The following is a 57671-nucleotide window of genomic DNA, read 5'->3' as shown; positions in this document are numbered from 1 at the left end:
AATTTCGTACGCTTAATGCCTCCAAGGGACCTGCGGTTCGGGCTACCCGTGCACAGGCGGATCGGGTGCTTTATCGACAAGCCATTAGAGAGCAACTCCAAACCCAAGAAAATTTGACGCTGTTTCAGCAAGCTGTGGACGATTTAATCATCGAAGGTGAGCGCGTAACCACGGTGGTGACCCAAATGGGTCTAAAGTTACGGGCTCGAGCGGTAGTATTGACCGTTGGAACCTTTTTGGGGGGAAAAATTCATGTGGGCATGAATCAATATGCTGGAGGCCGAGCAGGTGATCCCCCTTCGATTTCTTTAGCAAAAAGCTTGCGTGATTTGGACTTACCGGTTGGCCGCTTAAAAACAGGAACGCCGCCGCGAATTGATCGCCGTTCATTAGATTTCAGCCAAATGACGGTTCAACCCGGTGATACGCCCACACCTGTTTTTTCTTATTTAGGCCAGGTCGGTGATCATCCTCAACAAGTACCATGCCATATTACCCATACAACAGAAGCAACCCACGAAATTATTCGTAATAATTTGCATCAATCTCCAATGTACGCAGGGGTAATTGAAGGGGTAGGACCACGTTACTGTCCCTCTATTGAAGATAAAATTGTGCGTTTTGCGGATAAACTATCCCATCAAATCTTTGTAGAGCCTGAAGGATTAACCACCGAAGAAATCTATCCTAATGGTATTTCTACCAGTCTTCCTTTTGAGGTCCAGGTCCAGTTTGTACGTACAATCAAAGGTTTTGAAAATGCCCATATTACGCGTCCAGGTTATGCAATCGAATATGATTACTTCGATCCCCGGGGCTTAACTTCCTTCTTGCAAACCAAACCCATTCCCAACTTATTTTTCGCAGGCCAAATTAATGGCACAACCGGTTATGAAGAAGCTGCTGCACAAGGAATCATTGCCGGGATGAATGCTGCATTGCAAGTTCAGGAAAAAGAACTATGGTGCCCCAGACGTGATGAAGCGTATATTGGTGTATTGATAGATGATCTTATTACCTGCGGTACCCAAGAACCTTACAGAATGTTTACTTCCCGCGCGGAATATCGCCTGCTTTTGAGGGAGGATAATGCAGATTTACGCCTTACTGCTAAAGGCCGGGAATTAGGCCTGGTTGGCGAGCAGCGCTGGCAATATTTTTCTGCGAAACAAGAAGCAATAGAATCCACTCAGAAATTGCTCCAAAACACATGGGTACGGGTAGGACATAATGAAATGTTTAAAGACATTCTGTTTAATCCCATGCAACACGATAATAGAGCATCAGAGTTTCTTAAGCGCCCCGAGATTAATTATCAGCATTTATTAATGCTCGATGATTTAAATTTGCCGGAATTGTCCGCCGAAGTCAGTGAGCAAATAGAAATTCAAAATAAATATGCAGGATATATCGAACGGCAACAGCTTGATATAGAAAAAATGCGTAAACATGAAAATACACGATTACCTGAGTCTCTGGATTATAGCGAAGTTACGGGGTTGTCTCATGAAGTGATTCAAAAATTAACTAAGATAAGACCTGCTACCCTGGCTCAGGCTGGCCGTATTTCAGGAGTGACTCCTGCGGCCTTGTCTCTTCTTTTAGTTCATTTAAAAAAACAGCGAATTGAGGTATGAAAGATTCTATAGCAAGAATACAACCGCAACTCAGGGAAGGCTTGCAGCAATTTGCATTGAACGCACTTACAGACCCTTTGTCTGAGTATTTATTCTTACTTAATAAGTGGAATTTAGCTTATAATCTCACTGCGATTCGTGATCTTGAGTCTATGATTGGCAAGCATATATTGGATAGCCTGGCTATTTTACCCTGGCTTAAGGGCAATCATATTATAGATGTAGGAACTGGTGCAGGGTTACCCGGAATTCCACTTGCATTGGCCAGACCTGAATTTAATTTCGTTTTGCTGGACTCTAATGGTAAAAAAACGCGTTTCCTACAGGAAGTAAAAAGACAACTCAATTTAAAAAATGTTGAGATTGTACAATTTAGAGTCGAAAACTACCACCCAACCCAAGGTTTTGATACAGTATTAAGTCGAGCTTTTAGTAGCCTGCAACAAATGGTTCAGTGGACGCAACATCTTATTGCCGATGATGGAATTTGGCTGGCAATGAAAGGGCGTAATCCTGATATCGAATTAAATGAAATGCAGAAAAACTGCATAGTGAAGCATTATACTGTCGCAGGGGTTGAAGGCGAGCGCTGTTGCGTCATTATTGAAAATCAACCTGGAACTTAGCACTTTACATCCAAGTAGATGTTTGCTGTTTTCAGGTTTAACCAAGGAATAAACCATGGCAAAAGTTATAGCCATTGCCAACCAAAAAGGTGGAGTAGGCAAAACTACTACCGCTATTAATTTAGCTGCCTCTTTGGCCGCCAACAGACAACAGGTTTTACTGATTGATCTGGATCCCCAAGGTAATGCAACCATGGGTAGCGGTGTTGATAAAAGTCAGTTGGTGCATACTACTAATGATGTTTTATTGCATGATTGCCTTGCAGAACAGGCATGTCTTGCCACAACATGTGGCTATGATTTAATTCCTGGCAATGACGATTTAACCGTTGCAGAAGTAAGCCTGATGGAACGCAATCATCGTGAAACATTCTTATATAAGGCATTGCAACCAATTCAAAACAATTATGATTTTGTGTTAATTGATTGTCCTCCAGCGTTAAATACACTGACAATCAATGCATTTGTAGCTGCTGACTCGGTCCTTATTCCGATGCAATGTGAATATTACGCCCTGGAAGGATTAGCTGCATTGCTTTCAACTATCGAGCAGGTTAAAGCTTCAGTAAACCCACGCTTGCACCTTGAAGGACTGTTACGAACTATGTACGATGCTCGAAATCGCTTGTGTTCCGAGGTATCCAAGCAACTTATAGAACACTTTCCAACCAAGGTCTATAGAACCGTAGTACCACGTAATGTCAGACTTGCTGAAGCGCCAAGTCATGGACTGCCCGCATTACATTACGATAAAACATCACCCGGGGCAGCAGCCTACATGGTCCTTGCTTCCGAATTAATTAATAAACAGACTGTTGTAGGATGAATGGGGTAATTTATGACAGTAAAACGTAGTAGTTTAGGACGTAATTTATCCGCTTTATTAAGTCAATCGAATAACATACTTTTAAATGAGCGGCCAGCAGCTGAAAATTTAAAGCTTCCTGTAGATTGTTTGCAACCAGGAAAATATCAGCCGCGCGGAGAGATAGAAGAAGCTCCCTTAATTGAATTGGCACAATCAATAAAAAAACAAGGATTACTTCAGCCCTTGCTCGTTCGGGAACTGAGTAGCGGTCTTTATGAAATTATAGCGGGAGAACGCCGTTGGCGTGCCAGCCAATTAGCCGGGCTTACAGAAGTTCCAGTTATCCTGAAACAGGTTGATGATGAAACAGCGATGGCTATGGCTTTAGTTGAGAACTTGCAGCGCGAAGACCTCAATGCCATGGATCAAGCACGTGCCATGCACAGACTCACTAATGAATTTGCGTTAACCCATCAGCAAGTTGCGGATCTTTTGTGTAAATCCCGGACTGCAGTGAGCAATTATCTGCGTTTATTGACTCTCTCAACCGGTGTAAAAAAGCTTTTGGAACATGGCGATCTTGATATGGGTCATGCACGCGCCTTGTTAATGTTGGATGAAGACCAACAAATTCAGGTAGCGCAGCTGGTTGTTGCCAAAAATTTATCCGTGCGCGAAACGGAAAAATTAGTGGAGCGGGTTAAAACTGGAACAGTAAAAGACAATCATCCTGTTTCCGACCCCGCACATCTCTATCAGGAGCAGTTAAAAACCCTTTCTCAACATTTGCAAACCTCGATTAAACTTAAACCGGGAAAAGCAGGTAAAGGATCATTGGTTATTCACTATGACAGTGAGCATAGTTTACAGGCTATTCTTGAACAGTTGAGCCATCCACATCAATGATTTGCTCTTTCTATTTATTAGTGCCGTAGCCCAGCGCGCTTTAGGGTTATCGCACTAGCGCTTGCGCCCTCCAATCCAGAACTCCTGAATTACCTAATGCAATAAGAAAACGATCTTGGGCTACACTTAAATATATATGCTGGTTATATTGCCTGGAGACTGCGATGTTAATTCAGCCAGTCCAACCTGTTTATGTGCTAATGAAAATTGGTGAAGATGAATTTTTAGCTCAACTAATTAGTTTATCTGAAGAAAAACTGGAATTGAAATGTGAAGAATATTTTGAAAAAGATATCGAGATTTCATTTTATGCTAAACATTTTCGTGGGCAAGCAATAATTCAGGAAATCAAATTTGCTCACTCATTTTTTACTTATCAGTTGTTAATACAGGAAATCCAATTCCAACCGGGTCTATTGATTAATACGCGTTTATAAACGGTTTGCTGGGTATGGAGGAATGAAGAGGGACAAATGGGTAATCCATAACAAGTCAAAAAGACCTGTTATGGATGGGGTTGTTTATAACCAGTAAACAAAGACAAACAAGAATAACCAGACCACGTCTACAAAGTGCCAATACCATGCAACGCCTTCAAAGGCGAAATGCCGCTCGGGAGTGAAATGACCCAGTTTGCAGCGGACAGTAATAACGATAAGCATGATCGTTCCTAAAGTTACGTGCAGTCCGTGAAATCCAGTCAGCATAAAAAATGTCGTTCCATAAATACCTGCAGATAAAGTTAAATTCATCTGGGTATATGCTTCATGATATTCATAACTTTGCAGGATTAGGAACAAGATACCTAAGGCTACAGTTAAAACCATGCCAGTAAGTAATTGCTTTTGCTTTCCTAATTTTAAAGCCCAATGCGCCCAAGTAATGGTAACCCCTGAGGTTAATAAAATAAGCGTGTTTACTGCAGCTAATCCCCAGGCTCCCATTGCTTCGTGAGCCCCGGAAAAAACCTGATTGTTAGGGTTATTCAACACCGGCCAAACAGCGCTAAAATCAGGCCATAAGGTAAAGTGAGTTATTGGATGGACTTCCCCGCCCAAAAGCGGGACGGACCATAAACGAGTATAAAACAGGGCACCAAAAAATGCACCAAAGAAACACACTTCAGAGAAGATAAACCAACACATGCCCCAACGGAATGAACGGTCAACTTGTAAGTCGTAGACTCCTTTCGAGTTTTCATAGATGACCTGGCCAAACCAGCCAAACAGCATAAAAATCATAATTCCCATACCAATGGTGAAGATATAGGGCCCATACCAATCATGATGAAGCCAAGATGCCGCACCAACGAGGGTAGTGGTCAGCCCACATGATGCAATCAAAGGCCAATGGCTTGGCTTAGGGACATAATAAGTACCATGTGCTCCCATTCTATTTTTATCTCCTGTGTCAATAATCAGTTTTAAAGGCGCCTTTATTTAACGAGGCGCTAATCTACTAAAATTGGCTAATCTGTCACATTGCGTTTGCGTTTGATATTCGTGTGCAGTCTTGCATTAACCTTTATCAGTTACATCAAATAAAGTATAAGACAAGGTCACTGTATTTACTTTCTCAGGTAAATCAGTATCCAAGTGAAATAATAAAGGCATATTCATTGCCTCATGTCCGTTTAATGTTTGCCGGGTAAAGCAAAAACATTCGGTTTTTTTCAAATACTTGGCAGCAATACCAGGAGTGACGCTGGGTATCGCTTGCACAGTCATCTGATGATCCGTCTTATTTTCCGCATAAAACGCAAGCTTTGCTATTTCTCCAGGATGCACCTTGATTTTCCGGGTTTTAGGATAAAACGCCCAAGGTACACCACTGTTGTTTGTAGCAACAAACTCGACAGTTATTTCTCTGTCTTTGTCAACTTTAGCTTTGGTTACATCATAAGCAACAGCCTCAGGATTGGTTTTACCATTAATTCCCAGAGTCTTACACAAACTGTTATAAATTGGTACTAAGGCAAAACCGAAGGCAAACATTCCCAGTACGAGACCGGCTAAAACAGCAATTAACTTATGATGCCCTTTTTGATTTTTCATACAACTAACCTATAAATCCAACTTGGGCGGGGTTGTAAATGTGTGATATGGAGGCGGAGAAGGTAATGTCCATTCCAAACCATATGCACCCTCCCAAGCCCTGCCAGCAGCAATGTCCTTTTTTGTCCCTTTCTTTCTGATTGTCGCGATGACATTGTATAAGAACAGAATTTGGGTAAAACCAAAAATAAATGCTCCAACTGAAGAAACCATATTAAAATTAGCAAACTGCAATGCATAGTCAGGAATTCTTCTTGGCATACCGGCCAGTCCTAGGAAGTGCATAGGGAAAAAGGCCACATTCACAGAAATTACTGACAACCAGAAATGCCATTTACCAAGGCATTCGTTATACATATGACCAGTCCATTTAGGCAACCAGTAGTAAGTGGCAGAAAACAGGGCGAAAATTACTCCTGGAACCAGAACATAATGGAAATGTGCAACCACGAAATAACTGTCCTGGTATTGGAAATCTGCGGGGACCAAAGCCAACATCAGTCCTGTAAAGCCACCAATGGTAAACAAAAATACAAATGCCAATGCAAAAAGCATGGGGGTTTCAAAGGTCATCGAACCTCTGAACATGGTACTTACCCAGTTAAACACTTTAATTCCGGTAGGAACTGCAATGAGCATGGTGGTATACATAAAGAACAATTCTGCTCCCAAGGGTATACCTGTTGTAAACATATGGTGGGCCCACACAATAAAGGACAATATGGCAATACTGACCGTTGCATACACCATGAAATAATAGCCAAATAAAGGTTTACGGCTAAACGTTGGAATTACTTCTGAAATCACTCCAAAAGCGGGTAAGACAAGGACGTATACTTCCGGATGTCCAAAAAACCAGAACACATGTTGAAAAAGTATGGGATCCCCACCACCTGCGGCGCTGAAAAAGCTGGTACCAAAATGGCGATCAGCCAACATCATTGTTACCGCCCCGGCCAGTACAGGCATGATTGCAATCAATAAAAAGGCCGTAATTAACCAAGTCCATACGAACATAGGCATTTTCATCAAAGTCATACCGGGTGCACGTAAATTCAATATAGTCGCGATAATATTGATTGAACCCATAATGGATGAAATACCCATCATATGAATCGAGAAAATCATAAAATCAGTACTGGGGGGAGCATATGTTGTAGATAAAGGTGCATACATCGTCCAACCAAAGTTAGGTCCGCCGCCAGCATGAAATGTGGTTGAAAGTAGTAAAGTGAACGCAAAAGGTAGAATCCAGAAGCTCCAGTTATTTAAACGCGGCAAAGCCATATCTGGCGCACCAATCATCATGGGAATTTGCCAGTTAGCCATTCCGGTAAATGCTGGCATTACCACGCCAAATAACATAATCAGGCCATGGAGCGTGGTCATTTGGTTGAAGAAATTAGGGTCAACAAAGCGATGTCCAGGCTGAAATAATTCGGCTCGAATAAGCAACGCCATGCCACCTGCTAAAAAGAAACTGATCATGGCCAGCCATAAATACAAGGTACCAATATCTTTGTGGTTTGTAGTAAACAACCAGCGTTTTATAAAACCCAAAACGCCCTTACCTTGCTCAGGACCATGATCGTCATGTTTTTCATCATGTGCTAATGTATAACTACTCATTGCAAACCTCCAGCTTGAACTTTATTAACCATGGTTGGTTGTTGATTAGCTTTCTGACGTTGTGCAGCAACTTCCGCAGCTTGAACTACATCATTAGTATTATTTTCCCAGGCATTACGCTCATAAGTGGCAATAGCAGCAATTTCCTCGTCAGTAAGCTGATCTTTATAAGGTTGCATCGCTGAGCCTGGAATACCATTTAGGATGACATCCAGATGGCGGGAAATAGGATTACCCGTTGCCACAGAACTGCCTCTGAGTGCAGGATACATTGGCGGAATACCTCTTCCATCCGGTCGGTGACATGGAGAGCAAAATTGTTCATATTTTTGTTTTCCGAATGCCAGTAATTCATCTCGGGTCATGGTTTTTTTTGTTGGGGCAACCGCCTCTTCCTGTGTGTATTGATCCTGCGATTTGGTTTGCGCTGCCACCCATTTGTCAAATTCTTCCTGGTTTACTGCTTCAACAACTATAGGCATAAATCCATGATTAACACCGCAAAGTTCCGCGCATTGACCTCTATAGGTTCCTGGCTTTTCAATCGTAGCCCAGGCTTCATACATAAATCCGGGTATCGCATCGCGCTTGATACCGAGTTCAGGCACCCACCAAGAATGGACAACATCATTGGAAGTAACCAGGAAACGAATTTTTCTATTTACTGGCAAAACCATTGGCTTATCGACTTCCAATAAATACCATTCACTCTTTTTTTGTTTGTTTTCAATTTGGGCAAAAGGAGTAGATAAAGTACTAAAAAAGCTTATACCCTGATCCAGGTATTCATATTGCCAACGCCATTGGTATCCAACTATCTTTACCGTAAGTTCAGATTGTCTTGTATCATCCATGCGGATCAGGACACGGGTAGCTGGTATTGCCAGCCCTACCAGAATCAGGAAAGGAATAATAGACCAGACTATCTCCAGCCGGGGATTATCATGAAAAGAGGCAGCCTTGTATCCTTTGGATTTTCTATGGTGGATAATTGAATAGATCATCACCCCGAATACAACGATCCCGATAATTGCGCAAACCGCCATACACACCATATGCAGGTAGTACACGTCCTTACTGATTGGAGTGACGCCTTCATACATGTTTAACTGCCAGGAATCCGCAGCAGCGAATAATGGTTGGCTTGCAACCCAAGCACCAAGTATTGTTAATAATCTACAGATCTTTAACCTGTTTAACATCCCCATTCCTCATCTTGTCAAGAAGCTGGACTTCCTCCAGCTTCAATTTATTTTTATATTTTTCATACCCCACCATAGCTTGTGAGGGCGTATCTAATCAATACTCTACTACCACAATGAGTAGTTTCCTTCAGTTTTGGATTTACTGACTATGTATTTAATTGCCTCAATTACTTCATTTGTAGAGCACTGCTTGCAGCCTCCATTTTTCGGATGATCTTTTCCATTGACTGTGTTCTCAATCAATACATCCATATTTTTTGCGATCAAAGATTTCCAGACATTTTTATCGCCAATTTTAGGTGCACCCTCTTTGCCTTCATTATGGCAAACGGCACAATTTTGGTTATAAACAGTTTCGCCACTAGCCGGGAATTTTGCCGTTCCGCCTGATTTTAGACTCTTTAATTGAGTACGGGTTAGCGACTCGTTTAATATGTAATCAACGGCAGAAATAATGTCGTTATCGGAACAGGTAACACATGCCCCTTTTACAGGCATTGAGTTATATCCATTGATGGCATTATGGTACAGTCCGTTTAAGCCGCTTGTTTTTAAACGCTCATACCAACCAGGAGAATTCCCGATAAGGGGGGCACTCATCGCACCATCCTGATGGCAGATAACACAAGCCGTATAATAGACCTGCTTGCCACGATCCAGGGAAGGAGGTTCATTTGACGGCGGTAAACCTAAAGGCTCTTCGCTGACGACCGTTTTAAGATAGACCGCAATAGCCATTCTGTCAGCATCAGTCAAATACATCAAACTGTTGTGATTGACTTCAGCCATAGGACCGGCGACTGGACCTGCATTATTAATCAGCTTATTGGATTTAAATACATCGACAACCTCTTCATGAGTTGCACTTTCCAAACCATACATCGTAATGTTGGGAGCCCAATAGCCGTCAATAAATCCCCCCGTCAGATAATATTTGTTTTTGGGTGCACCAAAGGGATTTAAAGGCGTATGGCACATGCTGCAATGGCCCAAACCATCAACAATGTATTTCCCACGATTCCACTCAGGTGATTTACCTTGTTGGTATTTGAATCCCTGGCCTTCCGGGAAGAAAAATAACAAGTTCCATCCCCACAGGGTAAAACGGGCACCAGGAACATTAAAAGGGAAAGGCAATGGTTTATTAGGTGCATGGACCGGGGGCAGACTCATAAAGTATGCATAAAGAGCACGCGCGTCCTCATCGGTTATCTTAGAAAAATAGGCATAAGGGAAAACAGGGAAATAGTTCCTGCCTTGAGGATCCCGCCCTTCTTTAAGCGCACGGATAAAGTCTTTTTCAGTCCAATTACCGATACCAGTCTCTTTATCAGGAGTAATATTGGGGCTATAAAATGTCCCAAAGGGAGTTGCTATAGGTAAACCGCCTGAATAAGCAGGTGTACCTGCTTTAACATTGGTATGACAGGAAATACAATCCCCAATTTTTGATAAATATTCCCCTCGTTGAATTAATTCTTGTTGCTCTCCCGTAGCTGGAGCTGTAGGAGGATAAACAGGGTAGTATCCATCATGAACTTGTAATTTTGGTTGAGCAGGTGCAGCATTTTCTGCATGTGATAATTGGCCTGCCATGCCAAGCACCGTCAAAGTAACAGTGACAATTAGCTTTCTTAGTAACAAAGAGCCCACGCCCCCTCCTATTTGTTCTTATTTTGTACGCTTCTCTTGCGGAGACAGAATAATCGACGCATTTTATACTCCACAACGTATAAGTTGCAATGTTATAATCGCTATCTTTGATTATTTTTGCTTTGTGATTATGTTTATTTATCTTAATGGCTTGCTTTTAGGCTTATCTCTAATTATTGCCCTAGGGCCGCAAAATGTTTTTTTGATTAAACAAGGTGCACAAAATAATCATGCTATTCTTTCTGCGACCATTTGTTTTATCTGTGATCTTATTTTAATTTGTTCCAGTATTGCAGGCTTGCATAAATTACTGCTCATTCGCCCAGTATTACAGATTTGGATGATGGTGTTAGGTACTGTTTTTTTACTTTTTTATGCTGCGAAAGCCTTAACAAACGCCTTTTCAAAACCAGAAAATAATGCCGAAAGCGTCCTTCAACCGCGAACCCGGTCCCAAATCGTGCTTTTGGCTTTAGGATTTAGCATTCTTAATCCCCATGCCATTATTGATTCTTTAGTCATTATTGGCGGTGGAAGCAGCGGATATCCTAATCAAGAGCATATTTTCCTGCTGGGGGTACTCACATCAAGCTTTATTTGGTTCAGCTCGTTAACCTTTACCGCCCGCTATTTTTCAGATGTTTTGACCAAAGCAAATGTGTGGAAAGGAATTGAGCTGGTAAGTGGGGTGTTAATGGCATTTATCGGAATTAAACTCGGTACCGACTGTTTACGTTTGATTTCAGAGATAATCGGAAAATCGATTGTATAGAAAGGGCCAATCAGTGTGTCGCCAATTGACCCAGTGGAATGACACATAGCAAGTCCAACCTCGCAATGAAACTATCTCATAACCTGCTCAATCATGTCAACCAATAACTGCCCAGTAAAACCCCTTTCCCATTGTTGTTCCAATGCACTTCAGTTAAACTCAAGCTTTCCTAGATACTGAGCAACACATGTTTTACGGCGATACCATTCAAGACACCCGGCAAATGTTTTTTTCCAGTTGGGAAAAATACCAACAAAAAAGCGTATTATCCCCTTTAGAAAATGAGATTGTTCAAGTCATTTTAGCGCATCCGGAATATCATAAAATTTTGGAAAACAAGGACAAATTTCAGCAGCAATCCTATTTTCCCGAAGCAGGAGAGCAAAATCCATTCCTGCATATGGGTCTGCATCTTGCAATTAGAGAACAGATAACCACCGACCGCCCTGCAGGTATTCACGTAATTTATAAAAATTTGATCAAAAAATACCATGACCCTTTAACGGTAGAACATTTGATGATGGAGCAGTTGGCCGAATGCTTGTGGCTGTCGCAAAAAAATAATATCCCTCCTGACGAAACGCGTTACCTGCGCATATTAAGTGAGCTTTAAACCTCATTTTAAAAACAGGGCTGTGTATCTTGATGAAGATCAGTTAATATGAAGCATTAAATATCAATTTGTGTTCTCTGTATGGCTGATAAAGAAAAAACAACCCATTTTGGTTACTCCACAGTTGCCTGGAATGAAAAAGAGAAGAAGGTTGCTGAAGTTTTTCATTCGGTAGCAAAAAACTATGATGTGATGAATGATCTAATGTCCTTGGGAATTCATCATCTTTGGAAACGCTATACTGTCGCCTTAAGCCAGGTGCATCCGGGACAAATTGTCCTGGACTTGGCAGGCGGTAGCGGCGATTTAACACGCCTGTTATGTAAGAAGGTTGGGGAAACAGGACGGGTTGTGCTTGCAGACATTAATTCAGCCATGATTCATGTAGGGCGCGATCGTTTACTGGACGAAGGTTTATACAAAAATATTGATTTCGTTCAAGCCAATGCCCAATGCCTTCCTTTCGCTGATAACAGTTTTCACTGTATTACCATGGGATTTGGCCTAAGGAATGTCACTGATAAAGAAGAAGCCCTGCGTTCCATGTATCGGGTTTGCAAACCCGGAGGAAAAGTGATGATACTGGAGTTTTCTACTCCTGTACTTCCCGGATTGAAACCTATTTATGACTGGTATTCGTTTAATATTTTACCTAAAATAGGGGAATTTATTGCACAGGACAAATCCAGTTATCAATATCTTGCTGAATCCATCCGCATGCACCCAAATCAAAACAAACTGAAAGAAATGATTGAACATGCTGGATTTGAAGACTGCCACTATGACAATCTCAGTGGAGGTATCGTTGCCTTGCACATTGCCTATAAATATTGAGTGAATTATGCTAAAAAAATACTCCTTAAAGGCTCTCCAAATAGCCATTAATAAAGCCGCAAAGCTGGATGAAAACATGCCAGTCAAATTAAAGGCGCTGGATAATAAAATTCTTGAGATGATCATAAGTCCTTTAAACGTCAATTTTTTCATTCTGTTTAAAGACAGTGAAATAATCTTGCTTGATCACGCGGACAGAGAAGCAGATACCATCATTCACAGCAATCCTCTGGGCTTGATAAGGTTGAGTTTATTACCGGCTTCCAAGGCTCGCTCTTTATTTAATGATAAAATTCGGATGACCGGAGACACGGAATTAGGCCAACAAGTAAAAAAGCTCTTTGATGATCTGGATATTGATTGGGAGGGGCATCTTGCGCATTTCACTGGTGATGTAGTAGCACACCAAATAAGTTCTTTTGTACGCAAAGGGATGTTATTCAAAAAGAGGCTTGATGAATCTATGCGTCAAAATGTCTCCGAGTATCTCCAGGAAGAGTTACGGGTTACTCCCACCAAATATGAGCTTGAAGATTTTTTTGCCGAAGTCGATGAATTATCTTTAACTGTTGAACGCCTGCAAGCCCATGTAAATCAACTAGTAAGCCGTTATGAAAGCAATTAAAAAACTCTTTCGCCTTCTCCATATCAATTATATTCTTGCCAAAAATGGGCTTGATAACGTAGTGGTGTCATTAAGGTTATTCGCCCCCTTGCGCTTTATTGTTTATTTAAACCCCTGGAATTGGTTCCGCAAGGAACACTTGACCCATGGAGAGGCCCTGCGGAAATCATTGGAAGAACTAGGTCCCATTTTCATTAAATTTGGACAAGCTCTCTCTACCCGCCCGGATATTTTACCGCTCGATATTGCACTTGAGCTCAGCAAATTGCAAGACAAGGTTCCTCCATTTCCCAGTGAACAAGCGATGGCTATTATTGAAAAAGCCTACGGTTTGTCCCCTTATGAAGTGTTTGCCGAATTTGACTCAGTTCCTTTAGCATCAGCCTCGATGGCACAAGTGCATGCAGCCACTTTGAAAACAGGGGAGGATGTAATTGTTAAAGTGCTGCGTCCTAATATGCGGCGCATTATCGAGCAGGATTTGAGCATCATGCACACCATTGCCAGATGGGCGGACCGATACTGGCCAGAAATCAGGCGTTTAAAACCCAAAGAAATTGTAACCGAATTTGAACATACTTTAATTGATGAGCTCGATTTATTAAGAGAGGCCGCGAATGGAGCTCAATTGCGAAGAAATTTTGATCACTCCCCCATTTTGTATATTCCCGAGATCTATTGGGATTATTCCCGCGCCAATGTCATGGTACTTGAACGAATTCATGGCATACCTGTTTCCGATGTCGCCAGTTTGCATGCGCATGGTGTTGATATCAAAAAACTCGCTGAACGGGGCGTTGAAATTTTCTTCACCCAGGTCTTTAGAGACTGTTTTTTCCATGCCGACATGCATCCGGGAAATATTTTTGTTTCCTACGATAATCCCAAAGATCCACAATACATCTGTATTGATTTTGGTATTATGGGCACTTTAAATGACAGTGATAAACGGTATTTGGCAGAAAATCTCCTGGCTTTCTTTAATCGGGATTATCGACGTGTTGCCCAATTGCACGTTGAATCAGGTTGGGTTGCACGCGACACCCGTATTGAAGAATTTGAAAGCGCAATCCGTACGGTTTGTGAACCTATTTTTGAAAGGCCCCTAAAAGACATCTCCTTTGCACAAGTTGTACTGCGTCTATTCCAGGTTGCAAGACGCTTCCATATGGAAGTCCAACCGCAGCTGGTTTTGTTGCAAAAAACCTTGCTGGCTGTAGAAGGCTTGGGACGCCAACTCTACCCTGATTTGGACTTATGGAGTACGGCGAAACCTTTTCTCGAAAAATGGGTAAAAGATCAGATTGGTCCCAAAGCATTTTTCACCCAATTGAAACATAATCTTCCCTTTTTTGCGGAGCAATTACCGCATATGCCAAAACTGCTCTTTGATTTTCTGGAGCTAAAAAAAGAAGAATTAATAATAAATAAAGAGCGTGCAAACGCGCAGCCTGAAAATGAAAAAGAAGCAGTTCATTGGAATAGCTTTGCAATTGGCGCAGGGCTTACTTTCTTTTTAATTGGTCTACTTGACTATTTGCATCTTCTCCATACCAGGCAGCTCGCACCTATTGCCCTTACAGGGGCCATTTTAACGGGCCTGTTTGTACTTATTAACCGTCGCACGAGGAACTAACATGGGATTAAGCGGCATAAGCCCCCTTTCATTATTATTAATACTGGTCATTATTATTGCTCTTTTTGGAACTTCCAAATTAAAAACCATCGGTACGGATCTTGGCGAAGCTATTCGCAATTTCCGCAAAGCTTTAAATGAAGATCAAACAAATGAGCCTCCTGAAGAGAATAATAAATCATCATGAGTAGTGGCGAAATTCTGCTCATTTTGCTTGTTGCCCTCATTGTATTTGGACCCAATAAACTTCCGATGCTGGCCAGACACTTGGGGCTATTGATAAGAAGGCTGAATCAATTTAAAGCGCAAGCTACCGTACTTTGGCAACAGCAACTCAATGAATTGCAATTGCAGGAAAATCAACGCAAAGCGAAAGAAGCAGACGAACAATATAAAAAAGAACAACAATCATCCTGATTTTGGGCAGCCTCCACAATCTGCGAGACACTCCGCTTAAATTTTACTTAGCAATTGATTCGTTGTTGTTTAAATCCTGCCATATTTTCTCTGCTACAGGACCGCGAGCCGGCTTTTGCAAACGAATTGCCCCCATGGAAATCAAGCGTTTATCAAAATGGTTTCCTTGCAAATATTTTAAACGGCCATCGGCCAATTCCTGGGTAATCATATGTAAAGGAAGCCGCCCCCAGCCAAGGCCAGCCACGATAATATCTTTCTTGGCAATCACATCACTTACGGTCCATCGATGGCCATGCTCTACTACCCCAAAAGTAAAATCAGATTGGGAGGAATCTCGTAAAATGACCTGCATGCATTCTGCGAGGGTATCCAGATCATCTAATTGTTGCCTATACTGGTGGATAAATTCAGGAGACGCTACTGCGACCAAAAACTCGGAACGCAGAGGAATTACTTCCACTGCTTTGTTAGTAATTAAATTTTCACTAATAATCAAATCAGCCTGATTTTGCAATAATCGCTCACAAGCCCCCCCCAATGATTCGGATAAAAAATGAAATTGCGTATTGGGAAAGCTTAAAATCCAGTGCTTTAAAAGACTTTTCAAAGTAGATAAGGGAAAGAACACATCAATAGCTATAGTAATGTCACTTTCAGCTTCAGACTGCAGTTGCTCTGCAAACTGTCCAATATTTTTCCAGTGAGCAATCAAGGGCTGAGCCCGACGATACAGTTTTTCGCCTTCGGGGGTGAGAAAAGGTCGATAACAACTGCGATCAAACAATACCAAGTTAAGCTGTTCTTCCAATTTTTTTATTGATGAAGTAATTGCAGGTTGGCTTTTGAACAAAACCTGGGTTGCGGCATTAAATCCGCCACATTCAACTACTGAAACAAACACTCGTAAGGCATCAAAATCAACATCCATAAATTTATCTTATTAAGTTTATTAGAAATTAATATTATCAATTTATAAAGTTTTTGCCTAACCTGATTACTCCAATGATATGAAGGCAAACAATTTGGAGGCAGAGCAGCTAATGAATACCATTCACAAAACAACCACTAGTTTATTGAACATATTGTTCGCGCATCGCCGCATGAGTGAAGCATCTGAGAACAAATGCCCAGGAACTTCATGTCCTGAATGCAATCAGTTACCGTTGCAAAAAATTAAAGATGCGGTGCTTGAACAACGAATGCTTACTTTAATTCTCCCAGCCTTCCCGGCAAAATCCGCAAACAGGGAGAAAACCCTGTCCGCAAAGCCCGATCGTGGTGAAATTATAGGATTGGAAAATCTGAACCAGTTGTGTAAGGACATGCAACAAGTTTACCCTGTTGGAGTGAAATTGATTATCTGTTCTGATGGGCGGGTGTTTAATGATCTAGTGTTAGTAGATGATCAACATGTAGATGTGTATCAAAAGGGAATTAAAGACATCATTACCAATTTTGGTTTAACCCACTTATCTACTTTTTCATTGGATGATGTATATCACGGTCATCAGTACTCAAATATGCGTGAATTATTGATGCTCGAATTCGGCCAATCTTCTGGTGAATTAAAGCAAAGTATAATCAGGAGTGATAATGCCCGCTACCAGTTTAATGGAATTCACCGTTTTATCATTGAAGATCAATTGGCGTTAAAGCAAGGGCTGACCAAAAATAAAATTCGCCAGCAAGCCAAACAAACAGCTTATGAAGTCATTCGTCGCTCGAATGCATGGTCACGCCTGCTTAAGCAATCCTTCCCCCAGGCTATACGCTTGTCGATTCATCCCCAATCTTGCGGCTCCGAAAAAATAGGCATCCATTTTCTTCCCACCTCCAATCGTTGGAGCACGCCCTGGCATAGTGTTTTACTTAAAAATGCCCAAGGATGGCAATTAGTAAAAAGATTTGAGGCGGAGCAATTAGGTGCACGCCTGCACCATGATCATTATGTGCTGGAGACATGCTAATGAATAAACAAACCCAGTTTAAACCCTATCTCATCCAGTCAGAGACACAGCCTGAGCTGACTACACTTTCCCTAGAAAGACTCTTAAACCTGGTAACAGAACATAAGGTTGTTCTTTTAAGAGGTTTTAAAACCCTGGATCGTGGGCAGTTACTCGATTACTGCCAAAGCCAGGTGCAATTACTTTCCTGGGACTTTGGTCCCGTGATGGAAATGAAAGCAGATCAACAACCCAAAAACTATTTATTTACAGAAGGTGATGTCCCTTTACATTGGGATGGAGCTTTTCATCGTGAACCGCGGTTTTTGTTCTTCCATTGTTTAAAGGCACCCATTAAAGGGAGTGGAGGCGAAACCGTGTTTGTTAATACAGAAATGGCTTGGCAGGCAGCTGATGAAGAACTGAAACAGCAATGGAGCGACTATTCACTAAGATTCCAAACGGAAAAATTAGCTCATTATGGGGGATTAATTACGCGCAGTTTAATCAGCATTCATCCAGATACGCAAAAGGTGATCCTGCGATTTGCCGAACCAGTAGGTGAAGATTATTTAAATCCGGTGCAAGTTAAAATAATTGGCAAAAGTGAGGAAGAGTCTAACACCATTTTATCTACCATAAGCCATCATCTGCGCAAACCACAATATGTGTACCAACATGAATGGCAACAAGACGATTTTTTACTTGCGGATAATTTTTCCCTACTACATGGGCGTAACTCATTTCATCGCCACAGTCCAAGACACTTAAGAAGGATCCAAATATTATGAAACCTTATACCCTCATGCAGTTAAAGCAAACTACCACTCCTGAGCAATTCAGTGCTCATTTAAGGGAAATGGGCGAAATCTTCTGGTGGGAGCCGGGGAAATTTTTTGTGATTACGTCCTATCATCTCGCCAAGCAGATACTCACCAGCCCGGATTTCACTTGCGATCGTACGCCCTTTTTTATTTCGCGTATGCCTGAAATGAACTTATCTTTAATTGCAGATTTTTTCAAAGTAGTCAGCTTAATGATGGTGATGAGTGATGCGCCAGAACACACAGATCGGCGGCGGATTTGTTACCATGGGTTTAGTAACCAGTGCCTGGAGCAGTTGAAACCGCTAATTCAGCGAACTGTAGCAAAGTGTTTAACTGAATTAATTGAAAACAAGTCATTTGATTTTGTCAGTCAACTCGCTCAAATCATACCCTCCGTTACCCTTGCAGAGTTGTTTGCCATCCCTGATAACGAACGTCTTGATTTTTATCATTGGTCCAATAACATGACCCAATTTTTTGGTGGCTCAACCCGTTATCAAGATGAAGACGGCATCATGGTGAATCATAGCGCCCAACAACTTTATAATTATTTTTCCCATTTAATTGGCGAACGCCGGCATCAACCCGGGCAAGATTTCTTAAGTGTGCTCCTGGAACATCAAGCTCATTTTGGGCTAACGGACAATGAGATTATTTCTCAAGCAATTATGATGCTGGTTGCCGGACAAGTTACAACAACTGATCAGTTATGCAATAACTTATTTCTTTTACTCAATACGCCAGGTCTGTGGCAAGAAGTAAGAACTCGTCTTGATATGCTTGACGCTTATATTGAAGAATGTAATCGTCTTGACCCGGCCGTGACCTTTATTTTTCGAGTAACTAAAAATGATACCGTTTTGGGTGGACAACACATTGAAAAAGGCAAAGTTATTTTTATATCAACCCATGCCATTAACCGCGATCCACTTTATTTTAAACAGCCAGATAAAATAATCCTTGCTGAAAAACAAACCCAGCATTTTAGCTACGGCTATGGGAGTCATTTTTGCCTGGGTGCAAAATTGGCACGAATTGAAATGCACAGCATCTTTAAAACACTTGTGACACAATTTCCCTCTTTGTGCCTTGATGCAAGTAAGCCGCCACAAAGAAAACATCACAGTTTGTCTTTTTCAGGATTTGAGCATATGTATTTAAATACCCGCCAAGAAGGGAATCAGCACACTTAAGTGATAGCGTCTATTGATTTCAATTTTGTTTTAAGGGTAACTGGATGCCGTGAACCAGTCATGGCACGTAGGTGCCGGGATGAATTGTCAAAAGGCTTTTGGAGAGAAGAAGCCCGATGAGAGTTGAACTATATCTCCTCGCCAAAAAATTCCGTCAGCGGCAGGCATGCAGGGTTATCTATGAACCATCGAAAAATCTGACTCAAGATGCGATACTTAAGTGCATACTGCCGCAACTTGATAGCGGATGTGGCAATTCATCTCAACGCCTACATGCCGCGACTGGTTCGCGGCATCCATAAGAGCTCATCTCTTCCCATATCCTCATCGAGTAAAAAATACGTTTACCCAATAAAGCGTTTCCGAATCATTGCTAAATGCCCTGGCAATTTAGACTATGAGTCATTGCTTCTAATGGCATATGGACTACCCGTGTAATCAGCGCTACTTAAGTGCTATCATCTTTTTGATTCCAATTTGTTTTAAGGGTAACTGGATGCCACGAACCAGTCGCGTTATGTAGGTATTGGGATGAATGTCAAAGGGTTTCTGAACTGCTTAGTGATATCGACCATTTATCGCAATTTTTAAGATGGACTCGATGGCACGACCAGTCGCAACACCCAGGAAATGAATTGTCAAAAGGCTTCTCGATTTAGAAAGAAGCATGAAATTGAATCTATATCTTCTTGGTAAGAAAAAATCCGCCAGAAGGTAAAGGAGGGAACCGGGTATATATGAGCCATCAAAAGAATCCGACTCAAGATGCAGCACTTAAGTTCATAATCCTTACGGGTTTTGTTAGCCTTTTTGCCGATATGACGTATGAAGGATCGCGCAGTATTACTGGTCCCTATTTGGCATTATTAGGGGCCAATGCCGCCGCAGTGGGTTTTGTATCGGGCTTTGGGGAACTATTAGGTTATGTACTGCGTATGGTTTCAGGTTATCTTACTGATCGTACGCGCAAATACTGGACTATTACTATTTTAGGCTATACCTGTAATCTGTTGGCCGTTCCTTTATTAGCTATAGCTGATTATTGGTGGATTGCCGCGGCGCTAATTATTACCGAACGTATTGGTAAAGGGATTCGAACTCCCGCTCGCGATGCCATGCTTGCGCATGCAGGGCATCGACAAGGAATGGGATGGGCTTTCGGCCTGCATCAGGCTTTGGATCAGACTGGTGCCATGTTAGGCCCTTTAATTCTTGCTCTGGCACTTTATTTTAAAATGGGATATCAATCCTGTTTTGCCTTACTTTTAATTCCTGCACTATGTGCCTTAAGTACCTTATTGCTGGCTCGATGGCTCTATCCACGCCCCCAAGATTTGGAAGTGCACCACGATACGCTTGAAGTAACGGCCATGAGCATGAATACTGCCTTTTGGTTGTACTTATCAGGAGCAGCGCTGATAGCTGCAGGGTATGTCGATTTTCCTTTGATAGCCTACCACTTTCAGAAAACAGGCCTTTTATCCCCTCTTTGGATTCCCATTTCCTATGCACTGGCTAAAGGCTTTAATATTGGAAGTGCTCCGTTGCTTGGGTATCTTTATGATCGATATGGATTTATCATTTTGGTAATCATTTCTTTAATATCCTGTTTTTTTGCTCCTTTAGTCTTTTTTGGTAATTCCACTTTTGCATTGACAGGAGTTATTTTATGGAGTATTGGCGTATGCGCGCATGAATCGCTGATGCGAGCTATAGTTGCCGGTATGATACCTAAAGAAAAGCGAGGCTCGGCTTATGGAGTTTTTAATACAGGGTTTGGGATTTTTTGGTTTTTAGGCAGTGTTGTAATGGGTGTCCTCTACGATATTTCCATTTCAGCGCTCGTTATCTTCTCTATTGCGATTCAACTTCTTGCATTTCCTTTCTTGGGTTTAGTCATGCAAAAATTAAAAAAATAAAGCTTTATTTTTGTGCAGCTAATTTTTGCAAATGTTCACCAGATAATCGAAACTGCAACAAGTCTGTTCGCGGGTAAGCTCCTATAAACTCAAAGAATTCAATACCCTTTTTATTCCAGGTAACCGCATGCCCTTCCATCCGGCAACATTCTTTTTCAAGTGCCAGTTTGGCAAGGTTCGCCAATAATGCAGTCCCTAAGCCATAATTACGATAGAGTTCATCCACAAATAGATCTTCTATATAAAGAATAGGCGCCCCATCGGATGCTGAATAAGAGTAGAAAAACAATGCATAACCCGCGGGTTTTTTCTTGTACTCAGCCAATAAAACATAAAAGTACCGAGTTCGTCCAAAACCATGCGACTCAATTTTCTCCAAAGTCATATGGACTTCTTCTGGTTTTTTTCGCTGATGCTCAGCCAATTTTTTTATTAAACAGAGAATTTCTTCTTTATCTTTTTTTTTGGCAATTCGAAAAGTAAATTCCATTCCCATACTCCTTTACAACCCAAAATCTCAACCGAAGCGATTTACTGGTTGATGACAATAAGGGGCTTTATGATGTTTTATATAATAATCCTGATGGTATTCTTCTGCCGGCCAAAATGTTTGTGCTGAAAAAAGGCGGGTAGCAACTTGGTAGCCTCTTTTTTGCAGCATTTGCAGCAAGATTTCCGCTTCCGCGCGTTGCTCCTGATTGTAATAAAATACTGCACTTTGATATTGCTGACCAATATCAGGGCCTTGTCCGGATTTTTGTGTCGGATCATGAATTTCAAAAAAACGTTTTAACACATGGTGGTAATCTGTCTTGGCTTTATCAAAAATTACCCGCACTGCTTCATAGTGCCCTGTATTCCCCTGGCATACTTGCTCATAGCTGGGTTCTGCAGTAACCCCACCCGTATAGCCTACCTCTACACGGAGAACTCCGGAAATTTGTTTTAAAAAATGATCAACACCCCAGAAACATCCACCAGCCAGGATCGCTTCTTCAGTATCCAGCACCTGGTTGTCTGCTACAAAATCAATAGAAGCTGAATTAACACAATGGCGCAGATTTTTTTGTGTAAAATACTCTCCTGTAAAAACATGCCCCAAATGGGCCTCGCAGCGCGAGCAGAGTATTTCCATACGTCTGCCGTCGCGATCGGGGATCTGTTTCACGGCCTGGACAATATTATCATCGAAACTGGGCCAGCCACACCCGGAGCTGAATTGGCTTTCTCCGCGAAATAAGGCCAAACCACATCGTCGGCACAAATAGGTACCCGTTGTCATTACCAAATTGTACGAGCCTGTGTGAGGATATTCGGTGGCTTTGTCACAAATTACCCTTTTTGCCAAAGGAGTTAAGCTGGCAGTTTTATCCAGATAATTGTCCATAGTCGCTACCTTTGTTGTCCCTGGCAAATTTTATCTGCCAAATAACCTATAGCTCCTGCATAATAGATGGAATTATTATAATGCAAAATCATCTTGTAATTAGGGAAAGTGAGAAATGTTGGCCCGCCTAATGGCTGCACAATACTACCTTGCAGATTTTGATAAGGTAAGGGCTTGCCATCTTCTGTACGAACCCCAAGATCATTCCACTCACTCACCGGCTTCACAATAGTTTTCCCTTCCATCGCCATATCGAATTTAGGTGGCAATTTAACTTGTATTGCCCATGGCTCACCGGTTTGCCAGCCATTTTGCTTCATATAATTTGCAATTGAAGCGAATACGTCAGGTTTGCTTCTCCAAATGTCTTTTCGTCCATCACCATCATAATCCACTGCGTATTTCACCCAACTTGAGGGTAAAAACTGGGGTTGCCCTGAAGCTCCGGCCCACTCCCCTTTGAAATCCGACAGACTCACATGACCTTCATTCAAAATTCGCAAAGCAATAAATAATTCTTTACGGAAAAAATCCTTACGATTAGAGTCATAAGCAAGGGTGGCCAAAGCTTTAACTACTGGAAAATTCCCCATATAAGTCCCATAGCTTGTCTCCATTCCCCAGAAGGAAACTATAAAACAGGGATTTACCCCATATTGTTTGGCAACAGCTTCCAATACCGACTGGTTCTTTTTAAATTCCTTGCGTCCTATTGCAATTCTGTAGCCATCTACACGCGTATTGCGGTACTTAATAAAGGTTAGCCGATGTTCAGGTTGAGATCGCAAAAGTCCTTTAATTTGATGGCTTGGCTCATGGATTCCTGCAAAGGCCTCATCAAAAACTTCTGGTGAAATTCCTTGCTGTAGTGCTTCCGCCCTAATTCCTGCAACCCACTCGTTCCACTTTTGGTGTGCAAAGGCAGTTTGATGTATCAGAACGTATGCGATAATCGCAAGTCCCCATTTTTTCATAGCCCATCCCCCTGATTTTCGGTTATCTGACTGCCATCTTAATATTTAAGATAGACCATTTAGTATAATATAAGTAGCCTGGAAATGCGGTGGCTTTTATAGCAGCAGCAAGAAGTTGTGCTAGGAACAAGCCCCGCGATATACCACAAGGCCGGTCTTCAAGAGACCGGCACTGCATCCAAACAATGAAAAGAATTATACCCTGAGTATTACAGCGCTTCCATAAATGCTGTTAAGTCGGCTTTTTCATTTTGCGTTAATTGTAATTGCAATACCAAGTTAAAGAACTCAACTGTATCTGCCAAAGTTAACAGACGGCCGTCATGTAAGTACGGTGGAGAATCTTTGATTCCTCTTAAAGGGAAAGTTTTTATCGGCCCATCTCCAACTGCTTTCATCCCATTTATCATCTTGGGCTGATAGAATCTTTCTGTCTGCAAATTATGCATGCTATTGTCAGTATAGTAAGGCGGGGTATGACAACCGGAACACTTTGCCTTACCAAAGAATAATTCTTGTCCACGCAATTCTGCAGGGCTGGCTTTGGCTGGATCCAGTTTGCCTTCCCAAGTCAATTTAGGTGCTGGAGGAAAATCAAGGATTTCCTGGAATTCAGCCATGAAATGAACTTGACTCCCCCGTTCCAGGATATTGACTCCTTTTTTAGTCGCAATCACCGGATCGCCGTCAAAATAGGCGGCTCGTTGTTCAAACTCAGTAAAATCCTCTATGGTTTTTAATGCCCGTTGCGAACCGAACAATCTTTGGATATTTACACCTCGTAACGTGGGAGTATTGATGCGATGACGAAATTCTTGGGGTCTTATATCACCGACCAAATGGGTAGCCTTATTCGTATGACCGTTTGTATGGCAATCAAAACATGCCACACCACGGCTTGGTTTGACTGTGCGACGATCTTCAGTCTGGTTAAATTGTTGTTGGGGAAAGGGCGTGACTAATAAACGCAAACCCTCGATTTGTTTCGGATTTAGGATGCCATTAAATAATTCATAGTAATTTTCAATAGTTACCACTTTACCTTGTGAGACATCTCCAAGATCAGGCCTGGTCGTCAAATAAATAGGAGCAGGGTAAGGAGGTAAAAAATGATCTGGAATATCAAAATCCAGATCAAAACGGGTCAAATCCCTGTCTTCCTGTTTTTTAATTTCATCAATAACGAATTTCGGGAATAACATGCCCCCTTCTGGATGATTTGGATGAGGAAGTGGTAAGAAGCCTTGGGGAAACAAGTCTTTTTTCTTAATATCTTCAGGACTCATGTTAGCCAGCTGCTCCCAGGTAACTCCCTCCGGGAGCTTCACTCGGACTCCCTCCTGGATGGGCTTCCCATTGGTCATCGTCACAGCCTTGGAAGGCTTATTGCTCAAGTCATAGCGCTGCTTTAACAATTGTTGTTGCCGTTCGTTAATCGCCTCTTTTGCACTACTCATGCGCTGCAAAATACTGGCAAACGTTTCATGAATCACGACAGGCAAATAACTTGAAGGAACTGAATTATTCGATGGAGCAGTTTGTGGCGGGGCAGAATCAGCAACAGAAAGGGAACAAGGGAAAAATACCTGCGCCAAGACCAGCACACCCCCAAATTTTTTTAACATATTTAAAATCCATTTAATAATAAAGGAATTTCATCATAAGGCAGTTACAATTTCCATGCAATAGCGGGTAATTTGAACTGATAGAGTAGACCTTTCGCAACCTGATGTAAGGGTTTACTTATTCACTACGCAAAGAAACTACAGGTTCTAGTTTAGCTGCGCGACGCGCAGGATAAAACCCAAAGAAAATTCCGGTTGCCGCCGAGACTAAAAATCCTGCTACAGGGGGGAGCAAATAAACTGAAAAATTCCAATCACTAAAATAGGCCAAAATACGGGTAAAAATTAATCCTAAAATTACCCCCAGAATACCACCCAATAAAGAAAGCATGACTGATTCGACGAGAAATAAAGCCTGGATTTCCCTATTTTTGGCGCCTACCGCCTTCCGAATACCAATTTCCTTTTTCCGCTCACTTACAGAAACCAGCATGACGTTCATTACCCCAATTCCACCCACCAGCAGGGAAATGCCGCCAATTACACCAAGCAATAAAGTAAATATTTGTCCCTGATTTTCCATGCTCGCAATAATTTGTTTTGCACTGCGGGAAAAAACACTGAGTTTGGGAGCCACCGAACCAATAATTTGTTTTATTTCTTCAATAACTTCATCTATGGGACTGTCCGGTTTTAACTCTATAACTACATTGTTTATTTTGGCATCTTTACTGATGAGATTAATACCCGCCAAAGGAATAATGGCGGCTTGATTAATATCTTCATTGAAAAAACCGTTTTCTTTCCAGGGCTCCGCAACACCGATTATCGTATATAACGACTGGCCGATACGCAGTTGTTTGCCTATAGGATCATCAAAACTGATCTCTTGTATTTGCCGGGCCAATCCGGCACCAATAACGCAATAATGTTCATAAGATTCAACAAAAGATACAAAATGGCCGGCTGCGAGTTTGATATGAACAATTTTCGCCAAATGCTCATCCGCACCGATGACTGCCCCTTGCATTTGTTTTCCTTGAAAACTCAACGGCTGATAAGCAGTACTATAAGGCGCCATATCGAGAATATAAGGAATTCGTTCCGGTAATTGCTCCCATTGGTTTACTGAAATGTAATCCATACTTCCGGAGGATTTATCAGCTGTTTTTGGAAAAACAGCAATCGCCAATAAATCAGTGCCTAACGCCTTGAATTGCGCCAGTGCTTTTTCGGTGGCCAGCTGACCGCAACTGATCAAGGCCACGACAGCGGCCGTGCCAACCAGAATCCCTAATACAGCTAAAAAAGAACGTAATTTGGCGGCAGTCAGGTTAACCAGAGCCTGCTGACAATGTCCGGCGAACTTCATGGTGCACTCTCCGCCATGACAAAACCGTCTACAAGGGTGATTTTTCGCTGACATAACGCAGCAATTTGCTCATCGTGAGTAATCATAATGATACTCCGTCCCTGCGCATGTAAACTTAAAAATAAATTCATCACTTCATTGCCGGTACGTGAATCAAGGGCGCCTGTAGGCTCATCGGCCAGAATCACTTGCGGCTCCGTGACTAAAGCACGTGCAATTGCAACCCGTTGTTGTTGTCCGCCTGATAACTGGGTGGGTCGATGTTGGGCATACTGATGCATCCCCACACGTTCAAGAGCAATAAGTACCCTTTCCTTAATTTCAGCTGCTGCAACACCTCGATAAATCAAGGGTAATGCCACATTTTGCATGGCAGTAAACCTGGGTAATAAATTGAATTGCTGAAAAACAAAACCAATATTTTGATTTCGCAACTCAGCCAATTCATCATCGGTCAACGCAGCAACGTTACGGTTTTTAAGTAAATAAGTTCCAGAGTCTGCTTTATCCAAAAGCCCTATAATATTCATCAAAGTCGATTTGCCTGAACCAGAAGCGCCCACGATAGCCAATAAATCCCCCTCATATACTGTAAGCGAGACTTCTTTCAAAATCGTGGTGCTAATCCCTTCAAGATGATAACTCTTAACAAGATTGGAAATTTGCATCAAAGGAATCTTGTTCTGCGGAATGTGCTCCCGCGGTTGTAAAACAGGATTTAAATATTTTTCAAGAACGCCTGCTCCCCGCTCCTCCTTTTGGGTCGAGGCATTTTTTGTATCCGAATCTATCACCCAATCATTCATAAACCACCACATCACCAACCTTTAAGCCGGTCTCAACAACTACCGAATCCGCTTGTGCAGCGCCTGTAGTAATCATACGTTTTTCAACAACACCAGGGCTGGTTTGCACGCGCACCACGCTTTGGCCTTTTTCCCGTTTTATGGCAGCAATAGGCACAAGCAGCTGCTTGCCATTATCAACAGTTAATTCGATGGAGGCACTCATACCCACTTTAATCCATTTTTGTTGTTCAGGAGTCAAATTCCTGACCTCAATGACGGCAGTAAAAAAGGGCAACCCGTTGTTCATTGAGGCTTGGGCATTTACGGTGACCAATTCTCCTTTTAATTGATATTTACCAAAGGCAACCCCGCTTACGGTGGCATTCATGCCTGTTTGGATTTGGGTAATATCAATTTCGGGGACATCAATCTCAATTCGAATTCCGGATAAATCACCTATCAAGCCAATAACTTGACCTGATTTGACCGTAGATCCTACGGTAACCCGCGCACTTTTATCCTCGCCAGCTTTAGGCGGATACAAAAGTATTCCCTCACCTGGGGATTTTAAACGAATTACATTGTGTTTTGCTGCCAGAATATTTTTTATCTTATCGAAATCAGCCAAACTTAAAGTAGATAAATTCCTGGGAGTGTTTTCATCCAATTTTTCCAGCATTTCTGTCAGCTTGCGTGTGGATTGCATTAATGTAACCCTGCCGGTATTTACATTTGATTTTTCACTCATGTAATTATTTTTAGATAACAATCCCGAGTCCCATAAATCCTGGGTACCCACAAATTTAGCTTTTGCAATGGTATAGCTGTCTTTCGCCTTTAAATATTCGGTTAAGGTCTCATTAAATTGTCTTTGTAACTCCGTGGAGTTAAGCGTTAAAATCATATCGCCTTTTTTAACAAGCTGCCCGTAATGGAAATTCATGGTTTCTACTACAGCTTCAATCGGGCTGGTAATGGTATGTTCATGCAAAGGCTGAACTGTACCGGTAAAATGCAACGTTTTATGCAGGGTTTTCTCTTCGACTTTATAATGGTGTAAAGCGACCTTTTTTTGCTTTTCATGATGGCCGCATGAGAACAAAAGGAAACCGCTCAATAATAAAATGACCCATTTTGATTTTTTAAAATAACTATTCATCCACCATACCTTAATTTTATTTGCCAATGCTCCAGTGTGGTCCCCAAAATTCTTTGCAGATTGGATATCTGGTTTAAATAGGCAATTTTTGCATTGATTAACCCAGATTGCGCCTGGATCAGCTGATTTTGCGTATTGTTTACATCCAAGGCACTCGATATTCCTGCCTGTTGCTTTTTCTTTTCCAAAGCATAGGATTGCTCTGCCAGCTTCACTTGTTTGAGTGCTAATTGATAACGTTTTGCCAAACTTTTTATATTATTGATGGTGTTGGTGATATTGGTGATTAAAGCGCGTTTTGTAGCAAGCAAGTTTAGGCGATCTTTTTCCAGACGAACTTTGGCGTTAATTAACTGGCTGCGCCGGCTGATATCATGAAAAGGCACGGTCAGTGTCAACCGGGCTGCCTCAGTAACATTATTTCCGTTGTAAATGCCTTTAAAACCCCCGTTAATTCCACTTACATCATTCACCACCCCACTTTGTACATTACCTGACACATCCAATTGCCAGAGCTGTTGATTTTTAGCAACTTTGTAGGCTCGCTCATCGACGCGCAAAGTCATCTTTTGGGCCAAATAAACCGTATTATGCTGCAAAGCCAATGCAATAGCCTGCTGCAAATTGGGAACTGTAAGCTTATCTAAAACAACATCGCTAGGCACAGAAATATGCATTTCGGGATCAAGACCAATTGTCTGCAAGAGATCTTGCGATGCCGTCTGAAAATCATTTTCTGCCTGCTCTACCATAAGACTCAAAGATTCAATTTGATAGGATTGTTGAATGTTGCCCGTAGGTTCCAATTGCCCTGCTTTTATTTTTTTTTCATTAATTTCATAAGATTTTTTGGCTTCTTTTAACTGTAAACGCTGATTCTGTAAGTTATTCCCACTTAAAATGAGCATACGATAAGCGACAATCACCTGGGTGATTTGATCAGCAACTGACTGCTGCAGATTTAATTTATTTAACCATTCATTATCTTTGGCATCTAAAAGAGCGGCCTCGTTTACTGCTTTTCCAAAACCTCGCAATAAAGGCTGGGTTAAGGAAAAGTTCAATACCGGGTTGTAATTGTTGTTTTCATTGACATTATTGTTAATGGATAAATTCGCTTCAGTGCCCAGTTTTGTTTTCAAATTAAATTCAGGACTGGCCAGCAGCGTGTGTGTTGTATCACTACCCACACCATTAAAGGTGCTTTTTTGGATCACTCCGGAAGCACCTAAAGCATATTGTAGTTCAAACTGATTGTGTGCCAGACGCAATTGGTATCGTTGGACAATGCGGTCCAATTCGGCATTTTGAATATTGGGGTTATAACGTAAGGCCAGTAAAATCGCATCTCTTAAACCCAAATGATGCACGGCTTTAGTGCGGGCTGCTGGGGAGGTAGGCAGCTCTATCCAGTTATGCAGCATAAATTCAGGATTCTCTATAGCTTTTTGCAGCCGCTCTTCCGCTTGCTTTACTTGTGCTTCATCAGGATTTGGCAAGGACCAACCCTTAATCCCAAATAAAAAGATTAAGAAAAAAAGAGTTGTTCTAACGAGCTTGGGTCGGAAAAAATACCCAGGCATACATGAGGAAAATGTGGCCTGCATTTTATTTATTAACATCATTTCTTATTCCAGACTGCAAATCGTTGCATATCCTGCAAACGCAGTGCCGTGAGTTGACCGCCCCAAAGACATCCCGTATCGATTGCATGAATTTTGGGATGGGGACACTTTCCCATTAAGGCAGCCCAATGACCAAAAACAATATCTATATCAATTTCTTTCCGGCACGGTACTTCATACCAGGGATAAAGATGGGCGGGAGCCTGGGCGACAGTTTCCTTAAAATCAAGCTCGAGCCGTCCTTGTGCATCACAAAACCGCATGCGCGTATAGTAATTGGTAATTACCCGCAATCTGTCATTACCCCTTAAATCATCGGACCATATATCAGGCTTGTTACCATACATGCAGGATAAAAAATCACGATAATGTTCCCCGGCAAGGACTTCCTCCAGTTCCCTGGCATGCTGCATCGCCTGCGGCAGGTCCCACAAAGGACTAATTCCTGCATGACACATCACGACCTGCAGCTCTGGGGAATAATACAAAATGGATTGTTTTCTTAACCAGTGGCCTAAAGCTTCCCCATCAGCGGCGCGCATCACTTCCTGCAAAGTGTCATCATGTCCTCTCCATGGCCTGCCGCCGAAAAGTGACGCTAACAAGTGTAAGTCATGATTACCCAGAGTAACGCGGGGGATAACGGGTAAGGAACTGACAAAGCGTAAAACAGCCAGAGATTCGGGCCCCCTGTTTACCAAGTCACCAACAAACCACAGACGATCTCTTTTTTCATTAAAATCGATCAGTTCCAATAACCGTTGCAGAGGTTCATAGCAACCTTGCACGTCACCAATTGCATAATCAGGCACCTTTTTTTGCTCCTGGCCTAAGTGCATTTTCTTCATTTTCAGGGGTTTGCCATGTCCCTTTCGCATCCAATTTTTGTAACGAGCGAATCAATCTGCTATTTTGTTGCTGGGTAAACTGGCTGCTAAATTGAGCTTTATGGATCAATTCGGTTGCTGACATAGACTCTACTTTTCCGCTAGCCATATCCATTACCTTCACTGATTCTGGTAACGCCAGGGCATACTTCGCAAACACTACTCCAGTTTCCATTTGATTTTTGGTTTCAAAACGGCTAATTACCCCGCCATCAGCTGCACGATGATGCAAACCTAAGGCTAAAAATCCATTTTGAGCCGCCTGCCAATTTTTATATTCAGGGTGTTCACGTACGAATAATTGAAACATTTCCGCACACATCAGCATGCCACCTGGCACCATAAACAAAGGTGCTTTATTAATCATGATTCGGCCTTCATCTAATGCCTTAATCATCCACTGGATAAACTCCATGCCTACTGCCTGCTCTTTCTCCAACAGGCTTTCGGGTTGACCGCCAGAAAAGGTGCCTGCACGATAACGTCCCCCACCATAAATTGCCGCCGTACCTTTCGCCATGAATTCAAGTAAATAACGCTGGATAGCGATGGCTTCCGCGCGAATTAATATCGCCCCTAATGTCCCGGCAGAACCTTCATCTTCATTTAATAAAGCAAGCCACACTGCAAGAACTTCGGGGTTAGAAGCTATCCATGCGAATCCGCTTGCTGGCATAAGTGTCCTTGCCAACAATAAATTGAGGCGACGTCGAAACTCAATTTCGGGTTCCTTATCGAATTCATAAAAGTAATAATGCCCGGTGCTGGTCAAGCTTTCCAGCAAGGGATTCCATTCTTTTAGGAATTGGCCATTGGCATCATACAAACTTACTCGATAATCAACGAATAACTTGCCTATCCCTTGGAGAATTGCTGCGGAAAAAAGGGCATATTGCCAAAGCTTTTGCTCTTCAGATAATGATTCCGGCTGTTCCTGTACCATAAACTCCTGAAAAAGGCTCAATGCTGCTTCGGTACGGTTCAGTGCGTGATCTACCAGTCCGCCTTGCTGTGAATAATAACTGTTGGCTGTTTCAGGTAAATTTTGACAATACTGCACTAAATTGGCGATAAGAATACCGCATAAGCTGTCATATCGAGCGGTTTCCAAACCAGACAACATTCGCATCCTTTTTAATAAGGTCTGCCGCTTCTCATCTGACAAAATAAGATCGGCATTAACGATGCGTGTTAACTCTTTTAAGGATTTACCCTGGGAAGACAAGGTACCTTTGCGTGGACGTTGACGGTGAAACAAGGCCATCTCCATAATGATTTAATAACTCCAAATTTGAAAAAACAGGTCCATGATGATTAATTTTACACTAATTGGAAATAAATTTCGCTAGTTGAACATATTCAGCGATAGAAATTTGTTCAGGTCTTTTATTTCCATCAATTCCCAAAGCACTTAATTGTTCAGCCGTTATTATTCCCTTTAAATTGTTATTAAGCGTTTTACGGCGCATGGCAAAAGCACTAGCCACCAACCGCTCCAACTGCCCTGCAGACACTTTTTCAAAAGGCGAAATGCGATGAGGAGTAAGACGAACCACCGCTGAATCCACTTTAGGTTGGGGATCAAATGCTTCCGGGGGAACATCAAACAAATACTCCACAACACAATGATATTGCAGCATCACCGTTAAGCGGCCATATGCCTTACTCCCGGGTTGTGCTGCCATACGTTCTACTACTTCCTTTTGCAACATGAAGTGCATGTCCTCTATATGAGAGGCATAGTTCAATAAATGGATGAGCAAAGGCGTGGAAATATTATAAGGTAAATTGCCTACCACCCGTAAGTGCGTACCGAATTGGCTGTAATCCAGGGTTAGTGCATCAGCAGCAATCAGGTGCAATTTATTCTGCGCCACAGACATTGCTGACAAATGTTTTTGTAAATCCCAGTCAATTTCAACGGCAGTTAATTTATTCAAACGGCGCAGTAAGGGCTCGGTTAATGCACCCAGACCCGGACCAATTTCCAGCATATTATCTTCTGCTTGCGGATTAATTGCACGGACGATGTCATCAATAATGTGCCGGTTTTGTAGAAAATTCTGGCCAAAGCGTTTACGTGGGCTGTGCCTCACCTTAGTTATCCCCAAAAATAAAAGGCAATTATAACGTGCATCCCTGATAAAAAGTAGCCTGGGCAAAGTAAAGAGGATCCCGGTTTTCCATGAGCACGCGCCCCCAATTTTGCAAATCAAAGTCTGCGAAAATTATATAGCATAAACTTCACGCTTTGGTGTAAAATTCGGCCACTATGAACAAGGCTGGGATCATCATGGCTTATAGAAAAATGTTAAAATCCAAAATTCATCGTGCCTGCGTCACTGAAGCCGATTTGGACTATGAGGGAAGCATCACTATTTCTCCAGAGCTTCTTAAAGCAGCAAATATATTGCCCTATGAGGCAGTGAATGTTTGGAATATCACCGCAGGGACCCGGTTTGAGACTTATGCCATCACCGGCAAACCCGGATCAACTGAAATTTGTGTTAATGGAGCAGCAGCGCATTTGGTCACTCCAGGCGATTTGATCATAATTGCCTCTTTTGCCCAGGTACTGGAAGAAGATTGTGCAAGCCTCATTCCTACCGTTGTTTTTGTGGATCAGTTTAACCGTTTACGGGAAATCCGCCCTGAAAGAATTGGAGTCAAAAGCACAGAACTTGCTGATGCTTAATAAAGGCTCACACGTCCATTGAAAGACATTTTTCTCCGGGAATAGTTTTGATTGCAATATACCTCAGCTGTCTAAGGAGAAGTGATCCTTTCAATGGCGGTTGTGGGTGATAGAATAAAGCCTAACAATTACATTAATACATTTCATGCTCAATCATCTCCTGGAATTACGCCGTCGTGGATTGCAGACTTTAATTTGGTTTGTTGGCCTTTTTTTCATTTTCTTTTTTTGGGCAAATGATTTGTTCCAGGCTTTAGTTAGTCCACTGCTGCATACACTCTCTGGAAATGAAGGTTTAATTGCCACCCAGGTAACCTCGCCTGTATTTACGCCACTCAAAGTTGCTGCGGATGCGGCACTCTTACTAAGTGCCCCCATTGCTCTATTTCAATTTTGGCGCTTTATAAGTCCTGGCCTGTATGCAAGAGAGAAAACGATTTTGCGCTTTGCCTTAATCTTCAGCCTTTTGCTTTTTAGTGCCGGGGTTTTGTTCTGTTTTTATTTGGTTTTGCCCTTTATGTTTCATTTTTTTGCACACGCCTTACCTAAAGGGGTGCGCTACATGCCTGATATGGCCTATGCTGTGGATTTTATCACCAAAATGCTCCTGACCTTTGGCCTTTGTTTTCAAGTGCCTTTAATTTGTTTTGTTCTGGTGCGGTTACAAATCATTGAGGTGACAACCCTTAAAACAATTCGTCCCTATATCATTGTTGGGGCGTTTATCGTCGGCATGCTACTTACCCCCCCTGATGTTTTTTCCCAAATCATGCTTGCTGTTCCACTGTGCTTGCTCTATGAAACAGGGATTATCTTTGCCATTTACTTTATTTAACGCCTCGCTACATAAAAACAAAGTGATCACTTATTGTTCACTCGATAATTGTATTCTATAATGCGCGCCCAGAGTTTCATCATTTAAACGTTGTGAGCAAAAAAATGATAAGTAAACAAGAATTAGAACGTCAATATCAGGAAAAACAAGAACAAATTAACACCCAAAGACAATCAATTGTTGAATTGCAAAAAAACCAATTAGAAAAGGCAACAAAAATAGAAGAATGCAATCAAAAAAATGCAGGCATCATTGCCAGGGAAATACCTTCTATTTTGAGACAAATCCAGCTAGAGGCCAGCTCATCAGAACAGCTTGATTGTAAAAACAAAGAATTTGTCCTTGCACATGTCGAACAGCAGTTATTAATGATAACTGCGGAAGATAAACGATACAGAGAGATCGCTAATCCTGAGAGAATCGAAAAAATACTGGCATTGCTAAGCAAGGTACAAGATCATCTTAACAAGGGCGTCCAACATTATGACAGTAAAGAACTTGCAAAATTAGCAGATGAGTCAGGAGTTCCCAGCAGGACACTACCTGCAAAAAAAGGATTTAAGTTACTGCTTGAAATATTGGGGGAAGATCCAAAAAAATACAGCTACACATGGAAAAGTACTGATTACCAGAATTTATCTACAGTAGTTCCTCTTGTAATTGAGAGAACAACTTTTATAAAAGACGAGGATAACCGTTATTTTACCCAACTCACACAAGCCTCAAAATCAATAGAACAGCTGAAAAGCAAACTGATTTCCACTTACGAAGAAAGGGATCGACTGGCCGGCGAAGTTACTGACCTCGGGGAAGAAATTATCAGAATAGAAACGGGTTCATTGCAGGAACTTATCCACCAAGCAGAGACGCTGGAGCAAGAATTGAGAAAGCTTGCGGAACAAGAAAGACAAACAGAGCTCCGCAGAATACAGGAATTAAGAGAAAAGTCCGAAAATACATCGCACCATCGAGAATCAGAGGTTGAAAGTTCCGCAAAAAATGAATTAGGAAAAGAAGAGCCCAAACAAGAAATTCAGGCAAATGAAGAGCGTGTGGCTTTAGCCAGAACACTTAAAACCATGCTTGTTACTTATCAAAATGAGCGCAATGCCCATTACAAAGCCAAGGATTTCTTTAACCATAAAGATAAAGATTTGCGTGAGGAATTCATCAGAACTATTGGCGATGAAAATAATGGTTTGTTAAAGGATTATGTGATCTCTGGAAACTGTGAGGAAGTACTGAAAAAAATTACCAGTGGAATAGCGTATTTCAAAGGCATCAAAATGCAAGCTACCCTCAATAGAATGGTGGTTAAATTATTAGATGCCCACCAGAAATCTGAAGTGATAGAAGATCTTGCCGTGAAGGCGCAAGCGACACTTTCAATTTTTACCCAAAGAAAAGGCAGGCCTCAACAATATGCACAGAAAATTCAAGACTTATATGAAAAAATTGCCGGCATAAAAGCTTATGCAGCCACCCTACCTGAAAATAAACAGGGAACAATTAATGAGCTTGGTGATTTGCTTCAAAAAGACCTTGATCGTTTTGTCATTCAAAGTCCAAATGAGCTTCCCGCTAAAGATGCATATCAACAATTTGACCTGAGAATTACAGCAAGATTACACAGTCAAGATGATATAATGAGCGACGAACAGTCCTGGTCGGCAATTGTGTTTAATTTTCTGTTGTGCGTCGCTACCCTCGCTAAATTAATCTATTCAAAAGCCAAAACCGGAAGGGCTTCTTTATTTTTTGACAAAACTGAAGTTCAAAAAGAAATTGAAGCCCCTGTAGATGCTGCTTTAGAGGATTTACGCAACTTTTTTACTTTGGAAAGCTAACCAACTCGCTTTTTTACGGGTGAAGGCAGGCTTGCCTTAGCCCGTTTAGCGGTTTGCTGAAATGAATTGCCAACTTATCCAGCGCTTCAATAGTTGCTATTCAGAGTCGATTTTTCGTGAGTACCCAGCCATTATGTTCTATCATTAAACATATAGTTTTTTAATGTAAACGGAATGAACACATCTGGGAAATTAAGATTGGCGGGACATTTGCAGGCACAAGAACAATTACGCCCAAAAGCCTCCAATTTTTTTAAAAAATTAACCAAACTATATGCCCAAACAGATCCGGCATTAAAAGAAGAATTAAAAAAAATTCTTCTGGGCCTCTTAAAAGACACCGATAAATTAGCTGTTCTCTTAGTCGACCTGCAAAATGACTTTGTACTTCCAGATTTTGCCTTATATGCTCCGGGGGGCGAAAATACTCTGCTTCGCAATATGGCCTTGCTTGATGTGCTTGAGGACCTCATAAATACCCATGACCAACTTGCTCCACAAATTGAACTAATTACCACGCAGGATGCCCATGTATTCGAACGGGATGAAGAGCACATTGATGCGCAAATCATGGCTAAAGGTTATGATAAAGTGCATGCAACTAAAACGTTACAAGTAGAACGCAATGAATTGAAAGAGTTTAATTTGGCAAGGGCGCACTATGGATTACATTGTCTACGAGGCACCATAGGGGCAGCCATTTCTGATCCAATTGAAAAACGCTTAAAAAAGCTGCACGCTAAAATTAGGATTTATCGGTTCGCTAAAATCAATTTCTCTGCTCCTGAAGCAGGAATGCTGTTAAAAAAAGGAATTGACTTAAGCGATCCTCGATTTTTAAAGCAGACCAACAATGTTTATGATGAGGGCGGTCTTACTTTTCTGCAGTTTTTTCAAAAGCAAAAGTACAGCAAGGTAATCATCACCGGGATTTGCGGAAATATCTGTGTTCAACAAGCTGCTGAAGGGTTGGCAACTGCAGGAGAAAAGGTGTATGTACTTGATCCCTGTGTCCATTATTTAATTGTCCCGGGAATAAATTCATATGATGAAGTATGGTCAAGAGTTCAGCAAAGTTATGCTGCAAAAGGAATAAGTTTAATTAGGCTGGATCGTTTTCGCTCAAACCCTGAATCGCCTTTATAAGGCTTCAGCAGTCCCTCACTAACATTCAAGCTTAATTTATTTCTACCGATATACTATTCGAAATGCTCAACAAAGAGGCTTATATGAATAAAATTGCGCAATTTAATATTGGAGATTTGGTAATTCATAAAAACAGCCGCTACAGAGCGATTGTAGTGGATGTAGATCCATTATTTCAGGCTTCAGGAAATTATAATCCGCAAGCACAGAAGCGTGAATTTGCAACGCGTAATCCCTGGTATCGATTATTAGTGGATGACAGCAGCCAAATCACTTATGTAGAAGAGTGTATGTTGATTGCCGATACGAGCCAAATGCCTATTAACAATCCACATCTTCCCTTTTATTTAAAGGAAAACGAAGGGCATTACAGCAATGCAAATCCCAAGCATTAAACATTAAATGGGCAACACTATTTATAGAGTCGACCCTAAATCACACCCAGGCTAGGAGCCAAATCAATATCCCCTTTTAGCTTGGGTGAAGCATGAGAGTACGTCAGGCTGTTCTTAGGTATTTCTTAAAATTAAAATTAATAGCGCAATAAAACCAATTAAAATAATCGCTAGAACGCCCATAGAGAAAAAACTTTTATTTAAATTCTCTCTACTAAATTGCTCAGGATTTCCTTTTATTGCCCGATATAAAATAAAAAGAATCAATCCGGCGCCAATAAGCCCCAGAATTTGATATAAAGTCTCCATAGCATGCTTCCTTATTTGGCTTCAAAACTAAATGCATCTGAAAATAAATGAGCCCTAGTCACTCCCTGAGCCACTAATGCATCACGGGTACTGTAGACCATATCAAAAGGCCCGCTGATCACTATCTGCCAGTCCCCAAGATCATGCGGGTGTTTGGTAAGTACATGAGAAACCAATGGCACGCCATTGTCTTCTGATACAGAAGAAAAATAGTTAAAGCGGCTCACATGAGTTTGCCAATTCCTTACTTTTTCATCCATATATAAATCGTTTTGTAAACGAGCTCCCCAAAATAGCTCAAATGGGCGGGTGTCTGAAGTAGATAATAACTGCTCAATCATAGCTTTTACAGGTGCAAATCCAGTACCACCTGCAATGAACAGGATAGGACGATGAGGATATAAATGCTCAATAGAACACGTCCCAAACGGCAAACGAAGATTTACCGATCCATGTTGTTTAATATAAGCAAATAATCGCTGCGTGTAGGGATTATCCAAACTGTGACGAATATGCAGTTCGTACTTATGAGAGCCTAAGGGGGCATTGGCAATAGAATAGCTAAACGCTTCTCCATCAAACAGAACTTGCAGGTATTGTCCTGCTTGATAATCCACGTATTTTTCCGGTGTTAAAACCAAACGCATGATAGTGTCTGTTAACGGTGAAATATCTTCTACAAGCGCTTTGATCGTTTTTTCCTTCATTCATCTAACCCCAAAGAAGACCAATAACCATCAACTTTTTTCAAAATCTCTTCATCCATGACAATGGGCTCCCCCCATTCCCTTTGCGTCTCACCCGGCCACTTATTCGTTGCATCCATTCCTATTTTTGAACCAAGACCGGAAACAGGAGAGGCAAAATCCAGATAATCAATCGGAGTATTTTCCATCATCACAGTATCTCGTGCGGGATCCATACGTGTGGTCATCGCCCAAATCACATCCTGCCAATTACGGGCATCAATGTCATCGTCACATACGATTACAAATTTGGTATACATAAATTGTCTTAAGAAAGACCAAACGGCCATCATAATTCGTTTCGCGTGTCCAGGATACTGTTTCTTCATGGTAACGACTGCTAAGCGATAAGAGCATCCTTCGGGCGGCAAATAAAAATCAACAATCTCCGGAAACTGTTTTTGCAACAAGGGAATAAATACTTCATTTAAAGCAACCCCTAAAATCGCGGGCTCATCCGGTGGCCGACCTGTATAGGTACTATGGTAAATGGGATTATCTCTGTGAGTCATGCGTTCCACAGTAAACACAGGGAAGGACTGTACTTCATTGTAATAACCCGTGTGATCCCCATAAGGTCCTTCAGGTGCCTCAACCCCGGGTTCAAGGTAGCCTTCCAAAATAATTTCTGCGCTCGCAGGGACGTGTAACTCATTTCCGATGCACTGCGTTAGACGGGTACGTTGGCCCCGTAATAATCCTGCAAAGGCATACTCCGACAAAGTATCAGGGACAGGGGTTACAGCGGCAAGTATCGTTGCCGGATCAGCTCCAAGCGTCACTGCCACAGGAAAGCGTTCGCCAGGATAAGCTTTTTGCCATGCCTGATAATCCAGTGCTCCGCCCCGATGGGATAACCACCGCATAATCAATTGATTTTTATTTAACAATTGTTGACGGTATATTCCCATATTTTCCCGCGTTTGATAAGGCCCTTTGGTAGTGACCAGCCCCCAGGTAATTAAAGGAGCCGCATCTTTGGGCCAGCAGGTTTGAATAGGCAAAGTGGTCAAGTCAACTTCGTCTTTTTCCCATACGTGGTGTTGGCATTCTGCCCCGCTCACATACTTGGGGGCCATGTTTAAAGCCTGTTTTAGCAAGGGGAGTTTATTAAAAGCATCTTTAAATCCTTTGGGAGGATCAGGCTCTTTTAAGGCAGCTAATAATTTACCTATTTCCCTTAAGGCAGTGATGCTGTCTTCACCCATACCCATGGCCACGCGTTCGACAGTGCCAAATAAATTGGTCAGCACTGGCATTTGATGATTGGGGGTATTCGTAAAGAGAAGGGCCGGTCCACCAGAGCGCAGTACTCGGTCACTGACGGTTGTCATTTCAAGATAGGGAGACACCGGATAGGTTATGCGTTTTAATAAATTACGTGATTCCAGTTGTGCAATAAAATCTCTCAAATCAGAGTATTTCATTAATAAAATCCCCTAGAGTAACCTGGGTGAAAGAGAACGTGACACCCCGGGTGTGGCTTGAAGCCTCCACCCGGGATACATTTTATGCAGGTACTACTCTTGACGTTTCATTGCATCAAAGAATTCAGCATTGGTTTTATGGTTTTTCATGCGTTCAAGCAAAAACTCAATTGCATCACATTCATCCATAGATTGTAGAATTTTACGCAATATCCAGGTACGTTGCAGATCTTCTGGGCTTAACAACAGATCTTCGCGGCGTGTACCTGAGCGGTTAATATTTATGGCAGGGAAGACGCGGCGTTCAGCAATGTTACGGCTCAAATGGATTTCCATGTTACCGGTTCCTTTGAACTCTTCGTAAATCACCTCGTCCATCTTAGAGCCTGTATCTACTAAAGCCGTAGCAATAATAGTCAAGCTGCCGCCTTCTTCTATGTTACGTGCTGCCCCATACAAACGTTTGGGCCGTTGCAGAGCATTCGCGTCAACCCCCCCTGTAAGTACCTTACCGGATGAAGGAATCACTGTATTGTAAGCTCGAGCCAGACGTGTAATCGAGTCAAGTAAAATAACTACGTCGCGCTTATGTTCAACCAGACGTTTGGCCTTTTCAATAACCATTTCAGCAACTTGAACATGGCGGTTAGCGGGTTCATCAAAAGTACTGGCAACTACTTCACCTTTAACAGAACGTTGCATTTCAGTTACTTCTTCAGGGCGTTCATCGATCAGTAAAACGATGAGATAACATTCCGGATAATTTTTTTCTATAGAGCGTGCAATGTTTTGCAGCATTAAGGTTTTTCCCGCTTTGGGTGGGGAAACAATCAATCCACGTTGTCCTCGACCAAAGGGAGCACATAAATCAACGACTCGAGCCGTCAAATCTTCAGTACTGCCATTACCTTGTTCCATAACCAAGCGTTCGGTAGCAAATAAAGGTGTAAGGTTTTCAAATAAAATTTTTCGTTTGGCACTATCAGGCGAATCATAATTGATTTCATCAACTTTCAACAAAGCGAAATAACGCTCACTGTCTTTGGGGGGGCGGATTTTACCTGAAATTGTATCACCAGAACGTAAACCAAAACGTCTGATTTGGCTGGGTGATACATAAATATCATCAGGGCCTGCCAAATAAGAACCATCGGCAGAACGCAAGAAACCAAAACCATCAGTCAGGACTTCTAAAACACCATCACCATGGATGTCTTCACCTTTTAAGGCGTGGGCCTTAAGAATGGCAAAAATAATTTCTTGTTTGCGCATACGGGAAGGATTCTCGACACCAATCTCTTGTGCGATGTTAAAGAGATCGGCAATAGGCAATTGCTTAAGTTCACTAAGATTCATACTTCTCACTTGATTGGTTGATTAATTTCGAATTGGGTATCCGGGAAAAATATTATTTCAAGAATAGCAGCTAAGGATTCTGCTGCCTATGTGATATATTCAAAGTATATCACATATTGCAACAGGCTATCACAGCTTTACTAAAAGATACAACAATTTTTATTTAGAAAAATAAAAAATTAAATGTGGCTCTCAACAAAAGCACTTAATTGAGATTTTGAAAGCAAACCCATTTTAACTGCTTCAACCTGACCGTTTTTAAATAAAATTAATGTAGGAATACTCATTACACCGAATTTTGCAGGAGTTTGAGGGTGCTCATCAATGTTAATCTTGGCGAAAGTTACCTGCTCACCGTGAGTAGCCGCTACTTCTTCCAATATAGGGGTTAATGCGCGGCATGGACCACACCATTCGGCCCAAAAATCAACTAAAACAGGTTTGTTTGCCTGGATTACATCCTGCTCAAAACTTGCATCTGATATTGTTTTAATAAGATCACTCATGAGTTAACCTCTGTTGTTTTAAAATTAATTACCCGCCAAACTCATTGTACATTAAGAATTGATGTCATTTGGCAATAGTTTGAATGAAAAATAACCGGGAGATCAGGCACCTCATCCTAGCAAATGTTTTTCAAAAATTTTCATTCGCCCTGCACATAAATCCATTGAACCCAGATTTTCGCATTGAGAGAAACTAACTACAAGTATTATTATAGATCACCACCTACTGCTTGCAATACACTCAATGCCGTAATTGCGGCAGTTTCTGTACGTAATATTCTTGGACCTAGAGATAAAGGTTGAAAGCCATGCTCGCAAGCAAATTGTACTTCCTGGTTACTTAAACCCCCTTCCGGACCAATAAGCAAAGCAATCGCAGAAGCTTCAATTAAATAATCCCGCCAATTTTTCTCCCCACCTGGATGCAAAATCAATTTTAACCCCTCTTGAGCTTTGCGGCTGTATGCATCCAAAGTAACAGGCGGGTTTACCATTGGTACTTGATTACGCCCTGATTGTTCGCACGCGGCAATGACGATTGCCTGCCATTGATGAAGCTTTTTTGCGAGGCGCTCCTTATCTAATTTAACAACGCAACGCTCTGTTATAACAGGAGTAATGCTCGCGACCCCCAATTCAACTGCTTTTTGCATCACAAACTCCATGCGCTCACCCTTGGAGATGGCTTGTGCCAGGTGGATGGTTAAGGGAGACTCACGGCTTACCTCTTTTATAGAGCCGATAATTACAGTAACCTGCTTTTTTTTCACCGCCTCTATGGTTGCATCAAATTCGCGGTTATCGCCGCAAAATAACGTAATCTTCTCACCTGCCTGCATGCGCAGAACCACTCCAACGTGCTGACTGGCTTCGGGAGACAATTCCACAAGCTGGTCTGTATAAAAATTTCCAGGTTGATAAATACGTACGGCTCTCATGTGCTTTAGCTCTTTTGCGTAGCCTGGATGCAGGAGGGGGGCAACAAATTACATGGGAATCCCGGGGTTCCGCTTCGCCGCCCCAGGCTACATTTCTCAAATTGACATCACTATAACAAAAATTACTTATTTTTGCCCTATGTGATAGAATTTTTATTTCAATAAAAACGCTGTAAGGAAATTAAAAATTATGAGCAAAACACGCATAGAATCTGACAGCATGGGTGAAATTGCTGTTCCTGCCGACAAGTATTGGGGCGCCCAGACCGAACGATCATTACACCACTTTAATATAGGCAATGACATTATGCCACGTGAAGTGACGCACGCTTTTGGTATTTTAAAAAAAGCTGCCGCCCTTACAAACCTGGATTTGGGCAAGCTACCCAAAGATAAAGCCGATTTAATTATCCAGGCAGCCGAGGAAGTCAGTAAAGGGTTACTGGATGAGCATTTTCCTTTGCATGTATGGCAAACAGGAAGCGGTACGCAGTCCAATATGAATGCCAATGAAGTCATTTCGAACCGCGCAATTGAACTGGCAGGTGGAACGATGGGTAGTAAATCACCTGTTCACCCCAACGATCATGTGAATATGTCCCAGTCTTCAAATGATACCTTTCCAACCGCTATGCATATTGCTGCAGCAATAGCTCTTAATCAGAAGCTTATTCCTGCTGTAAAAAATTTACGTGATGCCTTTGCCGTTAAAATGGCGGCTTTCAAGGACATAGTTAAAATTGGCCGTACTCATTTGCAAGATGCGGTGCCAATCACCTTAGGACAGGAGTTTTCAGGTTATGTCGCGCAACTGGATGCCTGCCTGCAACGGCTGGAAGGAGTATTACCCGAGCTTTATGAGTTAGCTGCAGGAGGAACTGCGGTTGGAACCGGTTTAAATACCCATCCCCAGTTTGCAACCAAAGTAGCGGAGCATATTGCTAAAATAACCAAGTTGCCGTTTGTAACTGCACCTAATAAATTTGCGGCTCTGGCATCACATGAAGCCCTTGTGAACGCGCACGGTGCAATGAAAACTTTGGCTTGTGCCTTAATGAAAATTGCAAATGATATCCGCTGGCTAGCCTCTGGCCCCCGCTGCGGGATCGGGGAACTAATCATTCCGGAAAATGAACCAGGGTCTTCAATCATGCCAGGAAAAGTTAATCCTACCCAATCCGAAGCCATGACCATGGTTTGTGCCCAAGTACTGGGAAATGATGCGACTGTAGGTATAGCCGACAGCCAGGGTAATTTTGAGTTGAATGTGTTTAAACCCGTGATTATTTTTAACGTACTTCATTCCCTCAATTTATTGGCTGATACCTGCCATTCCTTCCAGGAGTTTTGTGCTGAGGGAATCGAAGCCAATCATAAGGTTATTGATTATTACTTGCATCATTCTTTAATGCTTGTTACTGCCCTCAATCAACATATAGGCTATGACAAAGCAGCGAAAATAGCGAAAACGGCACATCAGGATAACTCCTCCCTTCAAGAGGCAGCAGTAAAGCTCGGAATTTTAACAGCAGAACGCTTTGCTGAATTAGTTAGACCTGAGGAAATGATTGCACCAAAGTAAATCATAAGAAAAAAACTTGAAAAACGATGCCGATTTATTGCATAGTTTGCCCCCGGTTAATTTGAAAGGCATGTTCCTATTAAAAAAGGGGAACATGTCCTGGCAAAACAATTTAACTTGTCCGAAGTAAAAATGGACTTTGCTTCTTAAAGTATTGGAAGGAAAAACTTTATAAAAAGCTAAGGTTCAGTCATGAATGAAAAAAGAATAAGAAATACAGTCCCAACACCTGCATTATTTAATGAAAAAAATGCCCGCACATCTCATCAAGGCAAAGAAAAAGATTGCAAGAAGAAAATGAGCTTCTTTGGTGATCGAGGTTCCAGAAACTTTGTAAAAAATGAAATGGTTCGAGATGGACTGGAAGCAATGGAAATGGAAGCAGGAGTGCAAAACGACAGAAGTGAGTCTCATACTCCGGCAAAATGGTAAACACATCAAGTTGGACCTTTTAAGGTCCAACTCCCTTAACTTCCATGAAGTTACTTCGCCTTCCACTTCTATAGAAAACGAGCTTGTCTAAAAATTATTGAATAACTGGAATTTGTGGCGCAGCGTTTCTTTTAGGGCCAGGAGTGGCTTTTTGCGTAGGATCTTTTGAGGCATAGGTTTTTTGCGCTTTAGCTTTATTGACCGTATGTTGTTGCTGCTGGGTATTCATTTTCTCATAAGATTGAACATCTGCATGTTCGGAGCGCTGCATATCCATGCATGCACACAAGCCCAAAGTTAAAACAAGCCCAAAACCCCATTTTATTAATTTTAAATTTATCATCGTTTGCTCCCTGCTTTTTTGGTTCAAAAATTAAATATAAATTAAAAACTTTAAAATCACCACCCTAATTTTTAGAAGATTCTTTTTTTTGCCTAAAAACCCTATAATCAATCGACCCATTCTTCAATAAAGGACTAGATATGATTTATCCCAATATACTTGCCGCCATCGGAAACACCCCAGTAGTTAAAATTAATCGCCTTGGCCGTGAGCTCGATTGTGAACTGTATGCAAAATGTGAATTTTTAAATCCAGGTGGATCTGTTAAAGATCGTATTGGGTATGAAATGGTAGTTAATGCAGAGCGTGACGGGCATATCAAACCAGGTTATACCCTGATTGAGCCTACTTCCGGAAATACAGGAATCGGTATTGCCTTGGCAGGTGCCGTGTTAGGTTACAAGGTTATTATTACCATGCCTGAAAAAATGAGCCAGGAAAAACAATCAGTACTTGAGCGATTGGGAGCAAAGATTTACCGCACCCCGACGGAAGCAGCTTATGATGCCCCTGAAAGCCATATCTCCCTGGCTAAAAGACTGAACGCAGAAATCCCCAACTCCTACATTCTTGATCAATATTCCAATCCGAATAATCCGAACGCCCATTATCATGGCACAGCCCGGGAAATTATTGAGGATTTCGGCAAAAACTTGCATATGGTGGTTGCTGGGGTTGGTACAGGCGGCACGATTTCAGGAATCGCCAAGCGCCTTAAGGAATATAACCCGGAGATTAAAATTATTGGCGCTGATCCCGAGGGCTCCATTTTGGGCGGCGGAACTGAAATCAAATCCTATGCAGTAGAGGGAATAGGCTATGATTTTTTTCCAAATGTTTTAGACAACCGTTTAATTGATAAATACATTAAAACAAATGATCACAATTCGTTTCACACGGCAAGGGATTTGATTCGTGAAGAAGGATTGCTGGTTGGAGGGTCTTCCGGAGCTGCAATGTGGGCCGCACTGCAAGCAGCACGAACTTTAGGCAAAGGGGAAAAATGTCTGGTCATTTTACCTGACTCCATTCGAAATTATATGTCTAAATTCCCTACAGACCAATGGATGAAAGAGCAGGGCTTTTTATAAACTCACCGTGAAGCAGACAAGGAATTTTGTTTAAAACCTGCCTCTGCTTCACTGCCTGTAAGTCGTTTATCTCAATGAAATAGTAGATTGTCGTTCAATTTGATCAAATAAGGTATCTGGCTCAATTTGCTTTGTGCTAATCCAGCCAGCCAAAGCATTGGCCAACAGCTCAATAGTTTGTTGTTCGCGTTCCTGGGGGACATCAGCAATAACAGAATTTCCTTTAGCCTGCTCAAGGGTAGATAAGGAAACTGTAGCGTTGGATTGTACTGGGTAAAAAGTAATATAGAGATCCATTAATTGTTCGCGGCTTAACTCACCTGCAACGACCATGCTTAAAATGGTCTTGCGCCATTGCTCATAAGATTGCAGGAGCTGTTTATTATCCTCTGCAATGAGATTGATAATATCGCTTAAACTTTCTCTTTGTTCTTTTGTATTTTCCACAGGTTTCGGTGCATTAATGGCTAATTGACCCACATAGGCAAAGTCTGCTTTTTGTTTCACTGCAGGGAAATAGTTTTCCCCTTGAACTTGAATTACTAAATTTATCTTATTAGACATTATGCTTCTCCATCATATACTTCTTTTTTTCTCAGTTCCTTCCCAAGTTCTTTAAAGGATAAGGTAATATTAATCCCCAAGTTGTGAGCTAAGGCATTTAAAGCACTTGCAGGAAGCTTCACTGTGGGATCACGCAAATAACTTTTTGGAGTTTCAGCACTTAGCCCAGCAAATACATCTCGATACATTAAGGGATGAGTATACAATTCATCTACCGCCAACTGACGTAATACATAAGCCATACACTCTACTAATTCTGATTTACGGGAGCTGTTGAGCAACATCCCCATCCGCTCTGGAAGAGTTAAATAAGGTTGGTTACTTATATATTTTGGGAAATGTTGATAAAACCGTTCCAGAATTTTTTTCAAAGTAGTCTCATTGCCGCGTTGGGAAGTGTTTTGTAATGAATCGATAAGCGCCACAGCAACAGCATGGAATTGTTCTGTTCCAACATTGATAAAACTGTATTCTGCCCGAGGCTTAGGCTCATGATGCACAAAAGCTTTATTACTAAAAAAACCTGCCATAATGCTCTCCCACACCCCAACATAACTCCATTCTAATGAATGAAGATTAAGGAAATATTAACTATAAAAACCATGAGGTATAATTTACAGTTACTGTTATTTTTAAAAATCAAACCTACAGGAATAAAATAAACATTAGTATTATTAATTCTATACTACGTGCAAAAATTTTACTCTATTATCCTGCAATAAAACAGGAATTATGTATAAGGACTTACTTTTGAGCCACTTAATCCCTTATTTTTTTTGTTTGCTGCTTCTTCTTATAACTTTTTTAGTTCACTTAAGATTTAAAAGCAAACCAACCCAAGTGAAGCATTGGCAAAAATCCTTAAATTTGCAGGAGCATGCGCGGGTCTTTTCCCTACTTTACAAAAATGCTGATGGTTTTCAGCTTTCCCGCAATGCCCGCCAAAAAAATAATGCAATGGAATATGCCTATGGGGAAATTAAATTTATGTCCTTTATCGCGCTCTTATCCCTAACCAACCCGGATGCAGACACAGTATTCTATGATTTGGGTTCAGGAATAGGGAAAGCAGTTTTAGCATGCAGTATGGTTTTCCCTATTCGTAAAAGTGTCGGCGTTGAATTATTCCCTGAACTTTACGTGGATGCATGTACCCGAGCAAAAGACCTGGCAAAAATAAAAAATTATCAAGATAAAGCCGGGAAAATTAATTTCATTTTAGGAGATTTTCTTGAGGTCAATTTAGATGAAGCAACTCTTGTTTTTATTAATTCCACTGCTTTTTTTGGTCCTATCTGGCATAAATTATGTGATAAGCTGGATAACTTACCTCACCTTAAAACGGTTATTACCATCAGCAAAACCCTGCCTTCCCCGTATTTTACCCTGGTAAGACGCACCAAAGTGGAAATGAGCTGGGGCGTGGTTTTTGCCTATATCCACACTAGAAAAACTCACCTTTTAACTAACTGTCTTGAAAATATTGAATAATTTTTTTCCCAGTCTATACTTATAAAAAACGGGACAATTGTCAGCACCTGATTTCTATTGGTAGCAGACTTTGATACGAGACAAAACGAGGTGGGTATGATCAAATCGGAACTCATTGAACACATCGCTGCTCGAATGACGCATCTTACTGAAAAGCAAGTTGCTGACGGTATAAACAAGATTTTGGAATTAATGAGTGAAGCACTCATTAAGAATCAAAGAATAGAAATTCGGGGATTTGGCAGTTTTTCCCTTCATTATAGGCCCCCACGCAATGCCCATAATCCAAAAACCGGTGAAAAAGTCGTAACTAAAGCGAAACACAGCCCTCATTTTAAACCTGGGAAAGAATTACGTGAACGCGTTGATGCATCACGGGATAAATATAAATTAACTGATGAGGAATAGAACAATTTTCTACCTATCAGCAGTTGGGTGCTATTCAAAGCACCCAAAGCCCAATATTGAGGCCATAACCCTTTCCTTTGCGCAGGCACCCTTTCTTTGCCGCACTCCCAAGATCTATTGGATAGAGACACAATGAAGTGTCTCCACGGAGAAATTTCTTTGCCATCAAGTCCGTGGCAACGTAACGCCTGTTTGTCCTTGATATTTTCCTCCGCGATCACGGTATGAAACCGCACACACTTCGCTGGCTTCTAAAAATAGCATTTGGGCTACCCCCTCATGGGCATAGATTTTGGCGGGCAAGGTGGTCGTATTGGAAAACTCCAAGGTGACATGTCCTTCCCACTCTGGCTCCAGAGGGGTCACATTCACAATAATTCCACATCGTGCATAGGTAGATTTGCCCAGACAAATCGTCAATACATTACGTGGGATCCGAAAATACTCTACAGTCCTTGCCAAGGCAAATGAATTGGGAGGAATTATACACACATCGGATTGCACATCGACAAAACTGTTTTCATCAAAAGCCTTTGGATCGACAACGGCAGAATTAATGTTAGTAAAAATTTTAAATTCATTCGCACAACGAACATCATATCCATAGCTGGATACTCCATAGGAAATAATTCTTCCATTTTCATTTTCACGCACTTGCCCTGGTTGAAACGGCGCAATCATTCCATGCTCAAGCGCCATTTTTTCTATCCATTTATCTGATTTAATCGACACGTTAAAAACCTCATGAAATCTTCAAAGAGAGTGTTCTATCATAAAAGCCGGATAAACGAAAGGCTGTAGTGATACCCAATCTTAATTCCTCATTTTAATTAATTGTTTTATGAGGAAAATCTCTCTTGAGCGTCGTTTTGGCATTTTCTTCAAAAAGATGGCGTATACTTTATATATGTACACCCAGTACCCAGAAGTTCTAAAATGGACCAAGAAAAATTAACGTACATTCAGGCCGCCAAACAAATTGGCTTTGTGATGAAACACCGCTATATAGACAATTCTGAACTTAAATTTATCAAAAAAATGATTCAAGGAAGTTATACGACTTTCGGCTCGTCTTATCCTGATAATGTATTTTTAAACCTGGGGTTATGGGATGAAAAAATTCATAGAGAATATACACAATTGGATTTCAATTTTTCTAAAATCTCGGAGATTCAGGATATTTATTCGCAATTGCTTCTTTATTTTTTAATAAGACCGTTAATTAAAATGGAGTTTTTTAATAAAAAATTGTTGGAGATTGGCTGTGGCAATGGCCTCGGTGTGCGAGCAAGTTCTGAATTGCTGAAAACCGATTACGCGCTTGGTGTCGATCTGGTAAATCATTTGATTACAAATGGGCATCGTAATTTTTATAAGGAAGATGCCATCAATTACATTCAATCTGATGCAGAAATTTTACCTCTAGCCAATGAAAGTTTTGATATTGTTACCAATCTGGAAAGCTCTCATCTTTACCCTCGGATAGAGTATTTTTTCTCTGAAGTGGAGCGTGTTTTGTCGGTGGGCGGCTATTTTTGCTATGCCGATCATTATTACAAACATAAAGATCAAGCCAACCGGTTCGAAGCCTTCCTGAAACAAAATGGCAAATTAAAAATCGTGCAAAAGCTAAATATTACCAAGCTTGTCCAGGCCTCCCTGTATCAACGCCTCATTTTAAATGAGGATATGTATTACAATCTGGCAATGTCTTTTGTGGATAATGATGACACTAAATTGCTGCAAGAACTTTCAATAATTACGGCATGTTTTGGTTTGATTTTCCTGCCCTGGTGGAAGATAAAATTTAAAAATCCCAAGCTGCAAATTATTGCCAAATATGCACGCAGGGAAAAATTTTGGGGTAAAAAATATTATTTTTATTACCTTGTGCAAAAGGTTAAACAATGAGAATCAAGAAAATAAAAGAAGTCGAGTATGAATACGGACATGAGGAATACATCAAACAGCTTCTTTATACTTCCAAAGAACCTCTGTTAATCAAGATTAAAAATTTCACTGATAAATTTACTCTGGACTATTTTGAAGATCTTCTCGATGGAATCACCACTTATGATACCTATGAAAATGACCGGCGAAAATCCCATGAATCCGCCCACTATACCCAAGTTATAAACCAAATAAAAAATAACATGCCCCATCGTATTTTTGGACAGGTTTTTGGCAGAAAAGCCTCTGCGGCCATCGAATATTATGTGCCTCTTTGGCAAAAAATTCCGCTACGGCCCCGGTATTTTAATAAAAAATTAAAAGTTGTTTATTTCTTTGGCGGGAAAGGCGCTCATACTGAAATGCATTTTGACAGAGAGCATTGTTGTAATCTTCACTTATGTTTATGTGGAAAGAAGAAGTTGCTATTGTTTACCGAAGATCAAAGCGACTTTTTATATAAAGTGCCCTTTGTCGGCGATACGTTGATTGATTTTGGTTTGCCTATGGAAGAAATAAAAGAGCAATTTCCCCGACTTGAACAAGCCGAGGGATATGATGTGTCACTGGAACGTGGCGATATGTTGTTTATGCCCAGAAACTGTTGGCATTATACAACCTATATTGATGCTTCTGCTGCCGCTACTTATGTTTTTTATCCAAAGAAACGCTTGCAATTCTATGGTTATTTTACCGGATATTTTTATATGGGCTTACTCGGAAAAAAAGAAGGGGGTTTGGGCATTTGCACCTGGTCGCTATTTAAGAAATTCCGCCGCAACTATGCCCTAGCAGATGGGAGAAAAAAACGCCTATTTAAAATGATTGAAAAAACTTCCTACCTGTTTTTACTTCCAGTAATAAGTATTCTGGTGCGCATTTCTTTTCTACGAAGACCGCGCAGGGTTTATTGAATCCCCTCACTATTTTAGATTAATAAATAGAGCCCGGATGCTGGAAACCATCCAGGCCCTCCAACTATGCCTTATTTTTTCTTCGCAGCCATGTTGGATAAAATATCACCAAGCTCCATTGGCATTGGGAAAACAATGGTCGAATTATTCGTGCTAGCAATAGTCGCTAAGGTCTGCAAATAGCGTAACTGCATGGCTTGCGGTTGCTGAGCCAATACTTGCGATGCTTGCAATAATTTCGCAGAAGCCTGTAATTCCCCTTCAGCATGGATTACTTTAGCCCGGCGTTCACGCTCGGCTTCTGCTTGCCTGGCAATAGCGCGAATCATACTTTCATCCAAATCAACACGTTTGATTTCTACGTTAGAGACTTTTATACCCCAATTGTCTGTTTGCGCATCCAGTATTTTTTGTACGTCACTATTTAAGCGTTCGCGTTCAGAAAGCATTTCATCCAGTTCATGTTGCCCTAGTACGGAACGCAGAGTTGTTTGTGCCAACTGACTGGTAGCTTCGTAGTAATTTTCAACTTGAATAATCGCATTTTCTGGGATAACTACCCGAAAGTACAACACGGCATTAACTCTTACAGAAACGTTGTCTTTGGAGATAACATCTTGACTGGGCACATCCATGACGATGGTTCGCAAATCGACCCGCACTACTTGCTGGATCACCGGAATAATCAGCACTAATCCCGGTCCTTTAACCCGCCAAAAACGGCCTAACATAAACACTACGCCCCGTTCATATTCTCTAAATACTTTAACTGCCGAGATAAAGAGCAGCAGTATCAATACCAGGATTACGGTAAAAAAAGATCCCATTTCATTCTCCTCGATTACTTGTATCTTCCTCAATCTCCAACACCAACCCGGAAGTTGCAGTGACGATGATTGGACTATTTGCGGGAATTAATTTTTTTGAATGCACGCTCCAAATCTCACCGCAAACCATTGCCTGGCCCTCTAGGTTGATAGCACCCAGGGTTCGGCCTTTGGCGCCTACCAAAACAGCTACTCCGTGCTTTACCCTCTGACGTCTTGCTTTTATAACCACGCTGAGCAAAAACACAAAAACAAAGATATTTACAAATACCATTGCTGCTATTACTGACCAGGCTATATGATACAGCGCATTATTCGTATCAAATAGCATGATTGAACCAATAATAAATGCAATGGTGCCGCCACCGCCTAAAGTTCCAAATGCCGGTACAAAGGCTTCTGCGATGATAAATCCTATTCCCAATACAATAAGGAAAAATCCTGCATAATTAATCGGCAATAATTGGAATGCATAGAGAGCAATACAAATTGAGATGGTCCCAATCACCCCTGGAAATAAATGTCCTGGGTTAACCAATTCAAAAAAAATGCCATATATTCCAAGCAACAATAACAAATAAGCTACAGTTGGATCAGTAATTATCGATAAAAACCGTGTGCGCCAATCAGGCTCAATTACCTGTATTTGCGAGTTACTGGTATTAAGGACTATTTTTTGATTGTTTTGGATTACCGATACCCCATTCATCTGCGCCAGTAAATCCTTTTCATCGACGGCAATATAATTAATGACATGCGCCTTTAAGGCTTCTGTGGCTGTTAAGGTCTCCGCATTTAACACCGCCTTTTGGGCAAAATCAGGATTTCTCCCTCTTAACTGTGCCAACGACCGTATGGTTGCTACAGCATCATTTGTGATCTTTTTCTTCATGGTGGTTTGTTGATTTGAATTCTCCTCACTTCCAAAACCTGTTTCCCCCATATTGACGGGACTGGCTGCCCCCAATTGGGTGCCGGGGGCCATAGCCGCCAAAGTACTCGCATAAAGCAGGTACGTTCCAGCACTTGCGGCGCGTGCCCCATTGGGACTGACGTAGGTTACGATTGGAATATTGGAGGATAAGAATTTTTGAATTATGTCCCGCGTTGACTCATCAAGCCCCCCTGGGGTATCCAAGTTTATCAGGATCAAATCCGCATTTTGGGCTGTATCAAGGTTGCGTTCGATATAATCTACAGTGGCAGGTCCAATTGCCCCTTTAATATGGAGTTCAATCACTTTCGCAGCATTGGATATGGACGTACTGGCAAGTAAAATGGTTAACATCCAACATAACCGGGAGAAGAATAACCTTAAACCAGATGGCATCAATATGGACCTTGGCATGGTGTATGATCTACACATGCTCCTTTCCCTTATGAAAGACCTATATGATAAAAGATAGCACAATTTGTGCTCTTTATGGGGTGAAGAAAGGGAAACCTGGAGACAATAAATTCAACCCCAGGTTTCTTCAAGTTCAAAACTACAGTTTTTAGAAATACACTCCAATTTGCGCCGATACAGTGTCCGTAGTCCCGCCTGTTCCTACTGTAGGTGCGTTTACAAGTCCTGGAGGTGCCGCCCCATTAGCAAATTGATTTTTTCCATAATCCAATTCATGCCGGTATTCAATACTTTCGACAGTATCTTTCCAGATTGAAATATTAAAGACTCCGATAAAACGCTGCTCGGGTAAGTTCAGAGCAAGTGCGTCTTTAGTCCATTGATAACCAAGACCTACGGAAGAGGGTCTGTTAAATGCTCTAAAGGTCACACCGAGTTCGGTTTGTAAGGCCTGGGGTTTTGCACCACGTCCATTAAAACTCAAATCTTGGGCACGGAATGCCTCGATTGCTCCGACCCATTCGGCAGCAAAGTTAAAACGGTCATATCCCAGGTTAGCATAAACATCTACAGCTTGGGTCTTGCGAACTGCTTCATTTCCATTAAGTACTGAACCGAAGCCACCAAAGGTTCCCGGATTTGCCGCGGTGCTTTGCATTCCGGCAGCATCATTAATCGAGCTTATATAACTTGCACCCACCTCTCCTCTTATATCATTCGAAGAAAATGTATACCCGCTGTTTACACCACCAACTCCTGCTCTTCCTAAAGTGGTATCACTGCGATAAATGTATGTTGAGATGAAGGGGCCAGTATCATTTTGTGATTTATAACCCAGAATAAATGGTCTTGTTTTGGTGCGAGCCATATCCAGGGTCACTGGAGAACTGATCATGGCGCTGGAATAACGTCCAAACGGCACATATAATTGCCCTGCAGTAAAGTAAAAGGGAGTTTTGTCCAAATTACCGACGTTAACAAAGCCCATATTTAGGTTAAATGCCGAATTGTCAATTCGGGGGCCAACTTCCGGGGGGCTGGCATCATAGGCAATTGCGATATAGGCCTCGACGTTTTGATTTAGTGCGACAGCGACATCCAGCTCGCTTGAACCCAAGGTTAGGTCAACGTTTGTACCGCCTACATAATTACTATTAATCATCCCCACCGGTTCCGCTTTCCCACTGAGGGCAATAATCGGTCTTTCGGGAATGGGATATCCCATATTATGATAGGCCCTATATAATTTTCGACGCTGCTGCATCAAGCGTACGTCACGGTTAATACTTGAAATATTGACGATATAATCTGAACCATCAAATGCGGGTCTATCACCTAGATAGGGAGATGCTACCACAGGTGTTCCTGCAATATAGGTAACTACTCGATTTTCTCCTACCAGGGCGGTGGGATAAAAACCTATTGCTTCTGGATGTTCCTCCGGAGTATGTACAGACAAAGTTGATGAATGGTATTTAACCATTTTCTCTGTATCGGATGGATGTTGGGCTTGATTTTTTGCCTGTTTTTTATGGGGCGCTGTTACGTGTTTTTTTATTTCCTTTTTATGCGTCTTCACTGATTTATGGGTCTTGGCTGAATGGTGCACTTTTTTTGAAACGAGTTCCTTTTGCAAGGCATTTAATTGACTTTGTAACTGTTCTGCTTGTCTTTGTAAACGCGTTATTTGACTTTGCAACTGCTGCTCATTTTCCGCATAGATTGGCGATGATAAACAGACTAGAGCCAATAGGATTTTTTTGTACTGCATGCGGTACTCCTGTTCATTATTTTTAATTCCACATCGGATAGGGCAAAAAATTATAGCTTGTGAAATTAGCCATGGCTAGCCTATTTTTCACAAAATTGCTTAATTTTTGTTACTTGATACTAAAAAAAACCCATACCTGAAGTATGGGTTTCAATTGAGAGATTGATAGGTGTTTGGCTGTTAGGAGCTCTTAAGCATTACCAATTAGCTTAAGACCAAAATAGGGTCCAAAAAGTCCATAATCCACGGTGCGAACCGGACCAAATAAATTGGGTAATGTTTGCGCTTCCAGAACATGAAAATAATTAACTATCTGGTAACCTGCTTGAATGTTTGCAAGACCTATAGGTGTTTGCTGAGCAAAGTTGATGCCCAGTTTTGCCTCGAGGCTTGGGACCACGCCTTTTTTGCGGTATGCCACTTGTTCCACAATAGCTTCAGTCGGATATACAGTGAATCCGGCATGGTACCTGTTGGTTCCAATCAAAATGGAACCTGAACCATTTGCGGTGAGGCTAAGCGCATTCGTCAGATAATACGCATAATCAATTCCAACCACTGGTCCGAAGCCTTTATATTCAGTATTATCAAACTTAGAAAAAGGATTGCTTGCAATAAAAGGAATTTCTTCGGTTATATAATAGCTTTTCGATGTTGATTGGATGTTCGCATATTGTAAACCTCCGTAGAACCGCATCTTATCTCGCATGCCCAGATCGGTATGTTGTCCCATAACCACATTTACCTGATCAATTCTATTGCGGCTTATAAACTCAAATGGTGCGGGAATTGGTGGCAATCCTATGGAAGGGATAACCAGGACTCCTGCTAATTCTGTGGGATCTATAGAAGTGCTATAGTGCATCCAATTTACGGAAACATCATTTCCAGTATTAAAATGATAAGAACCTTCTAGACGATATCCCCAGTTCCAATCATTTTTTATTTCTTTATTTAAGGGTAATGTACCAAACTGGATCGATTTTTCACTACCATAGATCGATCTTAAATACAGCGCCTGGGCGCTAAAATCCCAAAGGTTTGTTACGCATGGAACGGTAACGTTACCTGGGGTACAAACAGGGCCCATACTTCCGGCAGTAGCTATACTTGCTGCCAATCCCAATACTGATATAGTTATTTTCTTAAACATGAACACTCCATTAGAAAAAAAAAGCCCATCATTCTGACGGGCTTTTATAAGATCTTAATCAATTAAGAAATTAAATGTTTCCTACGTACTTCAGTCCGAAGTAAGGACCAGCAGCAGCGAAATCAGTTGAAGTAACTGGTAAAACAGTTGTGTTTAACGCATGGATGTAGTCAAACCACATGTAACCAGCGTCCAGAGTTAAATCACCTTGTGCCATTGCATAAGTGTAGTTAGCACCTAATTTAGCTTCCAATTCAGGAACAATCGCTGTTCTGCTACCAGAAACGTTAACAGTGAATGTAGTAGGAAGAACAGGTACAGAACCATCAGCATCAACGAAATCAACATCGTAACCGTGTTTTTGTGAACCAACTAATACAGCAGCAGCTGCTTTAGCATAAACACCAAAACCGTTGCCGAATACGTAGTTCATGTCGATACCAGTACGTGGTCCGAAACCGTTGTACTGAGTGTTGCCTTCGAAGCCAACAGTAAAGTCAGGAACGCCAGCGTCGAAATCTGTTGCGAACGCGTGCA

60 protein-coding genes (1 of these 60 running past the window's edge) are annotated in these 57671 nt (G+C 41.5%); 28 read left to right on the top strand and 32 right to left on the bottom strand.

All coding sequences use genetic code 11. From position 1 onward, the window contains the following. The 5 genes from mnmG to KYQ_RS00510 form a co-directional block, all read left to right on the top strand. Positions 1-1637 carry the 3' portion of a tRNA uridine-5-carboxymethylaminomethyl(34) synthesis enzyme MnmG gene (mnmG, locus tag KYQ_RS00530; protein WP_010652266.1) on the top strand. The gene continues 238 nt to the left of window position 1, outside the view, so 1637 of the gene's 1875 nt are visible here — the last part of the coding sequence; its start codon lies beyond the left edge, outside the window; the stop codon is at positions 1635-1637. Next, positions 1634-2263, top strand: a complete 630-nt coding sequence (gene rsmG / locus KYQ_RS00525; protein WP_010652265.1) for a 16S rRNA (guanine(527)-N(7))-methyltransferase RsmG — start codon at positions 1634-1636, stop codon at positions 2261-2263. The genes mnmG and rsmG overlap by 4 nt, the downstream gene beginning before the upstream one ends. Before the next feature lie 55 nt (positions 2264-2318). Next, on the top strand, positions 2319-3089 hold the full coding sequence (locus KYQ_RS00520) for a ParA family protein (RefSeq protein WP_010652264.1): 771 nt from the start codon (positions 2319-2321) through the stop codon (positions 3087-3089). A 12-nt stretch (positions 3090-3101) separates the two neighbouring features. Continuing rightward, positions 3102-3977, top strand: a complete 876-nt coding sequence (locus tag KYQ_RS00515; protein WP_010652263.1) for a ParB/RepB/Spo0J family partition protein — start codon at positions 3102-3104, stop codon at positions 3975-3977. A 164-nt stretch (positions 3978-4141) separates the two neighbouring features. After that, complete coding sequence (locus KYQ_RS00510; RefSeq protein WP_010652262.1) at positions 4142-4414, top strand: hypothetical protein; 273 nt, start codon at positions 4142-4144, stop codon at positions 4412-4414. Between the two features lie 84 nt (positions 4415-4498). Here KYQ_RS00510 and KYQ_RS00505 read toward each other — a convergent pair whose 3' ends face one another. The 5 genes from KYQ_RS00505 to KYQ_RS00485 all read right to left on the bottom strand — a co-directional run bounded on the left by KYQ_RS00505 (position 4499) and on the right by KYQ_RS00485 (position 10518). Next, complete coding sequence (locus KYQ_RS00505) at positions 4499-5368, bottom strand: cytochrome c oxidase subunit 3 (RefSeq protein WP_010652261.1); 870 nt, start codon at positions 5366-5368, stop codon at positions 4499-4501. Positions 5369-5494: 126 nt separating this feature from the next. Further along, positions 5495-6031, bottom strand: a complete 537-nt coding sequence (locus KYQ_RS00500; protein ID WP_010652260.1) for a cytochrome c oxidase assembly protein — start codon at positions 6029-6031, stop codon at positions 5495-5497. A 9-nt stretch (positions 6032-6040) separates the two neighbouring features. Beyond that, a complete protein-coding gene (ctaD, locus tag KYQ_RS00495; RefSeq protein WP_010652259.1) occupies positions 6041-7660 on the bottom strand; it encodes a cytochrome c oxidase subunit I in 1620 nt (539 codons plus the stop codon). After that, the gene (gene coxB, locus KYQ_RS00490) at positions 7657-8862 is read right to left on the bottom strand and encodes a cytochrome c oxidase subunit II (protein WP_010652258.1); all 1206 of its coding nucleotides are present in this window, start codon (positions 8860-8862) and stop codon (positions 7657-7659) included. The genes ctaD and coxB overlap by 4 nt, the downstream gene beginning before the upstream one ends. Positions 8863-8970: 108 nt before the next feature. After that, positions 8971-10518, bottom strand: a complete 1548-nt coding sequence (locus KYQ_RS00485) for a c-type cytochrome (RefSeq protein ID WP_010652257.1) — start codon at positions 10516-10518, stop codon at positions 8971-8973. Positions 10519-10648: 130 nt separating this feature from the next. Between KYQ_RS00485 and KYQ_RS18100 the strand changes: the two genes are divergently transcribed. From KYQ_RS18100 to KYQ_RS00450, 7 genes are all read left to right on the top strand, one after another. Continuing rightward, on the top strand, positions 10649-11290 hold the full coding sequence (locus KYQ_RS18100) for a LysE/ArgO family amino acid transporter (RefSeq protein WP_010652256.1): 642 nt from the start codon (positions 10649-10651) through the stop codon (positions 11288-11290). 187 nt (positions 11291-11477) lie between these two features. Next, entirely contained in the window at positions 11478-11903 is a 426-nt protein-coding gene (locus KYQ_RS00475) for a DUF1841 family protein (RefSeq protein ID WP_010652255.1), read from the top strand. Between the two features lie 81 nt (positions 11904-11984). Beyond that, positions 11985-12737 carry a bifunctional demethylmenaquinone methyltransferase/2-methoxy-6-polyprenyl-1,4-benzoquinol methylase UbiE gene (gene ubiE, locus KYQ_RS00470; protein ID WP_010652254.1) on the top strand — a complete coding sequence of 251 codons (753 nt, stop codon included), beginning with the start codon at positions 11985-11987 and terminating at the stop codon, positions 12735-12737. A gap of 7 nt (positions 12738-12744) precedes the next feature. Then, positions 12745-13362, top strand: a complete 618-nt coding sequence (locus tag KYQ_RS00465; protein ID WP_010652253.1) for a ubiquinone biosynthesis accessory factor UbiJ — start codon at positions 12745-12747, stop codon at positions 13360-13362. Continuing rightward, positions 13349-14998: a ubiquinone biosynthesis regulatory protein kinase UbiB gene (gene ubiB / locus KYQ_RS00460; RefSeq protein WP_010652252.1), complete on the top strand. Its 1650-nt coding sequence runs from the start codon at positions 13349-13351 to the stop codon at positions 14996-14998. Before KYQ_RS00465 ends, ubiB begins: the two co-directional genes overlap by 14 nt. 1 nt (position 14999) lies before the next feature. Next, positions 15000-15185 carry a twin-arginine translocase TatA/TatE family subunit gene (gene tatA / locus KYQ_RS00455; protein ID WP_010652251.1) on the top strand — a complete coding sequence of 62 codons (186 nt, stop codon included), beginning with the start codon at positions 15000-15002 and terminating at the stop codon, positions 15183-15185. Continuing rightward, positions 15182-15415, top strand: a complete 234-nt coding sequence (locus KYQ_RS00450; protein WP_010652249.1) for a twin-arginine translocase TatA/TatE family subunit — start codon at positions 15182-15184, stop codon at positions 15413-15415. The genes tatA and KYQ_RS00450 overlap by 4 nt, the downstream gene beginning before the upstream one ends. A gap of 43 nt (positions 15416-15458) precedes the next feature. Here KYQ_RS00450 and KYQ_RS00445 read toward each other — a convergent pair whose 3' ends face one another. Continuing rightward, complete coding sequence (locus tag KYQ_RS00445; protein ID WP_010652247.1) at positions 15459-16346, bottom strand: LysR family transcriptional regulator; 888 nt, start codon at positions 16344-16346, stop codon at positions 15459-15461. A gap of 112 nt (positions 16347-16458) precedes the next feature. Here KYQ_RS00445 and KYQ_RS00440 point away from each other — a divergent pair, with 112 nt between their 5' ends. The 4 genes from KYQ_RS00440 (at position 16459) to KYQ_RS00425 (ending at position 21303) form a co-directional block, all read left to right on the top strand. Then, a complete protein-coding gene (locus KYQ_RS00440; protein WP_010652244.1) occupies positions 16459-17385 on the top strand; it encodes an isocyanide synthase family protein in 927 nt (308 codons plus the stop codon). Next, a complete protein-coding gene (locus tag KYQ_RS00435) occupies positions 17385-18155 on the top strand; it encodes a TauD/TfdA dioxygenase family protein (RefSeq protein ID WP_010652242.1) in 771 nt (256 codons plus the stop codon). The genes KYQ_RS00440 and KYQ_RS00435 overlap by 1 nt, the downstream gene beginning before the upstream one ends. Next, a complete protein-coding gene (locus tag KYQ_RS00430; protein ID WP_010652240.1) occupies positions 18152-19384 on the top strand; it encodes a cytochrome P450 in 1233 nt (410 codons plus the stop codon). Before KYQ_RS00435 ends, KYQ_RS00430 begins: the two co-directional genes overlap by 4 nt. A gap of 737 nt (positions 19385-20121) precedes the next feature. Continuing rightward, the gene (locus KYQ_RS00425; protein ID WP_010652238.1) at positions 20122-21303 is read left to right on the top strand and encodes an MFS transporter; all 1182 of its coding nucleotides are present in this window, start codon (positions 20122-20124) and stop codon (positions 21301-21303) included. Positions 21304-21307: 4 nt separating this feature from the next. On the opposite strand, the gene KYQ_RS00420 is transcribed toward KYQ_RS00425, so the two are convergent. The 11 genes from KYQ_RS00420 to rsmA form a co-directional block, all read right to left on the bottom strand. After that, entirely contained in the window at positions 21308-21793 is a 486-nt protein-coding gene (locus tag KYQ_RS00420) for a GNAT family N-acetyltransferase (protein ID WP_010652236.1), read from the bottom strand. 27 nt (positions 21794-21820) lie between these two features. Further along, positions 21821-22690 carry a bifunctional methionine sulfoxide reductase B/A protein gene (locus KYQ_RS00415; protein WP_010652235.1) on the bottom strand — a complete coding sequence of 290 codons (870 nt, stop codon included), beginning with the start codon at positions 22688-22690 and terminating at the stop codon, positions 21821-21823. Between the two features lie 5 nt (positions 22691-22695). After that, entirely contained in the window at positions 22696-23664 is a 969-nt protein-coding gene (locus KYQ_RS00410) for a lytic murein transglycosylase (RefSeq protein ID WP_010652233.1), read from the bottom strand. A 209-nt stretch (positions 23665-23873) separates the two neighbouring features. Continuing rightward, positions 23874-25289: a cytochrome b6 gene (locus tag KYQ_RS00405; RefSeq protein WP_010652232.1), complete on the bottom strand. Its 1416-nt coding sequence runs from the start codon at positions 25287-25289 to the stop codon at positions 23874-23876. A gap of 118 nt (positions 25290-25407) precedes the next feature. Next, positions 25408-26601 carry an ABC transporter permease gene (locus tag KYQ_RS00400; RefSeq protein WP_010652231.1) on the bottom strand — a complete coding sequence of 398 codons (1194 nt, stop codon included), beginning with the start codon at positions 26599-26601 and terminating at the stop codon, positions 25408-25410. Further along, positions 26598-27269 carry an ABC transporter ATP-binding protein gene (locus tag KYQ_RS00395; protein WP_029488940.1) on the bottom strand — a complete coding sequence of 224 codons (672 nt, stop codon included), beginning with the start codon at positions 27267-27269 and terminating at the stop codon, positions 26598-26600. Before KYQ_RS00395 ends, KYQ_RS00400 begins: the two co-directional genes overlap by 4 nt. A gap of 130 nt (positions 27270-27399) precedes the next feature. Then, positions 27400-28548 (bottom strand): efflux RND transporter periplasmic adaptor subunit, encoded by a 1149-nt coding sequence (locus tag KYQ_RS00390; RefSeq protein ID WP_010652229.1) that lies wholly within the window; start codon positions 28546-28548, stop codon positions 27400-27402. Next, positions 28545-30173: a TolC family protein gene (locus tag KYQ_RS00385; RefSeq protein ID WP_010652228.1), complete on the bottom strand. Its 1629-nt coding sequence runs from the start codon at positions 30171-30173 to the stop codon at positions 28545-28547. Before KYQ_RS00385 ends, KYQ_RS00390 begins: the two co-directional genes overlap by 4 nt. Then, entirely contained in the window at positions 30170-30985 is an 816-nt protein-coding gene (locus tag KYQ_RS00380; RefSeq protein WP_010652227.1) for a symmetrical bis(5'-nucleosyl)-tetraphosphatase, read from the bottom strand. The genes KYQ_RS00385 and KYQ_RS00380 overlap by 4 nt, the downstream gene beginning before the upstream one ends. Further along, entirely contained in the window at positions 30978-32330 is a 1353-nt protein-coding gene (locus tag KYQ_RS00375; protein ID WP_010652225.1) for a conjugal transfer nickase/helicase domain-containing protein, read from the bottom strand. The genes KYQ_RS00380 and KYQ_RS00375 overlap by 8 nt, the downstream gene beginning before the upstream one ends. Before the next feature lie 55 nt (positions 32331-32385). Further along, positions 32386-33156 carry a 16S rRNA (adenine(1518)-N(6)/adenine(1519)-N(6))-dimethyltransferase RsmA gene (rsmA, locus tag KYQ_RS00370; RefSeq protein ID WP_010652223.1) on the bottom strand — a complete coding sequence of 257 codons (771 nt, stop codon included), beginning with the start codon at positions 33154-33156 and terminating at the stop codon, positions 32386-32388. Between the two features lie 197 nt (positions 33157-33353). On the opposite strand from rsmA, the gene panD reads away from it, so the two are divergent. The 5 genes from panD (at position 33354) to hspQ (ending at position 37978) form a co-directional block, all read left to right on the top strand. After that, entirely contained in the window at positions 33354-33755 is a 402-nt protein-coding gene (gene panD / locus KYQ_RS00365) for an aspartate 1-decarboxylase (protein WP_010652221.1), read from the top strand. Between the two features lie 145 nt (positions 33756-33900). Next, the gene (tatC, locus tag KYQ_RS00360) at positions 33901-34590 is read left to right on the top strand and encodes a twin-arginine translocase subunit TatC (RefSeq protein WP_010652219.1); all 690 of its coding nucleotides are present in this window, start codon (positions 33901-33903) and stop codon (positions 34588-34590) included. Positions 34591-34694: 104 nt separating this feature from the next. After that, a complete protein-coding gene (locus KYQ_RS00355) occupies positions 34695-36437 on the top strand; it encodes a hypothetical protein (protein WP_010652217.1) in 1743 nt (580 codons plus the stop codon). 174 nt (positions 36438-36611) lie between these two features. Then, a complete protein-coding gene (locus KYQ_RS00350) occupies positions 36612-37583 on the top strand; it encodes a cysteine hydrolase family protein (RefSeq protein ID WP_019349440.1) in 972 nt (323 codons plus the stop codon). A gap of 83 nt (positions 37584-37666) precedes the next feature. Then, positions 37667-37978, top strand: coding sequence for a heat shock protein HspQ (hspQ, locus tag KYQ_RS00345; protein ID WP_019349439.1), 312 nt, complete (start codon positions 37667-37669; stop codon positions 37976-37978). A 114-nt stretch (positions 37979-38092) separates the two neighbouring features. Here hspQ and KYQ_RS00340 read toward each other — a convergent pair whose 3' ends face one another. The 6 genes from KYQ_RS00340 to KYQ_RS00315 all read right to left on the bottom strand — a co-directional run bounded on the left by KYQ_RS00340 (position 38093) and on the right by KYQ_RS00315 (position 43260). Further along, on the bottom strand, positions 38093-38287 hold the full coding sequence (locus KYQ_RS00340) for a hypothetical protein (protein WP_010652214.1): 195 nt from the start codon (positions 38285-38287) through the stop codon (positions 38093-38095). 11 nt (positions 38288-38298) lie between these two features. Next, a complete protein-coding gene (locus tag KYQ_RS00335; protein ID WP_010652213.1) occupies positions 38299-38994 on the bottom strand; it encodes an NAD(P)H-flavin reductase in 696 nt (231 codons plus the stop codon). After that, positions 38991-40460, bottom strand: coding sequence for a 4-hydroxy-3-polyprenylbenzoate decarboxylase (gene ubiD, locus KYQ_RS00330; protein WP_010652212.1), 1470 nt, complete (start codon positions 40458-40460; stop codon positions 38991-38993). Before ubiD ends, KYQ_RS00335 begins: the two co-directional genes overlap by 4 nt. A 93-nt stretch (positions 40461-40553) precedes the next feature. After that, positions 40554-41816, bottom strand: coding sequence for a transcription termination factor Rho (rho, locus tag KYQ_RS00325; RefSeq protein WP_010652211.1), 1263 nt, complete (start codon positions 41814-41816; stop codon positions 40554-40556). A gap of 179 nt (positions 41817-41995) precedes the next feature. Continuing rightward, positions 41996-42322 (bottom strand): thioredoxin, encoded by a 327-nt coding sequence (trxA, locus tag KYQ_RS00320; protein WP_010652210.1) that lies wholly within the window; start codon positions 42320-42322, stop codon positions 41996-41998. A gap of 209 nt (positions 42323-42531) precedes the next feature. Further along, complete coding sequence (locus tag KYQ_RS00315; protein ID WP_010652208.1) at positions 42532-43260, bottom strand: 16S rRNA (uracil(1498)-N(3))-methyltransferase; 729 nt, start codon at positions 43258-43260, stop codon at positions 42532-42534. A gap of 190 nt (positions 43261-43450) precedes the next feature. Between KYQ_RS00315 and fumC the strand changes: the two genes are divergently transcribed. Together fumC and KYQ_RS00305 are read left to right on the top strand one after the other, a co-directional pair. Continuing rightward, positions 43451-44842, top strand: coding sequence for a class II fumarate hydratase (gene fumC / locus KYQ_RS00310; protein ID WP_010652206.1), 1392 nt, complete (start codon positions 43451-43453; stop codon positions 44840-44842). Between the two features lie 192 nt (positions 44843-45034). Then, a complete protein-coding gene (locus KYQ_RS00305) occupies positions 45035-45274 on the top strand; it encodes a hypothetical protein (RefSeq protein ID WP_010652203.1) in 240 nt (79 codons plus the stop codon). 94 nt (positions 45275-45368) lie between these two features. On the opposite strand, the gene KYQ_RS00300 is transcribed toward KYQ_RS00305, so the two are convergent. Further along, on the bottom strand, positions 45369-45617 hold the full coding sequence (locus KYQ_RS00300) for a hypothetical protein (RefSeq protein WP_019349438.1): 249 nt from the start codon (positions 45615-45617) through the stop codon (positions 45369-45371). A gap of 140 nt (positions 45618-45757) precedes the next feature. Between KYQ_RS00300 and KYQ_RS00295 the strand changes: the two genes are divergently transcribed. Beyond that, entirely contained in the window at positions 45758-46708 is a 951-nt protein-coding gene (locus tag KYQ_RS00295; protein WP_010652198.1) for a pyridoxal-phosphate dependent enzyme, read from the top strand. A gap of 66 nt (positions 46709-46774) precedes the next feature. Here KYQ_RS00295 and KYQ_RS19390 read toward each other — a convergent pair whose 3' ends face one another. Both KYQ_RS19390 and KYQ_RS19385 read right to left on the bottom strand, forming a co-directional pair. Further along, positions 46775-47272, bottom strand: coding sequence for a hypothetical protein (locus KYQ_RS19390; RefSeq protein WP_019349437.1), 498 nt, complete (start codon positions 47270-47272; stop codon positions 46775-46777). Continuing rightward, on the bottom strand, positions 47272-47802 hold the full coding sequence (locus KYQ_RS19385; RefSeq protein WP_019349436.1) for a hypothetical protein: 531 nt from the start codon (positions 47800-47802) through the stop codon (positions 47272-47274). Before KYQ_RS19385 ends, KYQ_RS19390 begins: the two co-directional genes overlap by 1 nt. A 202-nt stretch (positions 47803-48004) precedes the next feature. Here KYQ_RS19385 and KYQ_RS00280 point away from each other — a divergent pair, with 202 nt between their 5' ends. Next, entirely contained in the window at positions 48005-48763 is a 759-nt protein-coding gene (locus KYQ_RS00280) for a class I SAM-dependent methyltransferase (protein WP_010652197.1), read from the top strand. A 96-nt stretch (positions 48764-48859) separates the two neighbouring features. Then, positions 48860-49171: an integration host factor subunit beta gene (locus KYQ_RS00275; protein WP_010652195.1), complete on the top strand. Its 312-nt coding sequence runs from the start codon at positions 48860-48862 to the stop codon at positions 49169-49171. A 165-nt stretch (positions 49172-49336) separates the two neighbouring features. Here the strand turns inward: KYQ_RS00275 and dcd are convergent, their stop codons facing one another. Beyond that, on the bottom strand, positions 49337-49903 hold the full coding sequence (gene dcd / locus KYQ_RS00265; RefSeq protein ID WP_010652194.1) for a dCTP deaminase: 567 nt from the start codon (positions 49901-49903) through the stop codon (positions 49337-49339). 204 nt (positions 49904-50107) lie between these two features. Between dcd and KYQ_RS00260 the strand changes: the two genes are divergently transcribed. Together KYQ_RS00260 and KYQ_RS00255 are read left to right on the top strand one after the other, a co-directional pair. After that, positions 50108-51082: a class I SAM-dependent methyltransferase gene (locus tag KYQ_RS00260; RefSeq protein WP_019349433.1), complete on the top strand. Its 975-nt coding sequence runs from the start codon at positions 50108-50110 to the stop codon at positions 51080-51082. Next, positions 51079-52035, top strand: a complete 957-nt coding sequence (locus KYQ_RS00255; RefSeq protein ID WP_010652190.1) for a cupin-like domain-containing protein — start codon at positions 51079-51081, stop codon at positions 52033-52035. The genes KYQ_RS00260 and KYQ_RS00255 overlap by 4 nt, the downstream gene beginning before the upstream one ends. A 71-nt stretch (positions 52036-52106) precedes the next feature. Here KYQ_RS00255 and KYQ_RS00250 read toward each other — a convergent pair whose 3' ends face one another. The 5 genes from KYQ_RS00250 to KYQ_RS18095 form a co-directional block, all read right to left on the bottom strand. Beyond that, on the bottom strand, positions 52107-52862 hold the full coding sequence (locus tag KYQ_RS00250; RefSeq protein WP_010652189.1) for a slipin family protein: 756 nt from the start codon (positions 52860-52862) through the stop codon (positions 52107-52109). Between the two features lies 1 nt (position 52863). Further along, positions 52864-54228, bottom strand: a complete 1365-nt coding sequence (locus KYQ_RS00245; protein ID WP_432419133.1) for an NfeD family protein — start codon at positions 54226-54228, stop codon at positions 52864-52866. Positions 54229-54358: 130 nt separating this feature from the next. After that, a complete protein-coding gene (locus KYQ_RS00230) occupies positions 54359-55981 on the bottom strand; it encodes an LbtU family siderophore porin (protein WP_019349429.1) in 1623 nt (540 codons plus the stop codon). Positions 55982-56171: 190 nt separating this feature from the next. Further along, a complete protein-coding gene (locus KYQ_RS00225; RefSeq protein ID WP_010652178.1) occupies positions 56172-57134 on the bottom strand; it encodes an Lpg1974 family pore-forming outer membrane protein in 963 nt (320 codons plus the stop codon). A 70-nt stretch (positions 57135-57204) separates the two neighbouring features. Next, on the bottom strand, positions 57205-57671 hold a 467-nt coding region (locus KYQ_RS18095; protein ID WP_019349428.1), incomplete at its 5' end, for an Lpg1974 family pore-forming outer membrane protein.

The organism is Fluoribacter dumoffii NY 23 (assembly GCF_000236165.1).
Lineage (GTDB): Bacteria > Pseudomonadota > Gammaproteobacteria > Legionellales > Legionellaceae > Legionella > Legionella dumoffii.
This window is presented reverse-complemented; position numbering and strand designations above follow the sequence as displayed.

Bases quoted from the DNA above. Each gene is read 5' to 3' on its own strand.
- KYQ_RS00255 (WP_010652190.1), top strand. From the start codon at position 51,079: ATGAGAATCAAGAAAATAAAAGAAGTCGAGTATGAATACGGACATGAG.
- KYQ_RS00280 (WP_010652197.1), top strand. From the start codon at position 48,005: ATGTATAAGGACTTACTTTTGAGCCACTTAATCCCTTATTTTTTTTGT.
- KYQ_RS19390 (WP_019349437.1), bottom strand. From the start codon at position 47,272: ATGTCTAATAAGATAAATTTAGTAATTCAAGTTCAAGGGGAAAACTAT.
- KYQ_RS00305 (WP_010652203.1), top strand. From the start codon at position 45,035: ATGAATGAAAAAAGAATAAGAAATACAGTCCCAACACCTGCATTATTT.
- KYQ_RS00505 (WP_010652261.1), bottom strand. From the start codon at position 5,368: ATGGGAGCACATGGTACTTATTATGTCCCTAAGCCAAGCCATTGGCCT.
- KYQ_RS00355 (WP_010652217.1), top strand. From the start codon at position 34,695: ATGATAAGTAAACAAGAATTAGAACGTCAATATCAGGAAAAACAAGAA.
- KYQ_RS00350 (WP_019349440.1), top strand. From the start codon at position 36,612: ATGAACACATCTGGGAAATTAAGATTGGCGGGACATTTGCAGGCACAA.
- KYQ_RS00500 (WP_010652260.1), bottom strand. From the start codon at position 6,031: ATGAAAAATCAAAAAGGGCATCATAAGTTAATTGCTGTTTTAGCCGGT.
- KYQ_RS00440 (WP_010652244.1), top strand. From the start codon at position 16,459: ATGAATACCATTCACAAAACAACCACTAGTTTATTGAACATATTGTTC.
- KYQ_RS00245 (WP_432419133.1), bottom strand. From the start codon at position 54,228: ATGTGTAGATCATACACCATGCCAAGGTCCATATTGATGCCATCTGGT.
- KYQ_RS00335 (WP_010652213.1), bottom strand. From the start codon at position 38,994: ATGAAGGAAAAAACGATCAAAGCGCTTGTAGAAGATATTTCACCGTTA.
- KYQ_RS00230 (WP_019349429.1), bottom strand. From the start codon at position 55,981: ATGCAGTACAAAAAAATCCTATTGGCTCTAGTCTGTTTATCATCGCCA.
- trxA (WP_010652210.1), bottom strand. From the start codon at position 42,322: ATGAGTGATCTTATTAAAACAATATCAGATGCAAGTTTTGAGCAGGAT.
- KYQ_RS00510 (WP_010652262.1), top strand. From the start codon at position 4,142: ATGTTAATTCAGCCAGTCCAACCTGTTTATGTGCTAATGAAAATTGGT.
- tatA (WP_010652251.1), top strand. From the start codon at position 15,000: ATGGGATTAAGCGGCATAAGCCCCCTTTCATTATTATTAATACTGGTC.
- KYQ_RS00405 (WP_010652232.1), bottom strand. From the start codon at position 25,289: ATGTTAAAAAAATTTGGGGGTGTGCTGGTCTTGGCGCAGGTATTTTTC.
- ubiE (WP_010652254.1), top strand. From the start codon at position 11,985: ATGGCTGATAAAGAAAAAACAACCCATTTTGGTTACTCCACAGTTGCC.
- KYQ_RS00435 (WP_010652242.1), top strand. From the start codon at position 17,385: ATGAATAAACAAACCCAGTTTAAACCCTATCTCATCCAGTCAGAGACA.
- KYQ_RS00520 (WP_010652264.1), top strand. From the start codon at position 2,319: ATGGCAAAAGTTATAGCCATTGCCAACCAAAAAGGTGGAGTAGGCAAA.
- KYQ_RS00415 (WP_010652235.1), bottom strand. From the start codon at position 22,690: ATGGACAATTATCTGGATAAAACTGCCAGCTTAACTCCTTTGGCAAAA.
- KYQ_RS00375 (WP_010652225.1), bottom strand. From the start codon at position 32,330: ATGGAGATGGCCTTGTTTCACCGTCAACGTCCACGCAAAGGTACCTTG.
- rsmG (WP_010652265.1), top strand. From the start codon at position 1,634: ATGAAAGATTCTATAGCAAGAATACAACCGCAACTCAGGGAAGGCTTG.
- KYQ_RS00315 (WP_010652208.1), bottom strand. From the start codon at position 43,260: ATGAGAGCCGTACGTATTTATCAACCTGGAAATTTTTATACAGACCAG.
- KYQ_RS00430 (WP_010652240.1), top strand. From the start codon at position 18,152: ATGAAACCTTATACCCTCATGCAGTTAAAGCAAACTACCACTCCTGAG.
- KYQ_RS00300 (WP_019349438.1), bottom strand. From the start codon at position 45,617: ATGATAAATTTAAAATTAATAAAATGGGGTTTTGGGCTTGTTTTAACT.
- KYQ_RS00400 (WP_010652231.1), bottom strand. From the start codon at position 26,601: ATGAAGTTCGCCGGACATTGTCAGCAGGCTCTGGTTAACCTGACTGCC.
- KYQ_RS00340 (WP_010652214.1), bottom strand. From the start codon at position 38,287: ATGGAGACTTTATATCAAATTCTGGGGCTTATTGGCGCCGGATTGATT.
- KYQ_RS00250 (WP_010652189.1), bottom strand. From the start codon at position 52,862: ATGGGATCTTTTTTTACCGTAATCCTGGTATTGATACTGCTGCTCTTT.
- KYQ_RS00260 (WP_019349433.1), top strand. From the start codon at position 50,108: ATGGACCAAGAAAAATTAACGTACATTCAGGCCGCCAAACAAATTGGC.
- hspQ (WP_019349439.1), top strand. From the start codon at position 37,667: ATGAATAAAATTGCGCAATTTAATATTGGAGATTTGGTAATTCATAAA.
- KYQ_RS19385 (WP_019349436.1), bottom strand. From the start codon at position 47,802: ATGGCAGGTTTTTTTAGTAATAAAGCTTTTGTGCATCATGAGCCTAAG.
- ubiB (WP_010652252.1), top strand. From the start codon at position 13,349: ATGAAAGCAATTAAAAAACTCTTTCGCCTTCTCCATATCAATTATATT.
- KYQ_RS00395 (WP_029488940.1), bottom strand. From the start codon at position 27,269: ATGCAAATTTCCAATCTTGTTAAGAGTTATCATCTTGAAGGGATTAGC.
- coxB (WP_010652258.1), bottom strand. From the start codon at position 8,862: ATGTTAAACAGGTTAAAGATCTGTAGATTATTAACAATACTTGGTGCT.
- KYQ_RS00445 (WP_010652247.1), bottom strand. From the start codon at position 16,346: ATGGATGTTGATTTTGATGCCTTACGAGTGTTTGTTTCAGTAGTTGAA.
- KYQ_RS00425 (WP_010652238.1), top strand. From the start codon at position 20,122: ATGAGCCATCAAAAGAATCCGACTCAAGATGCAGCACTTAAGTTCATA.
- KYQ_RS00295 (WP_010652198.1), top strand. From the start codon at position 45,758: ATGATTTATCCCAATATACTTGCCGCCATCGGAAACACCCCAGTAGTT.
- tatC (WP_010652219.1), top strand. From the start codon at position 33,901: ATGCTCAATCATCTCCTGGAATTACGCCGTCGTGGATTGCAGACTTTA.
- KYQ_RS00515 (WP_010652263.1), top strand. From the start codon at position 3,102: ATGACAGTAAAACGTAGTAGTTTAGGACGTAATTTATCCGCTTTATTA.
- KYQ_RS00390 (WP_010652229.1), bottom strand. From the start codon at position 28,548: ATGAATAGTTATTTTAAAAAATCAAAATGGGTCATTTTATTATTGAGC.
- KYQ_RS00420 (WP_010652236.1), bottom strand. From the start codon at position 21,793: ATGGAATTTACTTTTCGAATTGCCAAAAAAAAAGATAAAGAAGAAATT.
- KYQ_RS00410 (WP_010652233.1), bottom strand. From the start codon at position 23,664: ATGAAAAAATGGGGACTTGCGATTATCGCATACGTTCTGATACATCAA.
- KYQ_RS00385 (WP_010652228.1), bottom strand. From the start codon at position 30,173: ATGATGTTAATAAATAAAATGCAGGCCACATTTTCCTCATGTATGCCT.
- KYQ_RS00275 (WP_010652195.1), top strand. From the start codon at position 48,860: ATGATCAAATCGGAACTCATTGAACACATCGCTGCTCGAATGACGCAT.
- rho (WP_010652211.1), bottom strand. From the start codon at position 41,816: ATGAATCTTAGTGAACTTAAGCAATTGCCTATTGCCGATCTCTTTAAC.
- KYQ_RS00475 (WP_010652255.1), top strand. From the start codon at position 11,478: ATGTTTTACGGCGATACCATTCAAGACACCCGGCAAATGTTTTTTTCC.
- KYQ_RS00450 (WP_010652249.1), top strand. From the start codon at position 15,182: ATGAGTAGTGGCGAAATTCTGCTCATTTTGCTTGTTGCCCTCATTGTA.
- ubiD (WP_010652212.1), bottom strand. From the start codon at position 40,460: ATGAAATACTCTGATTTGAGAGATTTTATTGCACAACTGGAATCACGT.
- fumC (WP_010652206.1), top strand. From the start codon at position 43,451: ATGAGCAAAACACGCATAGAATCTGACAGCATGGGTGAAATTGCTGTT.
- ctaD (WP_010652259.1), bottom strand. From the start codon at position 7,660: ATGAGTAGTTATACATTAGCACATGATGAAAAACATGACGATCATGGT.
- panD (WP_010652221.1), top strand. From the start codon at position 33,354: ATGGCTTATAGAAAAATGTTAAAATCCAAAATTCATCGTGCCTGCGTC.
- KYQ_RS18100 (WP_010652256.1), top strand. From the start codon at position 10,649: ATGTTTATTTATCTTAATGGCTTGCTTTTAGGCTTATCTCTAATTATT.
- KYQ_RS00225 (WP_010652178.1), bottom strand. From the start codon at position 57,134: ATGTTTAAGAAAATAACTATATCAGTATTGGGATTGGCAGCAAGTATA.
- KYQ_RS00465 (WP_010652253.1), top strand. From the start codon at position 12,745: ATGCTAAAAAAATACTCCTTAAAGGCTCTCCAAATAGCCATTAATAAA.